The sequence below is a fragment of the Marinobacter sp. M5B genome (genome assembly GCF_042604615.1).
In the GTDB taxonomy this organism is placed as follows: domain Bacteria; phylum Pseudomonadota; class Gammaproteobacteria; order Pseudomonadales; family Oleiphilaceae; genus Marinobacter; species Marinobacter salarius.
This window is the reverse complement of the sequence record NZ_CP156894.1, coordinates 1,844,696-1,902,366: the sequence shown is the minus strand read 5'-3', so window position 1 is coordinate 1,902,366 and position 57,671 is coordinate 1,844,696. Positions and strand designations below refer to the sequence as shown.

41 protein-coding genes, 2 tRNA genes, 3 rRNA genes and 1 riboswitch (2 of these 47 running past the window's edge) are annotated in these 57,671 nt (G+C 57.2%); of the genes, 14 read left to right on the top strand and 32 right to left on the bottom strand.

From position 1 onward, the window contains the following. The 4 genes from AAGD24_RS08545 to smrA all read right to left on the bottom strand — a co-directional run. Window positions 1-1,711: the 5' portion of a xanthine dehydrogenase family protein molybdopterin-binding subunit gene (locus tag AAGD24_RS08545; protein WP_136633713.1), read on the bottom strand. It extends 494 nt beyond the left edge of the window; the window shows 1,711 of its 2,205 coding nt (coding positions 1-1,711); it begins with the start codon at window positions 1,709-1,711; the stop codon falls past the left edge of the window. Window position 1,712: 1 nt separating this feature from the next. Beyond that, window positions 1,713-2,198, bottom strand: a complete 486-nt coding sequence (locus tag AAGD24_RS08540; protein WP_136633714.1) for a (2Fe-2S)-binding protein — start codon at window positions 2,196-2,198, stop codon at window positions 1,713-1,715. 71 nt (window positions 2,199-2,269) lie between these two features. Then, window positions 2,270-2,461, bottom strand: a complete 192-nt coding sequence (locus tag AAGD24_RS08535) for a hypothetical protein (RefSeq protein ID WP_040474675.1) — start codon at window positions 2,459-2,461, stop codon at window positions 2,270-2,272. Between the two features lie 39 nt (window positions 2,462-2,500). After that, on the bottom strand, window positions 2,501-3,079 hold the full coding sequence (gene smrA / locus AAGD24_RS08530; RefSeq protein ID WP_075195305.1) for a DNA endonuclease SmrA: 579 nt from the start codon (window positions 3,077-3,079) through the stop codon (window positions 2,501-2,503). Between the two features lie 185 nt (window positions 3,080-3,264). Here smrA and AAGD24_RS08525 point away from each other — a divergent pair, with 185 nt between their 5' ends. The 9 genes from AAGD24_RS08525 to AAGD24_RS08485 all read left to right on the top strand — a co-directional run bounded on the left by AAGD24_RS08525 (window position 3,265) and on the right by AAGD24_RS08485 (window position 15,457). Further along, on the top strand, window positions 3,265-5,181 hold the full coding sequence (locus tag AAGD24_RS08525) for a putative nucleotidyltransferase substrate binding domain-containing protein (protein WP_126810318.1): 1,917 nt from the start codon (window positions 3,265-3,267) through the stop codon (window positions 5,179-5,181). A gap of 17 nt (window positions 5,182-5,198) precedes the next feature. Next, a complete protein-coding gene (locus AAGD24_RS08520) occupies window positions 5,199-5,909 on the top strand; it encodes a PolC-type DNA polymerase III (RefSeq protein WP_075195297.1) in 711 nt (236 codons plus the stop codon). Window positions 5,910-6,117: 208 nt separating this feature from the next. Then, window positions 6,118-6,381: a DUF4212 domain-containing protein gene (locus AAGD24_RS08515; protein ID WP_007154785.1), complete on the top strand. Its 264-nt coding sequence runs from the start codon at window positions 6,118-6,120 to the stop codon at window positions 6,379-6,381. A 6-nt stretch (window positions 6,382-6,387) separates the two neighbouring features. Further along, window positions 6,388-8,154 (top strand): sodium:solute symporter family protein, encoded by a 1,767-nt coding sequence (locus tag AAGD24_RS08510; RefSeq protein WP_075195298.1) that lies wholly within the window; start codon window positions 6,388-6,390, stop codon window positions 8,152-8,154. A 98-nt stretch (window positions 8,155-8,252) separates the two neighbouring features. After that, window positions 8,253-8,759 carry a hypothetical protein gene (locus tag AAGD24_RS08505; protein ID WP_091643969.1) on the top strand — a complete coding sequence of 169 codons (507 nt, stop codon included), beginning with the start codon at window positions 8,253-8,255 and terminating at the stop codon, window positions 8,757-8,759. A gap of 52 nt (window positions 8,760-8,811) precedes the next feature. Beyond that, the gene (locus AAGD24_RS08500; protein WP_041334959.1) at window positions 8,812-12,330 is read left to right on the top strand and encodes a PAS domain-containing hybrid sensor histidine kinase/response regulator; all 3,519 of its coding nucleotides are present in this window, start codon (window positions 8,812-8,814) and stop codon (window positions 12,328-12,330) included. After that, window positions 12,327-13,967 carry a tetratricopeptide repeat protein gene (locus tag AAGD24_RS08495; RefSeq protein ID WP_379867107.1) on the top strand — a complete coding sequence of 547 codons (1,641 nt, stop codon included), beginning with the start codon at window positions 12,327-12,329 and terminating at the stop codon, window positions 13,965-13,967. Before AAGD24_RS08500 ends, AAGD24_RS08495 begins: the two co-directional genes overlap by 4 nt. After that, window positions 13,964-14,680, top strand: coding sequence for a sensor histidine kinase (locus AAGD24_RS08490; RefSeq protein ID WP_379867105.1), 717 nt, complete (start codon window positions 13,964-13,966; stop codon window positions 14,678-14,680). Before AAGD24_RS08495 ends, AAGD24_RS08490 begins: the two co-directional genes overlap by 4 nt. Before the next feature lie 33 nt (window positions 14,681-14,713). Further along, window positions 14,714-15,457: a response regulator gene (locus AAGD24_RS08485; RefSeq protein ID WP_136632905.1), complete on the top strand. Its 744-nt coding sequence runs from the start codon at window positions 14,714-14,716 to the stop codon at window positions 15,455-15,457. A 43-nt stretch (window positions 15,458-15,500) separates the two neighbouring features. Here AAGD24_RS08485 and rrf read toward each other — a convergent pair. From rrf to AAGD24_RS08365, 24 genes are all read right to left on the bottom strand, one after another. Beyond that, window positions 15,501-15,616: ribosomal RNA gene (rrf, locus tag AAGD24_RS08480) — 5S ribosomal RNA — on the bottom strand. 101 nt (window positions 15,617-15,717) lie between these two features. Beyond that, window positions 15,718-18,613 (bottom strand): 23S ribosomal RNA (locus AAGD24_RS08475). A gap of 355 nt (window positions 18,614-18,968) precedes the next feature. Further along, window positions 18,969-19,044, bottom strand: a tRNA-Ala gene (locus tag AAGD24_RS08470). A 96-nt stretch (window positions 19,045-19,140) separates the two neighbouring features. Beyond that, window positions 19,141-19,217 (bottom strand) — tRNA-Ile (locus AAGD24_RS08465). 111 nt (window positions 19,218-19,328) lie between these two features. Continuing rightward, window positions 19,329-20,868, bottom strand: a 16S ribosomal RNA gene (locus AAGD24_RS08460). Together the 16S, 23S and 5S rRNA genes with 2 tRNA genes alongside form the textbook arrangement of a ribosomal RNA operon. A 369-nt stretch (window positions 20,869-21,237) precedes the next feature. After that, a complete protein-coding gene (gene purT, locus AAGD24_RS08455; protein WP_379867103.1) occupies window positions 21,238-22,428 on the bottom strand; it encodes a formate-dependent phosphoribosylglycinamide formyltransferase in 1,191 nt (396 codons plus the stop codon). A gap of 38 nt (window positions 22,429-22,466) precedes the next feature. Beyond that, window positions 22,467-22,649: a DUF1289 domain-containing protein gene (locus tag AAGD24_RS08450; RefSeq protein ID WP_007154793.1), complete on the bottom strand. Its 183-nt coding sequence runs from the start codon at window positions 22,647-22,649 to the stop codon at window positions 22,467-22,469. Between the two features lie 33 nt (window positions 22,650-22,682). Further along, complete coding sequence (gene bluB / locus AAGD24_RS08445) at window positions 22,683-23,405, bottom strand: 5,6-dimethylbenzimidazole synthase (RefSeq protein ID WP_379867101.1); 723 nt, start codon at window positions 23,403-23,405, stop codon at window positions 22,683-22,685. Between the two features lie 18 nt (window positions 23,406-23,423). Further along, complete coding sequence (locus AAGD24_RS08440) at window positions 23,424-24,881, bottom strand: cobyric acid synthase (protein WP_379867099.1); 1,458 nt, start codon at window positions 24,879-24,881, stop codon at window positions 23,424-23,426. 15 nt (window positions 24,882-24,896) lie between these two features. After that, the gene (gene cobO, locus AAGD24_RS08435) at window positions 24,897-25,508 is read right to left on the bottom strand and encodes a cob(I)yrinic acid a,c-diamide adenosyltransferase (protein WP_126810324.1); all 612 of its coding nucleotides are present in this window, start codon (window positions 25,506-25,508) and stop codon (window positions 24,897-24,899) included. Then, on the bottom strand, window positions 25,501-26,829 hold the full coding sequence (locus AAGD24_RS08430) for a cobyrinate a,c-diamide synthase (RefSeq protein WP_379867097.1): 1,329 nt from the start codon (window positions 26,827-26,829) through the stop codon (window positions 25,501-25,503). Before AAGD24_RS08430 ends, cobO begins: the two co-directional genes overlap by 8 nt. Before the next feature lie 13 nt (window positions 26,830-26,842). Then, window positions 26,843-27,613 carry an ABC transporter ATP-binding protein gene (locus tag AAGD24_RS08425; protein ID WP_379867096.1) on the bottom strand — a complete coding sequence of 257 codons (771 nt, stop codon included), beginning with the start codon at window positions 27,611-27,613 and terminating at the stop codon, window positions 26,843-26,845. Further along, on the bottom strand, window positions 27,613-28,566 hold the full coding sequence (locus AAGD24_RS08420) for an iron ABC transporter permease (protein WP_036206521.1): 954 nt from the start codon (window positions 28,564-28,566) through the stop codon (window positions 27,613-27,615). Before AAGD24_RS08420 ends, AAGD24_RS08425 begins: the two co-directional genes overlap by 1 nt. A 33-nt stretch (window positions 28,567-28,599) precedes the next feature. Further along, entirely contained in the window at window positions 28,600-29,496 is an 897-nt protein-coding gene (locus AAGD24_RS08415) for a cobalamin-binding protein (protein WP_379867094.1), read from the bottom strand. Further along, window positions 29,490-33,701, bottom strand: coding sequence for a cobaltochelatase subunit CobN (locus tag AAGD24_RS08410; protein WP_379867093.1), 4,212 nt, complete (start codon window positions 33,699-33,701; stop codon window positions 29,490-29,492). Before AAGD24_RS08410 ends, AAGD24_RS08415 begins: the two co-directional genes overlap by 7 nt. Window positions 33,702-33,723: 22 nt before the next feature. Then, entirely contained in the window at window positions 33,724-35,535 is a 1,812-nt protein-coding gene (locus tag AAGD24_RS08405) for a TonB-dependent receptor plug domain-containing protein (protein WP_379867091.1), read from the bottom strand. Window positions 35,536-35,679: 144 nt separating this feature from the next. After that, a riboswitch (cobalamin riboswitch) is annotated at window positions 35,680-35,888 on the bottom strand. Between the two features lie 51 nt (window positions 35,889-35,939). Then, the gene (gene cobD, locus AAGD24_RS08400) at window positions 35,940-36,959 is read right to left on the bottom strand and encodes a threonine-phosphate decarboxylase CobD (RefSeq protein WP_379867090.1); all 1,020 of its coding nucleotides are present in this window, start codon (window positions 36,957-36,959) and stop codon (window positions 35,940-35,942) included. A gap of 28 nt (window positions 36,960-36,987) precedes the next feature. Then, complete coding sequence (locus AAGD24_RS08395) at window positions 36,988-37,545, bottom strand: cob(I)yrinic acid a,c-diamide adenosyltransferase (RefSeq protein ID WP_036206502.1); 558 nt, start codon at window positions 37,543-37,545, stop codon at window positions 36,988-36,990. 42 nt (window positions 37,546-37,587) lie between these two features. Continuing rightward, a complete protein-coding gene (locus AAGD24_RS08390) occupies window positions 37,588-39,285 on the bottom strand; it encodes a methylmalonyl-CoA mutase family protein (RefSeq protein WP_075194588.1) in 1,698 nt (565 codons plus the stop codon). Continuing rightward, window positions 39,272-40,252: a methylmalonyl Co-A mutase-associated GTPase MeaB gene (gene meaB / locus AAGD24_RS08385; protein WP_379867088.1), complete on the bottom strand. Its 981-nt coding sequence runs from the start codon at window positions 40,250-40,252 to the stop codon at window positions 39,272-39,274. The genes AAGD24_RS08390 and meaB overlap by 14 nt, the downstream gene beginning before the upstream one ends. Then, window positions 40,253-41,674, bottom strand: a complete 1,422-nt coding sequence (locus AAGD24_RS08380; RefSeq protein WP_036206496.1) for a phenylacetate--CoA ligase family protein — start codon at window positions 41,672-41,674, stop codon at window positions 40,253-40,255. A gap of 60 nt (window positions 41,675-41,734) precedes the next feature. Then, the gene (locus tag AAGD24_RS08375; RefSeq protein ID WP_007151650.1) at window positions 41,735-42,160 is read right to left on the bottom strand and encodes a cobalamin B12-binding domain-containing protein; all 426 of its coding nucleotides are present in this window, start codon (window positions 42,158-42,160) and stop codon (window positions 41,735-41,737) included. 15 nt (window positions 42,161-42,175) lie between these two features. Further along, a complete protein-coding gene (locus AAGD24_RS08370; RefSeq protein WP_379867086.1) occupies window positions 42,176-42,868 on the bottom strand; it encodes a GntR family transcriptional regulator in 693 nt (230 codons plus the stop codon). Between the two features lie 207 nt (window positions 42,869-43,075). Then, window positions 43,076-43,663 carry a CoA pyrophosphatase gene (locus tag AAGD24_RS08365; protein WP_007151652.1) on the bottom strand — a complete coding sequence of 196 codons (588 nt, stop codon included), beginning with the start codon at window positions 43,661-43,663 and terminating at the stop codon, window positions 43,076-43,078. A gap of 102 nt (window positions 43,664-43,765) precedes the next feature. Between AAGD24_RS08365 and AAGD24_RS08360 the strand changes: the two genes are divergently transcribed. After that, window positions 43,766-44,314 (top strand): NUDIX hydrolase, encoded by a 549-nt coding sequence (locus tag AAGD24_RS08360; RefSeq protein WP_036206490.1) that lies wholly within the window; start codon window positions 43,766-43,768, stop codon window positions 44,312-44,314. Between the two features lie 20 nt (window positions 44,315-44,334). Here AAGD24_RS08360 and AAGD24_RS08355 read toward each other — a convergent pair whose 3' ends face one another. Both AAGD24_RS08355 and purL read right to left on the bottom strand, forming a co-directional pair. Continuing rightward, complete coding sequence (locus tag AAGD24_RS08355) at window positions 44,335-44,646, bottom strand: YqfO family protein (RefSeq protein ID WP_036206488.1); 312 nt, start codon at window positions 44,644-44,646, stop codon at window positions 44,335-44,337. A gap of 467 nt (window positions 44,647-45,113) precedes the next feature. Next, entirely contained in the window at window positions 45,114-49,019 is a 3,906-nt protein-coding gene (gene purL, locus AAGD24_RS08350; protein WP_379867083.1) for a phosphoribosylformylglycinamidine synthase, read from the bottom strand. 537 nt (window positions 49,020-49,556) lie between these two features. Here purL and mltF point away from each other — a divergent pair. After that, on the top strand, window positions 49,557-50,951 hold the full coding sequence (mltF, locus tag AAGD24_RS08345; RefSeq protein ID WP_319830334.1) for a membrane-bound lytic murein transglycosylase MltF: 1,395 nt from the start codon (window positions 49,557-49,559) through the stop codon (window positions 50,949-50,951). Here mltF and AAGD24_RS08340 read toward each other — a convergent pair. Further along, window positions 50,946-51,413: a regulatory protein RecX gene (locus AAGD24_RS08340; protein WP_379867081.1), complete on the bottom strand. Its 468-nt coding sequence runs from the start codon at window positions 51,411-51,413 to the stop codon at window positions 50,946-50,948. The two genes, mltF and AAGD24_RS08340, sit on opposite strands and share 6 nt — an antisense overlap. 185 nt (window positions 51,414-51,598) lie before the next feature. Between AAGD24_RS08340 and AAGD24_RS08335 the strand changes: the two genes are divergently transcribed. Continuing rightward, window positions 51,599-54,064, top strand: a complete 2,466-nt coding sequence (locus tag AAGD24_RS08335; RefSeq protein ID WP_379867079.1) for a DUF349 domain-containing protein — start codon at window positions 51,599-51,601, stop codon at window positions 54,062-54,064. A 40-nt stretch (window positions 54,065-54,104) separates the two neighbouring features. Here the strand turns inward: AAGD24_RS08335 and AAGD24_RS08330 are convergent, their stop codons facing one another. Next, on the bottom strand, window positions 54,105-54,368 hold the full coding sequence (locus AAGD24_RS08330) for a late competence development ComFB family protein (protein ID WP_041334642.1): 264 nt from the start codon (window positions 54,366-54,368) through the stop codon (window positions 54,105-54,107). Window positions 54,369-54,556: 188 nt separating this feature from the next. Between AAGD24_RS08330 and AAGD24_RS08325 the strand changes: the two genes are divergently transcribed. Both AAGD24_RS08325 and AAGD24_RS08320 read left to right on the top strand, forming a co-directional pair. Further along, window positions 54,557-55,765 (top strand): acetyl-CoA C-acetyltransferase, encoded by a 1,209-nt coding sequence (locus tag AAGD24_RS08325; RefSeq protein WP_075194607.1) that lies wholly within the window; start codon window positions 54,557-54,559, stop codon window positions 55,763-55,765. Between the two features lie 32 nt (window positions 55,766-55,797). Beyond that, window positions 55,798-57,671, top strand: the 5' portion of a protein-coding gene (locus AAGD24_RS08320; RefSeq protein WP_036206475.1) for a 3-hydroxyacyl-CoA dehydrogenase NAD-binding domain-containing protein. 277 nt of this gene lie beyond the right edge of the window; 1,874 of the gene's 2,151 nt are visible here — the first part of the coding sequence; its start codon is at window positions 55,798-55,800; its stop codon lies beyond the right edge, outside the window.

The window sequence follows — 57,671 nt, the reverse complement described above, 5'->3', positions numbered from 1 at the left end:
GTTCGTGATCAATCAATGAGCGCCGGAACCGGTACGGGTCCTGGCCTTGCTCATGAGCCAGCTCATCCATAAAGGTTTCAACAGCAAAGCCGTTGTGAGAGAAACCCACGGACCGCCACCAGGACACCGGCACCCCCGGATCTGTGTGGGTATGGCGTATGTCGATATTCGGCACCCGATACGGATATTCTATGGCACCTTCGATGGCGGAATGATCCTTCGGAGTCGCGACACCCTCGGCGAGCAGCCCAACGCGCCCCAGAGTGCCGTACAGGAATTTCGGAGCCCAGGGGTACTGGGCTGGTGCCGCATTGCGTACGTACCAGTCCAGTATCTGCGGGCCAACAATCTGATGGTGCCAGCCAGTGACATTATCGCCGCTGACACTGGCCCGCATCCGGTGCAGCATGGCCGGACGATAAACATCGTGACGGGTATCTTCTTCCCGCGACCAGATCAGCTTGACCGGTTTGCGTACCCGGTAGGCGACAGACGCCGCTTCCTCGATGTAATCATTGGTCAGCCGGCGCCCAAAGCCACCGCCTAGGAAGGTGGTATGGATGGTCACCTCATCGGGCGAGAGATCCGTCACCCTCGCAGCCGCGATCCGACCAAGATCGGGTGCCTGGGTCGGTGCCCAGACTTCAATGGCGCCGTCCCGATACCACGCCGTGGCATTCATCGGTTCCAACGTCGCATGGGCAAGGTAAGGCTGCTCATAACTGGCCTCCACCACGCGCTCCGCACCTTGTTGTGCGTCGTCATAATCACCTTCGCTGCGCTCGCTTTCCCCCGGGTCTTCATCGGCGGCTCTGTGGTACGAGGAAAACACCTGTTCGGAGGACACATCCAACGCGCCGTCGTTGTCCCATTCGATCGTCAGGGCGTCCTGGGCCTTACGGGCCCGCCAGTATTTATCTGCCACAACTGCCACGCCACGCTCGATCTCGAACACATCCAGAACGCCCGGCAACCGGCGAGCGGCGGTATCATCGTATGATTTTACCCGGGCGCCATAGCGCGCAGGGCGGGACACCACCGCGTAAACCATGCCTTCCAGCTCGACATCAATGCCGTAGATTGGCGCGCCAGTGGACTTGGCTTCGGCATCCAGGCGTCCCCGTTGCTTGCCTATGTACTTCCACTCCTCACGGGGTTTGAGTGACGGAGCCTCCGGCACCGGCTGCTTCGCCGCCAGTTCTACCAGCCGACCGTAAGCCAGGCTGTCGCGCCCGTTCGGATGGATGACCCTGCCTTCGACCGCCCGGCACTCAGCGGGGCTGACTTCCCAGACATTGGCTGCGGCAGCAACCAGCATCATACGGGCAGAGGCTCCCGCCACCCGTAACGGCTGCCAACTGGTCGCCAGACTGGTGCTGCCGCCGGTCAATTGCAGGTTGTAGAGGGGATTACGGTATTCCGGGGCCGCAGGGGCAAATCGCGGTTTGATGGAGGCTGGCGCCACCCCGAGCTCTTCCGCAATGAGGGTGGTCAGGCCAGTGTAAGTTCCCTGCCCCATCTCAACACGCGCCAAGGTGAAGTAGACCTGATCATCGGTCGTCAGCTCCAGCCAGGCATCCGGTTTCCAGCTACCATCCTGTTCATCATAACCGCTCTGGATGCCAGCGCAGCCCGGAAGCGACAGGGACAAGACCAGCCCGCCGGAGGAGCCGGCGGTTACCTTCAGGAAATCGCGTCGATTCATGGACATATTACGCTTCCCCCCGATCAGGTCGGGCAGCGTCGTCAACAACCACAGACTCAACCGCCGCGATGATGCGGGAATAGGTACCGCAACGGCAAAGGTTTCCGCTCAAGGCCGCGACGATATCATCGTGAGAGGGAGCGTCGTTGTGCTGCAAAAGGTGGGCGGCGCTCATGATCTGGCCAGACTGGCAGTAACCGCATTGGGGCACGCCATGTTCGACCCATGCCTTATGCAAAGGATGCAGGTTTCCATCTTGCGACAGACCTTCGATGGTCGTCACATCCCCACCGTCGGCCAATTCTACCGGGGTGGAACAGGAACGCACCGGATGCCCGTTCAGGTGCACGGTACAGGCGCCGCAGAGCCCCATGCCGCATCCAAATTTGGTACCTTTCAGTCCGAGTTCATCGCGGATCACCCACAACAGCGGAGTATCGCTGTCTATGTCGAGCATCCGCTCCCGGCCATTAACGGTAAGGCTCACGGCCATGGTTGTTCTCTCCCCTGCTGCCCAGAGCACTGGCCCCGGCTGAGTTTTATTATTATGAACGCTGAGCGTTCTTATTTGATGACGTCGTTGCCGTCCTTATCCGTCCAGATCTTCCGTTCGCCGGTTTCCATTTTACCCTGGGAGTCCCAGACCTCGCGGTCGGTTGTTGCCTCTTCCACCTTGCCGTTGTCATTCCACATAACCCGGTCTTTACATCCGGCCAGTGCCGCTACTACAAAAAGTACCAACATCAGTTGCTTCACACTTACCTCCAAACCGATCTTATCGGCGTTGGTGAATAGTCAGGATCCGTGAATCTCACGGTTACGCTGTTTGTCGCGGTCGCCCTTGCGGACCATGACATAGACGGCGCCGGTGCCGCCATGGCGCTTCTGGGCCGAATGAAACGCCAGCACATCTTCCAACTCTGGCAGCCATTTGGCCAGATGGCTCTTGAGCTGGGCGATACCGTCGGGGTTACGCTCTCCCTTGCCGTGGAGAATAATGACGGATCGAAGTCCATAGCGCACGCAATCATTAATGAAGCCGAATACATCCCGACGCGCTTCTTCAACGGTCATCCGGTGCAGGTCCAGGCGCGCTTCGATCGGGTATTGCCCAAGACGGAGCTTACGGAATACGCCATGCTGAACTCCGGGCCGTTGCCAACAGAGAACATCGTGCGCTGTCAGAGGCTCAACCATATCCGCCGTCAGTGGATTGCAGTCTCTGTGCGGCTGATCTATGGCGGACCGCTGACGCTCAAGGTGCCCTGGGGTCAGATCCTTTGGGGCTTTAACATCGGCTTTGTTCGGCTTCCGGATACGGCGGACATCCTTCATTTCCTCCAGGAAGCTCAGGCGCTCATCTTTGGTTGTCATGGCGATATCATTTACGGTCGAAGTTGCATGGACTTTACCACCCGGCTCACCCATCATAAAGGAGGCCCCTCGCCCTACCCACTGCCGGGCCGGGGCTGGCCCGCGCTCAGACAACCATCGTAGGGCCGGTAGATAGACCGTTGGTCTACACTTCAGGCTCATAAGCACGACAACGGACCGCGATTATGACTGCCGCATCGCAAGACAGTGCACGCCCCCAGAATACCCGTGCCATCATGGCATTTCTGCGGGAGCATTCGCCTTTTTCAAACATGGACGATGCACATCTGGCCCATTATGCCGAGCATGCCTCGCTGAGATTCTACGCCGATGGCGATGTGGTGCTGTCACCGGACGATGGCCCGGTACAACGGTTCTACGTGGTCAAACAGGGCCGTATTCGCGGCGAACGGGAGCGAGACCGGGACGGAGAAACCGAAACCACCTTTGAGATCAGCCAGGGCGAATGTTTTCCATTGGCCGCGCTGATTGGAGAACGCCCCACCCGCACACTGCATCGCGCCTCCGGAGACACCTTCTGTCTGAGCATTGAACACGACACCTTTGTCATGCTGTTCTCGCAGAGTGATCCCTTTCGTGATTTCTGCCTTCGCGGCGTCAGCAGCCTGCTTGATCAGGTGAATCAGCGCATACAGACCGGCGCCATGGCTTCCATTGGTTCCAGTAACTCGCTGGACACCCCGCTGGAACGCTACGCTATTCGCAATCCCATCGTCTGCTCGCCGGACCTCCCGGTCCGAAAAGCGGTTGCGCGCATGCACGAAAACAGTGTCGGGAGCATCGTGATCACCGATGACGAACGGCATCCCACGGGTATATTCACCCTCAGGGACCTGCGAACCATGGTGGCAGAGGAGAAGGGCCCTCTGGACACGCCTATCGGCCAGGTCATGACCCGGAACCCCTGCTGCCTCACAGCCAACGCAGACGCTTTTGAAGCCGCCATGCTGATGGCAGAGCATCACTTTGCTCACATCTGCGTGGTGGATGACGAGCACCGACTGATTGGCATGGTATCCGAGCGTGATCTGTTCTCGCTTCAGCGGGTCGATCTGGTCAACCTTGCCAGAACCATTGGCACTGCCAGCCATCTCCGCACCCTGGTCAGCCTCCGAAAGGATGTGTCCCGACTGGTGGACGCGATGCTCGCTCACGGGGCAGATTCCGGTCAGGTGGTAAAAATCATTACCACCTTGAACGATGTCACTGTAAGACGGGTCCTGGAACTGAACATCAAGAAGAACGACCCCGGCATCCCTTTCACCTGGCTGACATTCGGAAGCGAAGGTCGGCAGGAACAAACCCTGTTAACGGATCAGGACAACGGCATCCTGTTCCAGACACCGGAGGGGATGACCGAGGCACAGGTCAGGGAAAAACTGCTGCCCTTCGCGGAAACCGTCAACAAGGAGCTGGCGGAATGCGGCTTTACCCTGTGCAAGGGTAATATCATGGCCAGCAATCCCAAACTGTGCCTTAGCGGCAGGGAGTGGGATGACTGGTTTGCCCGTTTCATTGACGCCTCAACCCCGCAGAATCTGGTGTATTCGTCCATTTTTCTCGACATGCGGGCGGTATTCGGGCCAATGGAACCACTGGAACGATTGCTGGATAAAGTGCTTACGCGCATACGCAAGAACGACCTGTTCCAGAAGATGCTGGCGGGCAACGCCATTACCCGCAAACCTCCCCTGACCATGTTCCGCAACTTCCGTTATGCCCCGGATGGCAAGAAAAACACACTTGATCTGAAGCGCCAGGGGCTTGCTCCTTTCGTGGAAGCCGTTCGGGTATTTGCCCTCGCCAATAGCGTCGGCTCGGCCAACACATTGGAGCGCATGCAACAGCTCGCCATAAAAGGTGTCTTTGACACCAAAGACGCCAACGCATGGCAGGAGGCCTACAGCCTGATCCAGGCTATCCGGATGAGGGCACACCAGGAAATGCTGGACCGGGGCGAGCCCCTGTCCAATTATATAAACCCGGATGACCTTAACCCGCTGGACCGCCGGATTCTTCGCGAATCCTTCCGCCAGGCACAACGCCTGCAACAGAAACTGGAAATCACCTACCAACTCTGAAAACCGGGTCAACAGTTATGCTGGAGCAGATCAAAGACTGGATCGAACGGCGCAGGGCCGGCAGCACCGGTGGTCACGACCGAGAACACTTGCCAACGCCAAAAACCGCCGGAGACCAGCGCCTGTCAGACTGCCGGCTGATCGTACTTGATCTGGAAACGACCGGCCTCAACCCGGCAAAAGACAATGTCATCGCCATTGGCGCGGTGGCCATCCGGCACAACGCCATTGACCTGGGTGACCAGTTTGATCTGATCCTGCGTCGCCCGGAGCTGGACATCAGCGAGACGGTACTCATCCACGGCATTGGGCCGGAAGCCCTGACTCAGGGACATGAGACAGAAGACGCACTGCTCCATCTGCTGGAATGGATGAATGGCGACCCTATCCTTGCCTACCATTCCGCCTTTGACCAGAAATTCCTTGAAAAGGCTCTCAAGCAAACACTGGGCTACACCCAGCCCCACACCTGGCTCGATGTCGCCGAGATGCTTCCCGCCTACTTCCCCAACTCCAAAACCGGGGGCAAAGGACTGGACAACTGGGCCGATTTTTTCGACCTGGAAGTCAGCGCCCGACACCATGCCGCTGCCGACGCCATGGTGACGGCTGAGTTAACCCTCGCTGTTATCAATAAAGCACAAAAAAGCGGTGTCACCAGCCTGCGTGACTTCAATGGCAAACTGAAGTACTACCGACAACTGAAGAATATCCATCGACAAGGCTAGAGCCCCGGAACTGTGTCGCGTTTGCAGACCTTTTGTCCCTCAAATAACTGAGAATTAGACCTTTTGCCAATATCTATCTATCGCTTGACGGGTAAAGTCGAATAGGACATCACGTCGGAGAAGAACTATATGAATAATAATTTCTCTACAACCAACACTTCACAGAAAACCCACCCAACCTCCACAACAACAATACAGGAGTGATCCTATGTCAGGTCATGACTACGATGCTGTGAACTACTGGAAGGCGAACCTACGCCTTATATTCGGGAGCCTTATTGTCTGGGCCCTCGTGTCTTATGGGTTTGCGATACTGCTTCGCCCCATGCTCGCCGGAATCCCCATTGGCGGAACCGACCTCGGCTTCTGGTTCGCCCAACAGGGTTCGATTCTTACTTTCATCGCGTTGATCTTCCATTACGCCTGGCGGATGAACAAGCTCGATGAAAAATTCGACGTGCATGAGGAGTAAGTTCGAATGAGTCAATTTGCCATTAACCTATTATTTGTGGGCGGCTCATTCGCCCTCTATATCGGTATCGCCATCTGGGCGAAGGCCGGTAGTACGAGTGATTTCTACGTTGCCGGCGGCGGCGTTCACCCGATCACCAACGGTGCGGCGATCGGTGCTGACTGGATGTCCGCAGCATCCTTTATCTCCATGGCGGGCCTGATTGCCGCTGGTGGTTATGCAAACTCGACGTTCCTGATGGGCTGGACAGGCGGCTACGTTCTGCTGGCCATGCTTCTGGCGCCTTACCTGCGTAAGTTTGGTAAGTTTACGGTTCCCGAGTTCATTGGTGACCGCTTCTACAGCAAAAATGCTCGCTTGGTGGCAGTTATCTGTCTGATCGTAGCTTCTGTAACCTACGTCATCGGCCAGATGGCGGGTGCCGGCGTAGCCTTCTCCCGCTTCCTTGAAGTCGAATCAACCATGGGTCTGATCATTGCGGCTGTGGTGGTATTTGTCTACGCCGTACTCGGCGGCATGAAGGGCATCACCTATACGCAGGTGGCTCAATACTGCGTACTGATCGTCGCCTATACCATCCCTGCGGTCTTCATCTCCCTGCAGTTGACCGGTAACGCCCTGCCCCCGCTGGGTCTGTTCTCGACTCACGTGGATTCTGGCATGCCGATCCTAGACAAGCTGAACCAGGTCATCACGGATCTCGGCTTCAACGAGTACACCGCTGATGTGGACAACAAACTGAACATGGTTCTGTTTACCCTGTCCCTGATGATCGGTACCGCTGGTCTGCCTCACGTCATTATCCGGTTCTTCACTGTGCCAAAAGTAGCGGATGCTCGCTGGTCTGCAGGCTGGGCGCTTGTTTTCATCGCCCTGCTCTACCTCACAGCGCCGGCTGTTGCTTCCATGGCTCGCTTGAACCTGATGACCACCATCTACCCGGAAGGCACCCAAGCAGAGCCGATCCAGTATGATGAGCGTCCAAACTGGATCAAGGACTGGGAAGTCACTGGGCTGATCCAGTTCGAGGACAAAAACCAAGACGGCCGTATTCAGCTGTACAACGACTCACCTGAGTTTGAAAGCACAGCTCAGTCCCGTGGCTGGGAAGGAAACGAGCTGGTCGTTAACCGGGACATCCTGGTACTGGCCAACCCGGAAATCGCCAACCTGCCAGGATGGGTTATCGGCCTTATCGCCGCTGGTGGTCTGGCGGCAGCCCTGTCGACGGCAGCCGGTCTGTTGCTGGCAATATCGTCGGCGGTCAGTCACGACCTGATCAAAGGCTCGATAAATCCCAACATCACGGAGAAAGGCGAGCTGCTCGCAGCCCGAATATCGATGGCAGTCGCAATCTGTGTTGCCACCTATCTGGGCGCAAACCCACCGGGCTTCGCGGCACAAGTTGTTGCACTAGCCTTCGGCATCGCAGCAGCGTCCCTGTTCCCGGCACTGATGATGGGTATTTTCTCCAAGCGGGTTAACAATGTCGGTGCAATCGCCGGTATGCTGACCGGTCTGGGCTTCACCCTGGCGTACATCTTTGTGTACAAGGGCTGGCTGTTCATTCCGGGTACCAACAACCTGGCAGACACCCCAGAAAACTGGGTACTGGGCATTTCGCCCCTGTCTATCGGTGCAGTTGGTGCTGTCGTCAACTTTGCGGTAGCCTTCATTGTGTCCAACGCAACTGAAGAACCGCCCGTTGAGATTCAGGAACTGGTTGAAAGCGTCCGCTACCCACGTGGTGCGAGTCAGGCTCACGACCACTAAGCAACGAATCAGCCTAATTCACTGAATGAATTAGAAGGTTGATGACGAACGGGCTTCCTCTGTGAGGGAGCCCGTTCTTTTTTAAGGAAACCCGTTTTATGTTCTGGACGTTTGTCGCTACCGTTGTTTGCGGCCTGGGAGCCGCAGGTATTGCGCTCGGAATTCGGGCGATTACCCGAAACCTCGCTCCGAAGTGGATCATTCCAGTCTTTGCCGGGGCTGGTATGCTCGGGTACCTCATCTACACCGAATACACCTGGTTTGAACAAAAGCAGTCCCTGATGCCCGAAGAGGCTGTCATTGTGGACACGGAGAGCAACGGCATTTTATGGCGCCCATGGACGTTTTTCTTCCCTTACGTCAATGCTTTCTCGACAGTCGATACCAAAAGCATCAGCGAAACCCCGTCAAACCCGGACGTTTTGCGCTTCACCCTGTATCGCTTTGAGCAGAAAATGGTCGATGCTGTTTCTCATCGGATTCATATTCTTAACTGCAATACCCGCGAACTTGTACCACTGGGTTCAGACGGCGCCCCACGGCTTGATAACATGAAAAAACTGGACCCGCATGACAAACTGTTGATGACCGTTTGCGGCGAATGAAGATAACCCCAACCGCTCCCGAGAACCCCGGGTAGAATAAAAAGAGCGAACTATGATTAGTGCCTGGTTGCTGGTCTTAATTTCCATCACCTACATTTCGATTCTTTTTGTTATTGCCTGGGCCGGCGACAAGCATCCTGGTCTCTACCGTCGCCGACTGGCACGTACCCATATCTATGCTCTGTCACTGGCGGTCTACTTCACCTCCTGGACGTTTTACGGTGCCGTAGGCCGAGCCACTCAGGAGGGGCTCGGCTTTTTGCCAATCTATCTCGGCCCGTTACTCGTTTTTGTCTTTGGCGCTCCCCTGTTGCGCCGTATCATCTTCATCAGCAAGCGCAACAACACCACCTCGATTGCGGACTTCATAGCATCCCGTTATGGCAAATCCCAGTCACTCGCCGCCATGGTGGCAATCTTCGCACTGATCGGCAGTGTTCCTTACATCGCCCTGCAGCTTAAAGCCATCTCCATGGGCTTTAGCGTCCTCTCGGACACTGGCGTGGAACCCAATGAACTCAGTACCGCTGCGTGGAACGATTCGGCCTGGTATATCACGCTGGTGCTCGCAGTATTTACCGTCCTGTTCGGTACCCGACACCTCGAGTCAACCGAGCACCACCGGGGCATGATACAGGCAGTGGCCTTTGAGTCGTTGATAAAGCTCGTGGCCTTCGTGGCCGTTGGCCTGTTCGTTATCTATGGTCTTTATGGCGGCTTCGGTGATCTCTGGGGCAACGTCCGCAGCGCCGGGCTCGTCGGCACACTGACCACCGACAGCGTAGAGGCTCCGGCTTTTATTACCCAAACGCTGGTGGCCATGCTGGCAATCATCTGCCTACCCCGACAGTTCCATGTCATGGTGGTGGAAAACACCGACCACCGGGATTTTGAAACCGCCCGCTGGGCGATGCCGATTTACCTGATTATTGCCAGCGCCTTTGTTCTACCTATTGCGGCAGCAGGCTTGTTATCCCCGGAAGCCAGCGCGTCCGATCCGGACATTCTGATTCTGAACCTGCCAATTCTGGCCGGAGAACAATGGCTCGCTATCCTGGCATTCCTGGGCGGTGGATCAGCTGCGGCAGCAATGGTCATCGTCTGTTCGGTCGCCATCGCAACCATGGTCAGCAATGAAATCATCATGCCGGCGCTACTGAAGTTCTTCCGCCCCGGCATGAACAAACGTTCCGATCTCAGCTACCTGCTACTCAGCATTCGACGGGTTGCTATCTTCGTGGTGTTGCTCACTGCCTACGGGTTCTATCGCATGGCAGGCGCGGATTACAGCCTGACAGCCTTTGGGCTGCTCTCATTCGCCGCAGCGGCCCAGTTCGGACCCGCACTTGTCGGTGGTATTCTCTGGCGCAAGGGCAACCATACCGGCGCTGTCTGGGGCCTCGGTCTCGGCTTCCTGATGTGGTGCTATACCCTGCTGTTACCCGCTCTGGCATCCACTGGCTGGTTAAGCGATACCCTTATTGATCATGGGGTTTGGGGCATTAACTGGACAAGGCCCACGGCTCTTTTTGGTTCTGAACTTGATCAGACCAGCCACGGCATTATCTGGAGCCTGGGCATCAACACCGTTACCTACATCGTTCTCTCGATGCTGACCCGCCAACGGGTGCGGGAAAAGATCCAGATCGCCTCGTTCTTCCACGATCCCCAACCGAGAGCTGAGACGCCGCAGCAACAGAGCTGGCAGGGTGAAATCTTGACCTCTGATCTGCAGGCAATCTCCGACCGTTTCATGGGGGAAGAGCGAGCCGAAGCCATCTTCCGCAACTACGAGCGGCGCAACGCCATTCGCCTGCACCCTCATAGGCCAGCTTCGTCACACCTGATGAAGTTCATTGAGCGGCAACTGGCATCGGTTATCGGGGCGTCCACGGCACGCGTGGTACTGGAGTCCACGCTCACCGGGCGGGACATGCAGATCGAGGACGTCGTGAGCATCGTCGATGAAGCCTCGCAGGCCATGACCTTCAGCCGGGAATTACTGCAATCGGCAATTGAAAACATCAGCCTGGGTGTTTCCGTCGTGAACCACCAACAACAGCTGGTGGTATGGAACCACCGCTACCTGGAGCAATTCAGCTACCCGAAGGGCTTCGTCCGGGTCGGCCGTCCGGTGGAAGACCTGATGCGGTACAACCTGACCAGTGCCAACCTGCCAGCGAGACGAATCGACGAGGTCATTGCTGATCGCTGCGCCAGCATGCGCGAGGGTCGGCCGATGTCCTACGAGCGACAACGACCGGACGGCACCGTACTGAGGATTGATGGTAGCCCGATTCCCGGAGGTGGTTACGTAACCACCTTCCAGGACATCACCGCTATGCGAAGGACCGAGCAAGCGCTGAAGGAAACCAATATCTACCTGGAGCAGCGCGTCAAAGAACGCACCCAGGAACTCCAGGTGATCAATGAGCAGATGCTCAAGGCGAAATCCGTGGCTGAACAGGCCAACCAGAGCAAAACCCGCTTCCTGGCGTCAGCAAGTCATGACCTTCTCCAACCCCTGAATGCTGCGCGCCTGTTCACCTCGGCTCTGGCGGGTAAAGCCAGGGATCCTGAAATGACCGAACTGGTGGACCACATTGACAGCTCGCTGGGCGCCGCCGAAGAAATCATCAGCACCCTATTGGACATCTCAAAGCTGGATGCCGGTGCACTGGAACCGGATATCGGTGTGTTTCCGGTTAACGAGATCATGCGGCACCTGGCAACCGATTTCTCTGCCATCGCAAAAGACCAGGGCCTGGATCTTCATGTTGTCCCCAGCAGCGCCTGGGTGCGATCGGACTCAAAACTGCTGCGGCGCGTTATCCAGAATTTTCTTTCCAACGCCATTCGTTACACCCCAAGTGGGAAAATCCTGCTGGGCTGTCGGCGTCTGAAAGGGTATATCCGCATTGAGGTATGGGATACCGGGCCGGGTATTCCGGAAGACCAGCTTACTCACATCTTCGAGGAATTCCGTCGTTTTCAGCAGGGCCGGGACAAAAAAGGCCTTGGTCTGGGGCTCGCGATTGTCGACCGCATCTGCGGCATGCTGAATCACCCGGTGAACGTACAGTCAGTTCAGGGACTCGGCAGCGTATTCAGCATCACCGTGCCAGTTGCGCCGGCCGAGCAAAGTGACCAGAGCACCACCAAATCTGCACCCGCGTCGCGGCGTGTATCGAGCCTGGGAGGCCTTCACGTGGTCTGTATCGATAATGACCCTGCTATCCTCCATGGCATGAGTGCCTTGCTGGATAACTGGCACTGTGACGTGACAACAGCCGAAAGTCTGGAGGATGCTCGGGACAAACTGAACGGCACGAAACCGGACATCATATTGGCCGACTACCAATTGGACGATAACCGGAATGGGCTCGACGCCATGGACTCATTGAGGGACGAGATCAGCAATGATATACCTGGCATACTCATTACCGGCTATATGGCTCCGGACGTGAGGGAGGATGCGATCAACAGGGGCTACCAGATCCTTTATAAACCGGTGAAACCAGCCGCATTGCGAGCACTGGTTAACAAGTTGCTGAAACAGAAACGGTCATGACCGAACCCACTAGCAATGCCATCGGCGCCAACTTCGGGAAACTCAGTTACCTGGTCGTCGACGACTTTGAGAACTTTCGATTGTCCATGCGGCAAATCTTGCGGAATTGCGGCGCCGACAAGATCGAGTCGGTCGCCAACGCATCCGCTGCCGTCCAGTATTGTGCCTATAACCACGTAGACGTGGTGCTTTGCGACTACAACCTGGGTGAGGGCAAGAACGGCCAGCATATACTCGAGGAGCTCCGGCACAAGAAACTCCTGAAACGCTCTTCGCTGTTTCTGATGGTGACCGCCGAAACCTCCAAGGAGATGGTGATGGGCGCCCGGGAATACCAACCTGACGGCTACCTCACCAAGCCCATCAACCGTGCCATGCTTGAAAAGCGACTGGGCGGCCTTATCGCGCAACGCAATGCCCTGCTTCCGATCAACCGGGAGATCGATCGGGAAAACTTCCCCGAGGCCATTTCTCTATGCCTGCAGACGCTACCCTCGCAACCTCGCTACAAGACCTGGCTAATGAAAACGCTGGCCGACCTCTATTATCAGGTTGGAGACTTCAGCCATGCCCTGAAAATCCATGACGATGTACTGAGCCAGCGCGATCTGTCCTGGGCACGGCTTGGTCGTGGCAAAATTCTGATTGCCAACCAGAATTACGATGAAGCGGCGGCAACCTTGAAAGCACTGGTGTCTCAGCATCCGGATTACATGGAAGCGTATGATCTTCTTGCCGAGGCTCTCGAAAAACAGGGCCGGCCCACCCAAGCCCAACAGATTCTTGAGAAGGCGGCAGAGCACTCCCCTAACGCGCTGTTGCGACACAGGCACCTGGCCGTACTTGCCTCGTCCAATCAAGACATGCCGACAGCGTCCAAAGCCTGGCGGCAGACCGTCAGCCTTGGCACCTACTCGATACACGACAACTCCGAACACTATCTTGCATTGGGCCAGTCACTGTCAGACCTCAGTGAAGGGGACTCGTCAAATGAGGGCACAGCCCATGCGGACGAAGCTCTGACCATACTCCGACGTATGGAAAAGCGGTTTGCCGGACAGGAAAACATTAAGCTGCGTAGCCGAATTGTCCAGTCCCGGGTTCATGCCGGCCAGGACCGAATGAATGAAGCCCAAAATGCTCTAGACAGCGTTGCGGACGAACTCGACCCTGATCTAATGCCTCCCGAAGCCTGCCTTGACTACGCCAAGACGCTGTTCCGTCTGGGCCGGGAGGCCGATGCCAAGGGCCTGCTCAATGCCCTTGCCCTTCGTTGCAGCGATAACCCTCCGCTATTGCAGAAAATCGAGAGCTTACTCGATGAACCGGTGGGCTTCCGACAAAAACTTCAAGCCCGGTCTCTGAATCGTGAAGGCATCAAGGCGTTCGAGGCAGGCAATCTGGAAGAGGCCGTGACCACATTCAACCGGGCACTGGATATCGTGCCCTCCCACGCCTCTCTCAATTTGAACCTGGTACAGGTATTGATGAAGCAACATCAGGGTACAGCAGGTGATCGAGAGCTTTTGAAGCGCTGTGAAAAATGCCTGGAAAAACTCGCTGATCTGCCAGAACAACATCGCCAGCACCGACGCCTGATCTCTTTGCGCAAGAAACTGGAGGGAATGATGTCATGACCACCAATGATCATGATGAGTTGACTCACCCCCGAGGTACACAGAGCATCGACTTTTCAATGGTGCTGGCCTCAGCCGTCCATGACATGAAGAATTCGCTGGGCATGTTGCTGAACTCCCTGGATGAGCTTCGCCAGGAGCAGACAGACACCATTGGCGATTCTCCCCGCTTCAACACCCTGCAGTATGAAGCCGAACGCATGCACAACGATCTGGTGCAGTTGCTGGGCATCTACAGGCTCGGCGAAAACAACCTGTCCGCACATGTTGAGGAGCACTTCGTTCCGGACTTCCTGGCCCAGCAAATGGCACGCCATACGCCGCTTCTTGAGGGCATGGGGATCAAGCTGGCGATCGAATCCGATGATATCAACGGATTCTTCGATGAGGACCTGCTGACCGGCGTACTCAATAACACCATCAACAACGCCATCCGATACACCAAGAGTATGATCAAGCTGACAGCGGCGATACATGATGATTTTCTGGTTATTGGCGTGGAAGATGACGGCGACGGATACCCGGAAAACATGCAGCACAATGGAACGCCCAGCTTCAAATCCCTGAACTTCAACAGTGGAAGTACCAGCCTGGGGTTGTTCTTCGCATCATCGGTTGCCCAGCTTCATAGCAATGGTGACCGCCATGGATATATCAAGCTGCACAATGATGGCCGCCTGAGCGGTGGCGTATTCGAGATCTGGCTGCCATGATGGAACACAGCCAATACTTCAGGAAGGGAACCAATGGCTCGAGGTCACGCTTTAATTGTCGATGATTCGTCGACGGCACGCATCATCCTGGCCCGCCTGCTGGAACGCGCCGACCTGACGACAAAAGGCGTCGTCAGCGCTGAGGAAGGCCTCACACAGTTACGTGAAGAGGCTTTCGACCTGGTTTTCCTGGACCACCTCTTGCCCGGAATGAACGGCTTGGAAGCCCTGGATGTGATCAAGGCGGACTCTGAGCTACGGCACATCCCGGTTTTCATGTACACATCGCAAAGCGCGGAACGTTATCGTCAGGATGCCAAGGCCCGTGGTGCCGCTGGTGTGATTGGCAAACAGGTTGATCGGGAACAACTCCTTACCACTATCGAGGCTATCCTGACAGATGCCTCCACCTTGCCTAGTCTGTCGCCAATCGACAATACCACTGGCGAACTCATTGAACAAAGCTACACAAGACGACTGACAGGACGGCTCGCCACCCTGGAGATCGCCTATGAGGAAACGCACGACGAACTCAGGCAGCTGCGCAAAAGTGTTGCCCTATTGGAAGCCATGCATCAGGAAGGTCTTGACGGGCAGCGCAACCGACTGAAGTGGCTGGCGATTGGCAGTGTCGCCGGCCTCGCAGGTATCGTTCTCTTCTTCGGTCTGGAATTGAGAGACCTGTCGATCTTGCTTGAAAGCCTGAACGGACAACTGGCCGTTATGCAGGAAATCGTAGGTAGCCTGGTTGAACTTGAGGAAGTGAGCAGGCAATAAAAAACCCCCGTCGGCGAAGCCGCGGGGGTTTTTGGCATTAAGAGCCTGACGATGACCTACTCTCACATGGGCAGAAGCCACACTACCATCGGCGCTGGTCTGTTTCACGGCTGAGTTCGGGATGGGATCAGGTGGTTCCAGACCGCTATGGTCGTCAGGCAAAACGGTTGATCACTGGGTGGACGAGGTAGAACGATGTGATGTTGATTTCGATTGAGCGCGATGGCTCTTGCGTTATCCGCAATTGTCTTGGGTGTTATATAGTCAAGCCTCACGAGCAATTAGTATCGGTTAGCTCAACGCCTCGCAGCGCTTACACACCCGACCTATCAACGTCCTGGTCTTGAACGGCTCTTCAGGGACCTCAAGGGTCCAGGGAGATCTCATCTTGGAAGGGGCTTCCCGCTTAGATGCTTTCAGCGGTTATCCTATCCGAACATAGCTACCGGGCAATGCGTCTGGCGACACAACCCGAACACCAGCGGTTCGTCCACTCCGGTCCTCTCGTACTAGGAGCAGCTTTCCTCAAATCTCCAACGTCCACGGCAGATAGGGACCGAACTGTCTCACGACGTTCTAAACCCAGCTCGCGTACCACTTTAAATGGCGAACAGCCATACCCTTGGGACCGGCTTCAGCCCCAGGATGTGATGAGCCGACATCGAGGTGCCAAACACCGCCGTCGATGTGAACTCTTGGGCGGTATCAGCCTGTTATCCCCGGAGTACCTTTTATCCGTTGAGCGATGGCCCTTCCATACAGAACCACCGGATCACTATGACCTACTTTCGTACCTGCTCGACGTGTCTGTCTCGCAGTTAAGCGGGCTTGTGCCATTACACTAACCGCATGATGTCCGACCATGCTTAGCCCACCTTTGTGCTCCTCCGTTACGCTTTGGGAGGAGACCGCCCCAGTCAAACTACCCACCACACAGTGTCCTTAACCCCGATAAGGGGTCGAAGTTAGAACCTCAAACAGGTCAGGCTGGTATTTCAAGGTTGGCTCCACCAGAACTGGCGTCCTGGTTTCAAAGCCTCCCAGCTATCCTACACAAACATGCTCAAAGTTCACTGTGAAGCTATAGTAAAGGTTCACGGGGTCTTTCCGTCTAGCCGCGGATACACCGCATCTTCACGGCGATTTCAATTTCACTGAGTCTCGGGTAGAGACAGCGCCCCCATCGTTACGCCATTCGTGCAGGTCGGAACTTACCCGACAAGGAATTTCGCTACCTTAGGACCGTTATAGTTACGGCCGCCGTTTACCGGGGCTTCGATCAAGAGCTTCGCGCAAGCGCTAACCCCATCAATTAACCTTCCGGCACCGGGCAGGCGTCACACCGTATACGTCCACTTTCGTGTTTGCACAGTGCTGTGTTTTTAATAAACAGTCGCAGGGGCCTGGTATCTTCGACCGGCTTCTGCTCAACCCGCGAAGGGCGTCACATACCACCGGCGTGCCTTCTCCCGAAGTTACGGCACCATTTTGCCTAGTTCCTTTACCCGAGTTCTCTCAAGCGCCTTGGTATTCTCTACCTGACCACCTGTGTCGGTTTGGGGTACGGTCTCGAATAGCCTGAAGCTTAGAAGATTTTCCTGGAAGCAGGGCATCAATGACTTCCCGCCCTAAAAGGGCAGTCGTCGTCGCGTCTCGGCATTGTGGGACCGGATTTGCCTAATCCCACTGCCTACATGCTTAAACCGGGACAACCGTCGCCCGGCTCACCTAGCCTTCTCCGTCTCTCCATCGCAGCTATCCAAGGTACGGAAATATTAATCCGTTTCCCATCGACTACACCTTTCGGTCTCGCCTTAGGGGCCGACTCACCCTGCGCCGATTAGCGTTGCGCAGGAACCCTTGGTCTTCCGGCGTGGGGGTTTTTCACCCCCATTGTCGTTACTCATGTCAGCATTCGCACTTCTGATACCTCCAGCATGCCTCTCGACACACCTTCGCAGGCTTACAGAACGCTCCCCTACCCCGTGCACTTGCGTGCACAGCCGCAGCTTCGGTAACCAGTTTGAGCCCCGTTACATCTTCCGCGCAGGCCGACTCGACTAGTGAGCTATTACGCTTTCTTTAAAGGATGGCTGCTTCTAAGCCAACCTCCTAGCTGTCTGAGCCTTCCCACATCGTTTCCCACTTAACTGGTATTTGGGGACCTTAGCTGGCGGTCTGGGTTGTTTCCCTCTTCACGATGGACGTTAGCACCCACCGTGTGTCTCCCGGATAGTACTCACAGGTATTCGGAGTTTGCATCGGGTTGGTAAGTCGGGATGACCCCCTAGCCGAAACAGTGCTCTACCCCCTGTGGTATTCGTCCGAGGCGCTACCTAAATAGCTTTCGGGGAGAACCAGCTATCTCCGGGCTTGATTAGCCTTTCACTCCGATCCACAAGTCATCCCCTGGCTTTTCAACGACAGTGGGTTCGGTCCTCCAGTTGATGTTACTCAACCTTCAACCTGCTCATGGATAGATCGCCCGGTTTCGGGTCTATGCCCAGCGACTAAATCGCCCTATTCAGACTCGGTTTCCCTACGGCTCCCCTAAACGGTTAACCTCGCCACTGAACATAAGTCGCTGACCCATTATACAAAAGGTACGCCGTCACGGAACAAGTCCGCTCCGACTGCTTGTACGCATACGGTTTCAGGATCTATTTCACTCCCCTCACAGGGGTTCTTTTCGCCTTTCCCTCACGGTACTGGTTCACTATCGGTCAGTCAGGAGTATTTAGCCTTGGAGGATGGTCCCCCCATGTTCAGACAGGATGTCTCGTGTCCCGTCCTACTCGATTTCACTGGACTCAGGTTTCGGATACGGGGCTATCACCCACTATGGCGGCTCTTTCCAGGGCCTTCTCCTACCAGTTGTCCAGCTTAAGGGCTGGTCCCCGTTCGCTCGCCGCTACTGAGGGAATCTCGGTTGATTTCTTTTCCTTCGGGTACTTAGATGTTTCAGTTCCCCGAGTTCGCCCCGTACGGCTATGTATTCACCGTACGGTACCGGCCCGAAGACCGGTGGGTTTCCCCATTCAGAGATGCCCGGATCACAGCTTGTTTGCCAGCTCCCCGAGCCTTATCGCAGGCTTCCACGTCTTTCATCGCCTCTGACTGCCAAGGCATCCACCGTATGCGCTTAGTTGCTTGACTATATAACCCCAAGACAACTGATCCGTTTCTCACACCCAACCAGAACATCGCACCCACCGAAGTGAACACAATCTTCTCATTCAGAGATGAGATTCAGAGACAGTCACTCGAAGTCATATACAACCACTTCAACGACAACACCGGATAACGCTTGAAATCGCTATCACATTGAACACGTTCTCTCGGAGATAATGAGAAAACGTATTCGTGTTCTATCTCGTCCAATTTGTTAAAGAGCAAATCTGACCCAGTGATCAGAAAGAAGAACTTCCGCTTAACAACCCTTGTCATTAAACCGAAACGCTTGTTTCTGCACACTGACCGAAGTCAGGCATTCATCGATCTGTCCAGGTATTGGTGGAGCTGAGCGGGATCGAACCGCTGACCTCCTGCGTGCAAGGCAGGCGCTCTCCCAACTGAGCTACAGCCCCTAAAAGCTATTTACAAGAATTGTGTAGATCTAGGCGTGTTCGGGCGCCGCATAGCCTGCTATGCAAGTCCGGACACAACGACGAGCTACGCAATTCTGGTGGGTCTGGGTGGACTTGAACCACCGACCTCACCCTTATCAGGGGTGCGCTCTAACCACCTGAGCTACAGACCCGGTTTTGCTTGTCCTGAAACAAGCCAAGTCGGGCCTGCATAGACCCTTTGCTCTCTTCTTAAGCTAACCAAGTAATTCGTGTGGACTCTGACCGAAGCTTTCGGCTTCGTTTAAGGAGGTGATCCAGCCGCAGGTTCCCCTACGGCTACCTTGTTACGACTTCACCCCAGTCATGAACCACACCGTGGTGATCGTCCTCCCGAAGGTTAGACTAACCACTTCTGGTGCAATCCACTCCCATGGTGTGACGGGCGGTGTGTACAAGGCCCGGGAACGTATTCACCGCGACATTCTGATTCGCGATTACTAGCGATTCCGACTTCACGGAGTCGAGTTGCAGACTCCGATCCGGACTACGATGCGTTTTGTGAGATTAGCTCCCCCTCGCGGGTTTGCAGCCCTCTGTACGCACCATTGTAGCACGTGTGTAGCCCTGGCCGTAAGGGCCATGATGACCTGACGTCATCCCCACCTTCCTCCGGTTTGTCACCGGCAGTCTCCCTAGAGTTCTCAGCCGAACTGCTAGCAACTAGGGATAGGGGTTGCGCTCGTTACGGGACTTAACCCAACATCTCACGACACGAGCTGACGACGGCCATGCAGCACCTGTGTCAGAGTTCCCGAAGGCACCAATCCATCTCTGGAAAGTTCTCTGCATGTCAAGGCCAGGTAAGGTTCTTCGCGTTGCGTCGAATTAAACCACATGCTCCACCGCTTGTGCGGGCCCCCGTCAATTCATTTGAGTTTTAACCTTGCGGCCGTACTCCCCAGGCGGTCAACTTAGTGCGTTAGCTGCGCCACTAAGACTTCAAGAGTCCCAACGGCTAGTTGACATCGTTTACAGCGTGGACTACCAGGGTATCTAATCCTGTTTGCTCCCCACGCTTTCGCACCTCAGTGTCAGTATTGGTCCAGAGTGCCGCCTTCGCCACTGGTGTTCCTTCCTATATCTACGCATTTCACCGCTACACAGGAAATTCCACACTCCTCTACCATACTCTAGCCTGACAGTTCGAAATGCCGTTCCCAGGTTGAGCCCGGGGCTTTCACATCTCGCTTATCAAACCACCTACGCGCGCTTTACGCCCAGTAATTCCGATTAACGCTTGCACCCTCCGTATTACCGCGGCTGCTGGCACGGAGTTAGCCGGTGCTTCTTCTGTGAGTAACGTCAAGCCTCACGAGTATTAGTCGTAAGGTTTTCCTCCTCACTGAAAGTGCTTTACAACCCGAAAGCCTTCTTCACACACGCGGCATGGCTGGATCAGGGTTGCCCCCATTGTCCAATATTCCCCACTGCTGCCTCCCGTAGGAGTTCGGGCCGTGTCTCAGTCCCGATGTGGCTGATCATCCTCTCAGACCAGCTACGGATCGTCGCCTTGGTAGGCTCTTACCCCACCAACTAGCTAATCCGACATAGGCACATCCAATAGCGCAAGGTCCGAAGATCCCCTGCTTTCCCCCGAAGGGCGTATGCGGTATTAATCCGGGTTTCCCCGGGCTATCCCCCACTACTGGGCAGTTTCCTATGCATTACTCACCCGTCCGCCGCTCGTCAGCGGGGAGCAAGCTCCCCCTGTTACCGCTCGACTTGCATGTGTTAAGCCTGCCGCCAGCGTTCAATCTGAGCCATGATCAAACTCTTCAGTTTAAATCATACAAGAATCCGAAGATTCTCTATTCTTGCTCAAGACAAAACTCAATTTCGACGAGTCACTGTCCTGATATTTCGTATCCGAAATACCTCGGCCAGCGCCCACACGAATTACTTGGTTAACTTTTTAAAGAGCGTTCGGGGCTTGCCCGATCAAGGTGGCGTATTCTACATCGAATCGCTGCCTTGTCAACCGCTTTCTGAAGAATTTTGAAACTCGAAATCTTCAATTAATTCAAACGGTTGTCTTTCAATTTCCGGCCCGCCTCAGTGGCGTGCCCCTCGAAAGAGATGCGTATTCTACAGAGCTCACTCCGACTGTCAACGGTTCGTTATAACTTTTTCAGGAAACCTGACGATTTATCGTCAAAGCTCGGTTTTCACAGCGGCCGCAGCCTGGGTTGCTTTCTCCCTGGCCTCGTCAATCGAGCTACCGGACGCAAGCGCGACCCCCATTCTCCGCCGCCCCTTCAGTTCAGGTTTCCCAAAGAGCCTGATAAAGATGTCAGGTTGAGCCAACGCTTTTTCAAGCCCTGTATAGGCAACCGCATCCGAATCACCCTCCGGCAATATCACTGCGGAGGCTGAGGGGCCCTGTTGACGGATCGCCGGTATCGGCAACCCGAGGATGGCGCGGGCGTGCAAGGCAAACTCGGACAGATCCTGGGAAACCAGAGTCACCAACCCCGTGTCGTGAGGGCGTGGCGACACTTCTGAAAACCATACGTCATCGCCCTTCACAAACAATTCCACACCGTAGACACCATAGCCACCCAGATTGCTGGCAACCGCTTCCGCGATTTCCCGGGAACGGGCCAGCGCCTTGTCACTCATTGGTTGCGGCTGCCAGGATTCACGGTAATCGCCGTCTTCCTGATGGTGCCCAATAGGATCACAGAATGAAATACCGTCGCGGTGTTTCACGGTCAGCAAGGTAATTTCGTAGTCAAAACCCACAAACCCTTCGACAATCACCCTGCCCTTACCGGCTCGACCACCGGTCTGGGCATAATCCCAGGCGGCCTCAATATCATCAGCGGACTTAACCGTGCTCTGCCCTTTTCCTGAGGAACTCATAACGGGCTTCACCACCAGAGGCATTCCGATGGCTTCGACGGCCGCAAGATACTCTTCTTTCGACTCGGCAAATCGATAGGGCGACGTTGCAAGCCCGAGCTCTTCGGCGGCCAGGCGACGGATACCTTCCCGGTTCATGGTGAGATTGACGGCTCTTGCGGTGGGTATCACCCGATAGCCTTCCTGCTCGAGCTTTACCAGCTCCGGCGTGGCAATCGCCTCAATTTCCGGCACGATGAGGTTTGGCTTTTCCGCTTCAATAATGCTGCGCAAGGCAGCGCCATCGAGCATATCGACAACGTGACTCCGATGGGCCACCTGCATGGCCGGGGCGTTGGCGTAACGGTCAACTGCGATAACTTCCACGCCAAAGCGCTGGAGTTCAATCACAACTTCCTTGCCCAGCTCTCCCGAGCCACAGAAGAGAACCCTGAAAGCATTTCCTTTCAGCGGAGTACCAATACGAACTGTGTCAGTCATGAAAGTTTCTGCCTTTCCTGATATCGGGGGTCAAAGACCTAGATCAAAAATTTGCTTTCACGCTCGGCCACTTTGCGCAGCACTTCCTGGCGCTCTTCATTGCTCATCTGGGACCATCGCGTGATCTCATCACCACTGCGATGGCACCCAACACACATATCGTTGTCATCAAGGGCGCAAATACTCACACAGGGCGAGCGCACCTTATCAGCCACTTTCATCCCGCAACCTCACCTAACGTCTTGGCCACTACTTTAACCTTTCCTGATCTCTGCTTCTAACGCCGGTTCCGTCAACGGCTCATCCCAGGTGCTTCCATGCACGAGATCAGCCAGAGGCAACCGCGAACGCCACCCCTTTTTCTGAAGCTCAGGCTGTTCAAGAAACTCGCTGACAAAGCCAAGGCACAGGTAGGCCAACGGGTACACGTGTTCGGGGAGCTTGAGTGTCTTCGCCAGCTTTTCCTGATCCAGAATACTGACCCAGCCCACACCAATCCCTTCAGCCCTTGCTGCCAGCCAAAAGTTCTGTACCGCCAGGCACGTACTGAAAAGATCCGTTTCAACGATCGAGTTACGCCCCAGCACATGGCTACCACCGCGACTTCGGTCACAGGTGATGCATAGATTAATCGGGCTTTCCAGGATGCCCTGGAGCTTCAGACTCTTATACTGTGTATTGCGCTCGCCTTCATAATTTTCCGCGGCTTTCCGGTTCTCTTCCTCGAAAATGGAAAGCACTGCGCTGCGAACTGACTTGCTATCGATTACGAGAAAGTCCCACGGCTGCATAAAACCGACGGAGGGTGCGTGGTGGGCCGCGTCGAGCAATCGGGCGAGGACATACGGGGGAATCGGATCAGGAAGAAACTGCGAGCGCACATCCCGGCGTTCATGGATAGCACGATAGAGCCCGCTCGTTTCTTCGTCACTAAAGGGGCGATTCTGGTTTGGCTGGTGAGCTCTGTCGTCTGTCATTCTTTGCCTCTAATACCGTCAATTGAGTCCCAGCAGATGCTTCAGAAATCCCGTGTCCAGACACTCCTCAACGAGATCTGCCAGGCGATCCAACTGTTCCAGGCGATGTGCCTTGTAGTCTACGGCCTGATGCTGAGCTCCCAAGCCCGCCCATTCGAGTATCTCACGGGTCGCTTCAGGCTGATCGAAAATGCCGTGAACATAGGTTCCAATTATCTGACCGTCCTCACTCACTGCGCCTTCAGGCCGCCCATTCAGTGTCGCCATGGGGCGTTCAAGCGCGGGGCCACAGGAAATACCGTTATGCATCTCATAACCTGTGAACCCCGCCCTTCCACTGCCAAGCGTTAATTCTCCGGAAACGTCCTTCAGCGTTTTGCCGGCAACCATCCGTGTGGTCATGTTGAGCAACTCAAGGCCAGGCGTGGTACCGGCATCCCCTTCCAGGCCGTCCGGGTCGGATACCGACCGCCCCATCATCTGAAAGCCACCGCAAATGCCTAACACCTTGCCGCCATAACGGAGGTGTTTCTGAATAGCCTCAGGCCAGCCCTGGGATCTCAGCCATTGCAGATCATACCGGGTGCTTTTGCTGCCCGGTAACAGGATCAGGTCAGCCGGAGGAATCCGCTGGTCGGGGCCGATGAATTGGAGGTTGACGCCCGGGTGCAGACGAAGGGGGTCAAAGTCATTGTGATTGCTGATGCGAGGTAACACCGGGACGATCACATTCAGTGCATCGGGTTCATTGGTGCCACTGGTGCCAACGCTGTCTTCTGCGTCAATCACCAAGCCATGCAGATACGGCAATACGCCAGCTACGGCTTTATCAGTGCGTTCGGCCAGCCAATCCAGGCCTGGCTTCAACAAGGCAATATCGCCCCGAAAACGGTTGATAACGAAGCCTTTCGTGCGCGCTCGTTCGCTCTCGGTGATGAGTTCAAGCGTGCCCACCAGTTGGGCAAATACACCACCCTTGTCAATATCGCCGACGAGGAGCACTGGGCAATCGGCCGCTTCGGCGAAGCCCATGTTGGCAATATCATTCGCACGCAAGTTGATCTCGGCGGGGCTACCAGCCCCTTCGGCAATGATTACGTCATAGCGGGCACTCAGGTCACGCCATGCCTCCATCACAGAGGCCATCGCCTCGGCCTTGTAGGCATGGTAATCCAGAGCGTTCATATTGCCGTGAACCTTGCCTCGCAGGATTACCTGGGCACCGCAGTCACTCTGGGGCTTGAGCAACACCGGATTCATATCGCTATGCGGGGCGAGCCCGCAGGCCAGTGCCTGAAGTGCCGTGGAACGGCCTATTTCACCGCCGTCTACGGTAACCGCACTGTTCAGGGCCATGTTCTGGGGTTTGAAAGGCGCTACGGAAACACCCTGCCGCGCCAGCCACCGACACAGGGCGGCGACGACCGTCGTTTTGCCGGCATCGGAAGTCGTTCCCTGTATCATCAACGTGGTCATGGATAGCAGCCCCTGTTACAGCTCGACGCCTTTCTGGGCTTTCACACCCTGATCCTTGAAGGCATGCTTGACCACACCCATTTCCGTGACAGTGTCCGCCAGGTCCACCAGTTCCTGCGGTGCCGACCGACCGGTCACTACCACATGCTGCATCTCCGGGCGGCCCTGGAGGTCGTCCAGAACACGGTCGAGATCAATATAGTCGTACTTCAGGGCGATGTTGAGTTCGTCCAGCAGGACCAGGTCGTAGCTGTCGTCTTTCAACATGTTGGCGGCCACATCCCAGGCGGCATTGGCTGCCTCCACGTCCTGCTCCCGGTTCTTGGTATCCCAGGTATAGCCCTGGCCCATCACGTGATAACTCACGTTGGGCAATTCGCGGAAGAACGCTTCTTCACCGGTGCTGAATGCGCCTTTGATGAACTGGACAATACCCACTTTCATGCCATGGCCGAGCGCCCGGGCCACCATGCCAAAACCGGAACTGCTCTTGCCTTTGCCCGGGCCGGTCAGCACCAGCAGCACACCCTGTTCTTTCTGGGCACGGGAAATGCGCTCCTGCATGATCTTCTGCTTTGCATCCATGCGGCGAGCATGGCGTTCGGGGTCTTTGGCGCGTTCACGCATGGTCAGGCTCCTTATCGATAAGCGGGCGAATGGCCTGCCCGCGAAAAATTCCGGCCACCAGTTCTGGGGCGGAGGGAAAATAGCCGTGGAAATAGCTGGCCACCAGCCCCTTCCGGCAATACACCGGTTCAGCCTCGGTGCCCGCAACCTTGCGGGTTCGGGCCAGGGGGTGCCAGTCAGTCTCCAGTCGCGAGTGATGATAGGTATGCCCCCGCAACTGCCCCTGCTCGGTATTCAGGCTCTGCAAACCCAGCGCCTGCAGGCGGCCGGCCATACTGGCGCGACCGGGGATAATTCCGAGCAGGTTGTGGATCTCTCCGTCGTGGTCCGCCAGTTCCTCCACACAGGCCATTAACCCGCCACACTCGGCCAGCATGGGTTTACCGGCGCTGTAGTGGTTGCGAATCGCCTCCAACATCGGACGGTTACCGGCCAGAGTGGCACCATGAAGTTCCGGGTACCCGCCTGGTAACCAGAGGGCGTCGGCGTCTGGCAATGCTGAATCTATCAGCGGGGAGAAAAAAGACAGTTTTGCCCCCATCGCCTGCAACAGGTCCAGATTGGCGCGGTAAATAAAACTCAGCGCTGCGTCCCGGGCAATGGCGATGCGAACGCCCTCAAGCAACGGTGGTGGGGACTCCGGGGGTTCAGCTTCCAGCGTCACGGGAAGCGGCAGGCCATCCAGCCCTGCTTCCGCAAGGACGTCAGCGGCAGCGTCCAGGCGCTGCTCCAGATCGCCCAATTCGCCGGCCTGAACCAGTCCAAGATGCCGGTTTGGGAGACTCATGGCCTCGTTTCGGGGAATGGCCCCTAGCAGACTGATCCCCTCAGGCAGGCTCTCCCGCAGCATAGCCCCATGTCGGGGACTGCCGATGCGGTTGGCAATCACCTGATAAACCGGAAGCGCGGAGTCGAATTTTGATAACCCCAGAGCCACCGCTCCAAAGGTCTGAGCCATGCCGCGGGCATCAATGACCGGCAGAGCGGGAATACCCATCAGCTTGGCGAGGTCCGCACTGGAAGGGTCACCGTCAAACAATCCCATTGATCCTTCCACCAGAATAAGGTCGGCATCCTGCGCGGCTTCCATCAGACGCCAGCGACACTCGTCCTCTCCCGTCATCCACGGATGTAACTGGTACACCGGCTGTCCGGATGCGACTTCCAGCACCATCGGGTCCAGGTAATCCGGGCCGTGCTTGAACACCCGTACCTTTCGTCCGGCATTCCTATGCAATCTCGCCAGTGCTGCGGTCACCATGGACTTCCCCTGGCCAGAACCTGGTGCGGTAATCATTGCGGCTGGTACGGTTGCTTTCATATAGCTCCTACGTTCAATACTTAACAGGGACAAATAGCGGCGCACCATCCACTTCCACTGTCAGAAGTTCCTGATCATAAAGCCGTTCAAGCGCGGCCGGCACGAGCATTCGTTCTGCAGGCCCCCAGCAGGCTTCGCCATTGGGGTACAACAACAGCAGATGGTCACACCATCGTGCCGCAAGATTCAGGTCGTGCAGACACATGAAGACGGAACGCCCACTACGCGCCTGCTCGGTCAGTAACTGGAGTACCGACACCTGATGGTGCAGATCAAGATGGTTGGTGGGTTCATCCAGAAGCCAGGTATCAGGTGCCTGGGTCAGCACTGTGGCAATGGCTACTCTCTGGCGTTCACCGCCAGAGAGTGTGTTCACCAGCCGATCACTGAGATGGCCCACATCCAGCTGTTCCAGAGCGCCTCTCGCAAGACGTTCATCGGCTCCGGACTCCATCTGCCAGGGTGACAACCAGGGATGGCGCCCGATCAGCGCCGTTTCCAGTACCGTCGCGGGAAAACCGTCCTGCCGTTCCTGGAAAACCATCCCCAGTTGTTGCGATATTGTCCTGCGCTTCAGGTCTGCCAAAGGATGCTCTCCCAGGCAAACCGATCCGTGACGTGGTGCTCGCAACCCCGCCAGTGTGTGCAAGAGCGTCGTCTTGCCGGCACCATTTGGCCCCAAAACGCCCCAGATCTGCCCGGGTTCCACGGCAAAGTTCAGCGCTTCCCCATCGCCCCGCCCGGGAATGTCGATGACCAACTGTCTAGCCTGCAACGGATTCATCAGCGGCTCCGATACAACAGGTAAAGGAAGGTGGGTACACCCAGCAATGCCGTAATCACACCTACCGGCAACTGCTCGGGCGCAATCACCACCCGTGCCAGGGTATCCGCCAGTACCAGCAGGGTGCCGCCAGCCAGTGCACAGGCAGGGAGGATCAGGCGCTGGTCGTTACCAAGCACCAGCCGCAACATGTGAGGCACCACCAAGCCGACAAAACCAATACTGCCAGCCATGGTGACCGCGGTGGCCGTGAGCAGGCTGGCAAGGATATAGATCGTCCATTCCAGCGGTCGCACCGCCACTCCAAGGGCTGCCGCCTGCATGGGACCGCGTGCCAGTACGTTAAGACTCCGCCCCAGGGGTACCACCAAAAGACACACCAGCACCAGGAAAGCCAGGGCGGGCCAGGGCGTTCTAGCGTAGGACACATCGCCCATCAACCAGTACAACATTCCCGGTAAGCGCTGGGCTGGGCTGATCGCTAACATCAGGGTAATCACCGCGCCCCAGCCTGCGGCGACCACCACACCGGTGAGCAACAAACGCGACGGCGTCCAGCTTCCGGTCCCATGGGCCAGACCGAACACCATCAGTGTGGCCAACAACGCACCGGCAAAAGCCGATCCCGAAATCATCAAACCGCCCAGGCCCGCCAGCATCGCAAACAAGGCCCCGACGGCAGCACCGCCAGACAACCCCAAAACGTAGGGGTCCGCCAACGGATTGCGTAACAGCACCTGCATCAGAGCCCCGGCCACGGCCAGCAAACCGCCCGTTGCGAAAGCGGACAGTGTCCGTGGCAGGCGCAATTCCAGCACCAGGGTTTGCTGCAGGTTGCTGCCCTCACCCAGAATGACGGCGACAACGTCTCCCGGTGCCACGCTGACACTGCCAACACCCACCGACAACATCATGGCGACGAGGCTGGCCAGAGCCAACAACACAAGTGGCATGGTCAGAGGCCTGCTCAAAAGGTCTGTCTCCCACTAACGTTTGGCACGGGCATCATCCAGTTTCTCGCAAAACAGTTGTGAACCTTTCAGAATACGCGGCGTCGGGCGCTGGATCAGCGACGGTGGAACGAAGTACAGGTTCTCCTTCGCGGTGGCATCGATACTCTGGAAAGCCTCCCAGCGGGTCAGCCAGTGCCGGTTCTCTTCACCCATGCCACCGGCCAGAATGGCCTCAGGGTTGGCGCCGATAACCGCCTCGGCACTGATCCTCGGCACCAGGCGATCAAGATCACCGAATACGTTCACGCCTCCGCATAGCGTGATTACCTTACCAATCAGGTGCTCGTCGTTCACGGTCATCAGAGGCTCATCCCACACCTGATAGAACACCGAGACCGGCTCCGCACCCTGATATTGTTTTTTCAGTGCGGCCATTCCCTTGCGGAAACGATCCGCTTCGGCAAAGCCTTCATCTTCGGTACCCGCCAGAATCGACAGCCGTTCGATGGTGCTTGAAACGCCCTCAAAACTTCGGGGTTCAATGGAGAATACCGGCAACCCCAGGTCCTTCAGGGCCGCAATCTGTTCCGGCGGGTTGCCTGTCACCCAACCAATGACCAGATCAGGTTTCAGTGCCATCACGCGCTCAAGGTCCATGCGAGTGTGGCTACCCACAGAGGTGACCTGCTTCGCCTGCTCGGGGTAATCACTGTACGAAACCACCGCGATGACCTGATCACCGGCGCCTGCAGCCCAGACAAGTTCGGTTGCTCCGGGAGACAAGGCCGCGATCCGGCTGGCCGGTTGTTCAAGGCAGACTTCCTGGCCGGTGTCGTCGGTTGCACATCGCTCAGTACCGGCCACAGCCCCCGGTGACATGGCCAGAGCTAACGACATCAGCGCAGCGGTATGCCGGAACGATTTCAACATGAGGCCCTCTGGTTTCCGGGAGTCTGACAATCATCGTTGGCAGCGCCTATCGGGGGGAAGTCGGCCGACCCACCTTTTCGCGCGGACTCGAAGGCTTCCCGCTGCCGGGGGTCCAACTGGTCCGCGACCCAATCCATCAGGGGGTGATCCGGACGGGTGTGGCCACTGCCGGGAAGGCCATGGTCGATGATGTTTCCGGCGAAGTCACGTGCCAGGGCCTGACGGGTGAAGACGTCCGCCTCCCAGAACCCCCGTTTCGCGGCCAGGAGCGCAATCGCCTGCATGTGGGTTTTGACATGCACGTTGTGGCCCTCTGCCAGGAAGTCGTCCAGGCCAAGGCCGTGGCGATCCTGAAAGTACACTTCATTGACCTCGTCCCACACACTGGAACGAAGCACTTGTGGGCTTGTGATCTGCCAGCCCCAGAGGTTGTCGAGAAAATCACTGCCCATGGTGCGGGCACCGGCATAGCCGTGCTCCATCAGTGGGGCCAACCATTGCGGGTTCAGATTACGGGCTCTCAGCTCTACCTGCAGCGCTCGCTGAAGCGAATCCACCCGGGGATTTCGCGGGTCTGCGTACTGGAGCACCCGGTTCTGCGGTGGCTTGCCACGCAAGTGCTCCACGGCGTTGGACAGCCCGCCCTGGAAATCAAAACCGTCATCGTTGTCCAGCAGGCCATAGAGGTGGCTGGCCCGCCCAAGATACGTATGGTTCACCGACCGCAATTGTCGGTCGAGAGCATCGTGAGCCGGTTCACCCTGGCTGCCCTTGCCATAGACGTGCCCCATGCGCCGGCGATAAGCGTCACCCAGTTGCTCCCGGTCCTGCCAGGCGCCCGTGCGGGTAGCAAGCCGGTTAACCCCCGCACCGTATGCGCCCGGAGCCGTACCGAAGACCCGGTAAGCGGCCTTTGCCCCCGCATCCCGAGCCGACGCACCTGCGACCAGCAATACCCGTGCATCAGCGACCCAGTGGGCGGCAACACCGTTGGTGGACAGGGATTCCTCGCCCGGCTTACGCATGTCAACCGGCAGAACCGATAACGCCTGGTCCAATGCCTCGTTTAGCTCCGGGTGCTCGGCCCTGATGGATTCCGCCGCACCCGCCAAGGCGTAACGCGATGCCATATCCAGCCATTCCAGTTGGCTTTCATAAAGATCCCGGAACAAGCCGGACGTGGTGAAAACCACATTGCGACGAATGGGTGTATCGGTTCCCGGGCCGGCGGGCAAACGCTCCAGGCCTTTCACGATGCCCCGACTGTTCCACACCGGGCGCACACCCAAAAGCTTCATGCCAAACGCGATCATGACCCCTTCGTCTCGCACCGTATCCGAGGCCCAGAGCACCAGTGCATCGCTTTGTTCTGAGGTGCTGTCTTTTGTGGCCCTGGCCTCCTCGACCAGTTCCTCAGCCAGCGACCAGGCCACACGGGTTGGAATCAGGTCATCCGACAAGGCGTGAAAATTGCGCCCCGTTGGCAATACCGCCGGCGTTCGCAATGGATCGTTGCCCTGCCCCGGAGCAACAAACCGGCCATTCAACGCGTTGAGAAAGCTGGTGCGCTCAGAAGCAGGAGACGCTTCAAGATCGGTGCGCCAGGCCGGTTCTGGCTTGCCGGCCTTACCCGCCATGGAGTCGAGCATGGTGTCCACCATGTCTGTGCTCCAGTCCCGGCCAAACACGTGCAGCCCCAAGGGCATAAAGTGTTCCTGCATATCAGTGACATAGTGGCCGGCTTCATGAACCAGCAGGTCGGGTGAAAGTTCATCGAGGGAAACCTCTTCCACCGACAATCCCATTTCGCCAGCGATTTCCTGTTCGAGATCGTCGGAGATATCCAGCACCTGGATTTTCTCCCGCAGCATTTTCAGCGCCCGCTCCCTGGTAGGGCTGTCGGGTTCATTGGCGGACTCCCAGGTTTCCACGAGCTGTCGGAGCTCCAGCAGTTCGTCATAAAGCTCCGTTGCGGCCAGCGGCGGCGTCAGGTGACTGATCATGACTCCCAGCGCCCGGCGCTTGGCCTGGATGCCCTCACCCACACCGTCGACGATGTAAGGGTAGATCAATGGCAGGTCACCCCCCAGCAGATCGGGGTAGTCATCCCCCGTCAAACCAGCACGGCGGCGTGGCAGGAACTCCCTGGTTGAGTGTCGCCCAACGTAGACCAGCGCATCAGCCTGGTAGTGATGCCGTAACCAGTGGTAGAAACCCACGTATTGATGGGTCGGGGGGAAGGTGGTGTTGGCGTGCAACAATTCCTCGTCCACTTCCCAGCCCCGGGGCGGTTGCGGACCGATATAGATATTGCCGAATCGAAGCCCAGGGAAAATCAGCCTGTCATCCACCACCATGGACTGGCCCGGCGCTTCTCCCCACCCCTTGAGTCCGGGAATGCCCGTATCGGCCAGCGCAACCCGGCTGTCATCCAGTTCCCCACTGTGACCACCTTCATCGAGACGTGCTTGCCAGAGCGCTTCGTACTCGTCCAGTCGGCTCAGGGCCGCCTTTCGGTTCGGGTGCTGGAGGTGTTCAATCAGGTGCCGCAAGTCACGAATGCCCCGACTCAACAGACCGGTTGCCAATTCTTTCTCGCCCAACCTATGTGCCTGCTCAAGTCGCTCATGCAAATAACCCAGGGGGCCATGGACCATTTCCTGCTGGACAACCCTGGGCAAGGTTTCGAGATACTGACGATAGGTACTGCCCGCCATTGAGGCAACGTCACCGGCCATTTCCCTCAGCGCGCGAGGATCATCCGGCAGGCTCACGCCTCGTTGCTGGAGCAGGTCGGTAAGGGCTTCCGGACTCTCCGGCAGCGGGCCGGTTTCGTAGCCCTCGGCTTTAAGCCAGTGCAGCATTTCATATAGGGAAGCTGGCACATCGAGATTGTCCGCCCCAATATTCTGCCGGCCCGGTGGATGATTGTAGTAAATGATGGCCACGCGCTTGTCGGCGTTGTCCCTGGCTTGCAGCGTCTGCCAGCGTTTCAGGCGGCCTGCAACGGCGTCCACCCGCTCCGGCACCGGCTGGGTGAGAGTCAGAGCCACACCGGTGTTTTCGTCAATCACTTCCGGCTCCGCAGTAGCCAGCACCATAGGCTGACTGACCCCCTGGAGCTCGGGCATCGCCAGTTTGTAGTGAACCTTGTCAGATGGAATACCATCGATCGACAATTGCCATTGATTGGTGGTGCGGGAGGCCAGGCGCAAGCCCTTGATCACCGGCACATTCAACCTGACCAACGCTTCCGTGACCTGACGCCGACCCTCACCGCCTCCAATAATAAAGTCCTGAAGACTGACAATACCGGATAGTGTCGCCGGGCCTACCGTTTCATTCAGGGCACGGACAGCCTCCAGGCTGGCACCACCCCATCGGGACAGAATCGCAAAGCATTGCATTCCTCTGGATTCCAGGGCTGCACAGGTTGCGTCCAGCAGCGCCCGATCGCCGGGGCGATCACCACTGTCCAGATCCAGAAGCGCGACCACAGGGCCGGATTGCAGGCTAAGGTTCGCCGCGTTATCTGTGGCCTCACCATTACGGTAATAGCGGATCAGCGACCGGGGCGGCAACTCCGGCACGTCAAGCTCTTCGCCCGCCTGAACAAGCAACCAACGCAATAAGGCATCCAGGTGTTGCGGGGTGCGTCCCTGGTATAGGGCCCGGCCTTCAAGCCAGGGTTCCTGTTCGGGGAAACGGGCCTTAAGCTCTGCCAGATGGGCTTTCAAGTCGGTGCCTGGGTCCGGCGCTTTCATCAGGTTGTTCAGGGTTGTGGCATCCAGCCCTTCCAGCGGCTTGCGTCCCTGTAATCGTGATAATACAGTCAGCGCCCTGTCGCCATTCACCCCCAGAACCGGAAACTCGCGAACGGCCGCCTGCTCGCCCACAGCACGCTCAATCCGGCCCACCTGCTCTCCGAAAACCGCCGCCATCAATAAGGCATCAGCCTGACTCACCAGATCGTCGAGGGCGCTGTTGTCCAGGTTTGCCAACTGCTCCGGAGTTCGCAGAATAATGCGGTGATCTGGCTGGGCTGTCAGGAAGCGTTCCGCACCAGCAGCCATCTCCGCAGCGGAACGCTCAGACACTACCCCAAATACCGTGGCGCCGGACACTGGTTGGGACAGCATTAACAGAAGCCCGGAAAGGCAGCCGAACAACGGGCGTCTCAGAGTCCGATACAGGCGATCAATCATGCCCTTACCTCTCCATGGTTGATCATAGGTCGTAGCGAATCGTCAGCATTGCGGTGCGGCCAGCGGCTATGTAAGCACTTCCATCAAAGCGCTGCGCCGTGGCGTATTCTTTGTCCAGCACGTTGTCAACCGTCAGATTGGTGGTCCAATGGCTGTCGATTTCCCACTTTGCCCGCAGGTCCCAAGTGACAAAGCCGGCAATGCGCTCTTCATTATCGGCGTCGTCGTAGCGATACCCCTGGCCTTTCACGGTGGTCCCCAGCGACACACGGCCGAAGTCCCGATCCAGATCCACCCGGAACTGTTTCGCGCTACGGCGACGAATTCGATTATCGGTCTCACGGTCACGCGGGTCGGTGACCGACGCCCCAGCCTGCACGGTCCATTCGTCCAATTCCAGGCCAGCACTCAGCTCAACCCCCCTGATGCGTGCTTCGTTAACATTGAATGGTGCGAACCGACCGTCCCTAAAGACAAATACAATCAGATCATCAGCGTCTGTCTGATAGATCGCGGCATCCCAGAACCAACGGGCGTAATTTCCGCCAATACCGAGCTCCACGCTACCTGCAGTTTCCGGTTGAAGATCCGCATTGCCGAAGTTCGGGAAGTAGAGGTCATTGAACGTGGGCGCCCGGAAAGATGTACTGTAGCTCACCCTTACTCTGTGGTTGCGATCCATATCGACACCCATGGCGATCGCACCGGTTTCCTCACGACCAAAAGCCTCGTTATCGTCGGCGCGCAAACTCAACTGAAAGTCCGTCGGACCAAAATTCAACAGGGCCTGGCCAAAAACAGCGGCGTTGGTGCGGCTGGTTTCGTCAAAGTCGGTGGTGCTGTCTACTTCATCCATCAAGAGTTCACCGCCCAAGATGTACTCATGGCGGCCGACACTGATCTGGTTCTCCCAACGGGCACTGCGGGTTTTGGTATCGAAGGTGCTGTCACCAAATTCGTCCCGTGTATCCTGCTCATCAATGGATTCGGCTAACAGGATACGGCTCCGCCAATAGTCGCTGATCGGCGCGTCCAGACGAACACCAACGGTTTGGATAGCAAAATCGGTATCACCGCCCTCGAACTCGGTATTGCCCTGGGCACGCATGAGGACAACGCCGGCTTCCCCACCGGAGTCGAACTGGTGAGCAACGGACGCCAGGGCTGAGGTGTTACGAAAGCCCTTGTCTTCGCCCCCTTCAACAATGGCCGTGCCGTCAGTTTCCAGATGGCTTGCGCTCAGACTGTATGTCATCCGGCCTTCAGTACCGGCCGTCCCGGCCACATATTCCTGGGTGTTAAAGTTGCCGCCGCCGGCCTGAACCCAACCTTCACGCCCCTTTTCCGCACTGTGAGTGAAGGCCTGGATAACGCCACCCACGGCATCGGCTCCGTACAGGTTACTGCGGGAACCCCGAACAATTTCTACCCTTTCCACCATTTGCGGCGGGAAATACTGCCAGGCAGCACTACCACTGGTGGCCGAGCGCAAACGAATGCCGTCCACCAGGAAAACCGTGGATTCGCTGCCGGTACCCCGGGTGTAGACACTGGTGTTCTTACCGAACGAGCCGTTACTGGTGATATCAATGCCGGGTTGGCCCATCAGCAGCTCGTCGAACGTTTGAGGTTGCAAGCGTTCAATCGCCTCTTCATCGATCACCGTGACCGATGAGTCACTTTCGCCCCGGGTCTTCGGACCAAGCGTGGCCGTTACAACGATGGGGTCAAGCGCCGAGACCATTACCTCTTCGTCGGCTAGCGCACTGGAAACTGGCAGGAACACAAGGGGGAGGCCGGAAAACAGAACCGGCAAAGACTTCGAACAACTCATAATCAACACTCGCTGGCAAACCACGCGCACCCGCGTGATGGTTATTGTGTTGCGGAGTTTGAGTATGAGATTGGGGAGGCAGGATACGAGTCAGGGTACGGGTGTGAGACCGACGCAACTCTCCCACCGCCGTCGCCCTCCGCAACTTCCGGTGTGCATTCAGGCCGGTCTCCGGGCTTGCGAGTGGATCAGCCGATGGGCCGGTCCGGGGCAATCACCTTCCCATGCATGACGCACAGTGGCTTTTTCGATTGCCTTTAGCTCACTTACCGTTGCGGGGGCAGCGTCGGACTTTAACCGACTTCCCGTTTTACGCTTTCCGGCGGGGATATACCGCAAAAAGCGTTACCTGAACACGGTGTTCATCGAATCGGGCGCCAAACTAGCAGCCCTTATGTGCTAAATCAATACAGATGACTTAAATACAGTGCCTGGTCCAACCGGGTCCATTCCGGTTCCGAACCGGGCAGTCCAAACCGCAGTGCAGCAGGATTCTCAAACGCCCGAACGAGGATTCCCCGCCGTGCGAGCTCGCCTGCAATGTCCGCCGCCCGGCCATGCCGAACGTATCGAAAGAGCGCAGTTCCTGCGGCTCCTTCAAGTCCGTGCCGCGACAGGCAGTCCGCCAACCGCTGGCTTTCACTGTGCAGCCGCCCCATCGTCGCCGCCTGCCACTGGGTGTCCGCCAGCGCCTGGCCCATGATAAATCGCGCAGGGCCACTGATTGACCAGGGCCCGATCACTGCGCTCAATCGGCGAACAATATCCGGGTCTCCCACCGCAGCTCCGGCCCGCAGGCCCGCCAGGCCGAAAAACTTACCCAGGGATCTCATGACGATAAGACCGGGTCTGTCGGTCGCATACCCGACACTGAGTTCCGGAGTGGCATCAACGAACGCCTCGTCTACAATCAGCCACCCACCGCGACGTTGAAGCCGCTGATGCCAGCTCAGCAACCGGTCCGGATCAACAACCTGGCCAGTGGGATTATTTGGATTGATCCACACCAGCACGTCCAGCTCGTCCAGCCAACTTTCGTCATCGTCCTCTCGCTGGTCGTTGCCAATCTCGATCACCCGATGGCCGGCAACAGCCCAGTTGTGACCATGCTCCTGGTACCCCGGAGAGGGCACACCTACCCGGCACGGCTTTCGTATACGGGGCAAGTGCATGATTGCCGCCTGGCTGCCGGCCAAGGCCATACAAGCAGCGGCGTCCGGCGCACCTACCCATTGCCTAATGAGTTGCTCCAGGCCATCGTCAGGGTCCGGCAGGCGGCGCCAGACCTCTTCCGGGATCGCCGGAACCGGCCACCCACTCGGATTGATACCGGTGGACAGGTCCAGCCATTGATCCAGCGGAATCGCCCACTTCTTCGCGGCGGCGCGTAACCGGCCACCATGTTCCAGCGGCGACAAATTCACGCTTCAGTACCCTGGTCGCGGGCCAGCATTATTCACCCGGCACCCAAAGCACATCGTCCTTACCCTGGTTGTTGGCGTGTCTGGCAAGAACGAACAACAAATCGGACAGCCGGTTCATGTATTCCAGCACCAACCGGCTGATGTCCTGCTCTTCCTGTAGCTGAGCAATGATGCGCTCAGCACGCCGCGTTACCGTGCGGGCATGGTGGAGATGCGTAGCCGCAGCATTGCCTGCGGGCAGGATAAAGGAGCGAAGCGACGGAATATCCGCGTTGAACCGGTCAATCTCCTGCTCAAGCTCAACGGTCTTGCCCTCGGCGAGCCTCAGTGGCGGGTATTTCGGGTTCTCCACGATCGGGGTGCACAGATCCGCCCCGACATCAAACAGGTCGTTCTGGATGCGTGCCAGTATCACGTCCAGTTCGTCGTCCACATGCAGCCGCGCGAGACCAATCACTGCGTTGGCCTCATCCACCGTGCCGTAGGCTTCCACACGCAGGTCATGCTTGGCGACGCGGCTGCCGTCGCCAAGACCGGTATCGCCCTTGTCTCCGGTTTTTGTATAGATCTTGGTGAGCCTGACCATTCATGTCTCCCGTGAACCGGTTCTGTCAGTATTCAAAGCCGGTCAGATTACAGGTTTTTCGCGATAGGTTCCCCATATCCCTTTCAGGGTTTCAACAATATCGCCCATCGAGGCGCCCTCTTTCACCAGTTCGATGGTGATGGGCATGAGATTGGCCGATTCGTCCTCGGCCTGCTCTTTCAGTTGCCTGAGCATGTCCTGGACTTTCTCCTCGTCGCGATTGTCCTTGACCCTATTCAGGCGCTCAATCTGCCGGCGTTCGGTTTCCGGATCGTGGGGATGGGTTTCGATTTCAACATCCTCTTCATCCTGCACGAACATGTTGACGCCGATAACCGGACGCTCACCGCTGGCCTTGCGCAGTGCGAAATCGTAGGCGGAATCGGAGATGCCCCTCTGGAAGTAGCCGTCATCGATGCACTGGAGCGTGCCGCCGAGCTCTTCCACTTCGTCGAGAATCTTCCAGACTTCCTTCTCGATCTCATCGGTAAGGTTCTCGACATAGTAGGAACCGCCCAATGGGTCCACCACCTGGGTGATGTTGGTCTCGTAGGCGATGATCTGCTGGGTTCGCAGGGCAATACGCATCGCCTCTTCCGTTGGAATAGCGAACGCTTCATCCATGCCGTTGGTGTGCAGGGATTGGGCGCCACCCAGTACCGCAGACAGTGCCTGAAGCGCGGTACGGATCGGGTTGATGGTGTATTGCGGCTTGGTCAGGGTGGCCGCGGCAGTCTGGGCGTGAAAACGAAGCCGGCTGGCCTCGGGTTTGGTGGCGTTGAATTTTTCGCGCATGATCTTGGCATAGACCCGCCGGGCTGCGCGGAACTTGGCAATTTCCTCGAAGAAGTCGGCCTGGCTGACGAAGAAAAAGGACAGGCGCGGCCCGAACTCATTCACATCCACACCCGCATCGATGGCGGTCCTGACATACTCCATGGTGGTTGCCATGGTGTACGCCACTTCCTGGACCGCTGTCGAACCGGCTTCGGAAATGTGATACCCGGAGATATTGATAGGGTTGTACCGCTTCATGTTTTCGGAGCCGTACTGGATGCAGTCCCGCACCAGGCGAACCGACGGCCGCACCGGAAATATCCACTCTTTCTGGGCAATGTACTCCTTGAGAATGTCGTTCTGGATGGTGCCCGACAGGTCATTGAGATCGTATCCCCGCTTCTGCGCCAAGGCGATGTACATGGCGTAGAGAATCCAGGCGGACGGATTGATGGTCATGGATACCGAGATCTTGGTCAGATCAATATCGTCGAACAACTCCTCCATGTCGGCAAGGGTGTCGATGGCAACGCCTTCGCGGCCCACCTCACCCTGGCTCATGGCATGGCTGGAGTCGTAACCCATCAGCGTCGGCATATCGAAGTCGATGGACAGACCGGTCTGGCCCTGGGCGATCAGGTACTTGAAGCGACCGTTGGTTTCCCTTGCCGTACCAAAGCCGGCAATCTGGCGCATGGTCCAGTTCCTGCCCCGGTACATGGTGGGGTATGGCCCCCGCGTAAACGGGTATTGCCCAGGGAAACCAATATCCTCAAAGGGCGTATTCTTCAGGTCCAGTGGCGTGTAGGTACGTTTCGTCGGCATTCCCGAGGCGGTGGTGTATTCCGTCTTGCTCTCCGGCGCCCGCTTGATAAAGGACGACACCTCGTTCTGTTCCCACTGGTCGAACTCTTTTTCCATGTGCTTGAGTGCAGCGGGGTCATACTGGTCAGTGCGCTTCATGAATGGTCTCCTTCATGGCTTTTAACAAGGTTACTGCGGCTCCATGGGGGTCCAGTTCGCGCTGGGTAACCTTCTTGAGCAGCTCTTCGGTCTGCGACCTGCTGTCACGTGCAAAATTATCCCGGACAATCTCTTCAGCAACCTTTACCACCCGGGTTAATGCAATCTGGTGCCGCCGCTGGGTGATTTCGCCGCTTTTTTCCAGGTGCTCAGCGTGACGATCAATGGCGGCCATCAGGTCCTCAAAACCGGTATTCTTTTCGGAACTGGTAGGCACCACGGGCACCCGCCAGATTCCCTCGCCCGGCTCCAGGCTCATCATCAGCATGGCCTTGAGTTCCTGAATGGTTTTGTTGGAGTCCGGCCGGTCCGCCTTGCTCACCACATGGACATCGGCGATCTCCAGAACGCCGGCCTTGATGGCCTGGATGTCGTCGCCCAGCCCGGGCGCGTTGACGACCACGGTCGTGTGGGCGGCACGGACAATATCGACCTCGTCCTGCCCCACCCCGACCGTCTCGATCAGGACCACGTCAAAGCCGCCTGCATCCAGAAGATCAACCGCATCCAGGGCTGGCCTGGCGAGGCCGCCCAGGGTTCCCCGGGTGGCCATGCTGCGGATGAAAACGCCGGGGTCGGACACCAGGTCGCCCATGCGGATACGGTCACCGAGGATCGCACCGCCGGAGTACGGGCTGGACGGGTCAATAGCAACAACGCCGACCTTGCGGCCGCTGGCCCGGTACTCATGGACCAGTTGCGTGACAAGGGTGGACTTCCCGGCTCCTGGCACACCGGTAATGCCCACCACATGGGCGTTGCCGGTGCTTTTGTAAAGCTCGGCCAGGGCTTCGCGCACCTCAGCATCACCGCCGCTTTCAACGCGGGTAATAAGTCTGGCGATGGCGCGAAGATGCCCTTCCCGCACACGTTCAGCGAGCTTCATCGAGGGTATGCGGTTAATCATTTAACCTCCTCGCTTCTGGTTGAGGCTCTGGTAAAGATCGCGGTCGTCAACCACACGCTGGGCTTTGAAGTCCGTGCGAGGAAAGGTCTCGGGGTCAACCATGACGACCCGTGCGCGCACGCCCAGTACCCGGCTAAGTTCAGCCTCTGCTTTCTCACCGAGAGATCTGATCGCATCCGGGCCCCTGCCTGCGACCTCCTGATCAAACTCCGCTTTGACAGCCAGCTCATCCATAGAGCCACCCCGTGAAATGATGATCCGGTGCTCGCCACCATAACCAGCCAGGCCTTCCAGAACTTCCGCAATGGCGCTGGGATACACGTTTTCACCGCGGATCTGGAACATGTCGTCAATCCGGCCGTAGATGCCTTTGGGCAGCCTGGGATAGGTGCGACCACAGGGATTGTCTTCCATCACCCAATGGGTCAGATCGCCGGAAACCATCCGGATCATCGGCTGGGACGTTCTCTCGAGATGGGTGTAGATCGGCGTTCCCTGATCGCCGTATGGCACCCGGCGATGGGTGTTGGGATCAGCCACTTCGGTGTAGACAATGTCCTGCCAAAGCAGCATGCCCTCGGTGTCTGCGCTACCGGAGGCATGCATCCAGGGGGTCAACTCTGCCATCGTTCCGCAGTCAACTACCTTGGCACCGTAGATCTGCTGAATCTTGTCGCGGATGGACGGAATAGAGCCGCCCGGTTCACCGGAGAAGAACAGCACCTTGATGCCGAATTCTCTCGGGTCTACCCCTTCCTCGCGGGCCACTTCCGCCAGCCTTAACGCGTAAGACGGCGTTGAATACAGCCCGGCTGGCTTCATCATTCCGAGCCAGGTTACCGCTCGCGCAGTCATCCCGGGCGCACCAGCGCCGAAGGGGAAGGCTTTGCAACCCAGTCTTTCAGCCCCGATCAACGCCCCCCATGACCCCATGTAGAGGCTCAGGATCGCCGCCACAAATACCGTATCACCGGGGCGCAACCCCATCCCCCACATGATCCGGGCATGGTTGTTGGCAATGGTTTCCCAGTCACGCCTGGAAATGCCAAAAGCGGTGGGTCGGCCGGTGGTACCAGAAGTGCCGTGAATATGATGGATGTCGCTTTCGGGACAGCAGAGGTAATCCCCGAAAGGTGGATTTTTCGCCTGGGAATCGCGCAGTTCCTGCTTGGTGACGACGGGCACTTCCTCGAAGTCTGCGAGGGTACGGATGTCATTGGCCTTTATACCGGCCTCATCCCATTTGCGCTGGTAAAATGGCGAGTGGTCGTAGGCATAGGCCATCACCTCGCGGATGCGCGCAACAATCAACTCATCGCGTTTTTCCGGGTCCATCGTCTCCCGGTCCCGGAACCAGTAGGGACTGTTCGTATCCGGAAAATAGTCGTTGCGATAACTGGGGGGAAAATTCCACTCTTCCATCGGAGACTCCTGATATTGTTATTGGTTGTCGTCTGAGGAAATCTGCGGCCACGGCCCTGACTATCGGGCACCTCGATCTGCGACCATTTGCCGGAACGAATCGATGATTTCTTGCGGAGGAGTGTCCTGAAGAAGAATCTTGTGGACGCCCATCTGGTAGAGTTCTTTGACATCGTCGTCGGGGATGACACCGCCACCGGCAACGATCATGTCTTCAGCTTCCTTGTCTTTCAGAAGCTCCAGTACCTTGGGGAAAATGTGCATGTGCGCACCGGACAGCAGGCTGATGCCGAGGATGTCCACGTCTTCCTGAATGGCAGCGTCCACGACTTCTTCAGGCGTGCGATGCAGTCCGGTATAGACCACATCCATGCCGGCATCACGCAGAGCACGAGCGACCACTTTAATGCCGCGATCGTGACCATCCAGACCGATTTTTGCCAACATTACCCGAATCACAGCTGCATTTTTGTCATTGTTTTGCATCGCGTTCTCCTTGGATTAACTAATCGTGCTCCCGCTTCTTTTCAGGGGTTCACGGCAGATTTGAATCTCTTTCTGAAGCCATTTTGATGCGGTTTCCACATGCTCTCTGGCAAGTGTTTCAGCAGTCCGTGCATCACCGGCCAATACCGCGTTCAGTATTGCCTCGTGCTCTTCCCAGATCTGTTTCTGGTTTTTCTCGACAATGAGAATGTCACTCATGACGCGCCTTACGTGGTTCCAGTGCGCCTCCATTGAGTCAAGGATGAAGGTGTTACCCGCCAGCTCGTAGATGAAGCCATGAAAGCGCATGTCAGCATCGATCAGAGCGGGGAGATCATGTGCTTTCCCTGCCGCGAAACCTTCGGCAATGATGTCCTCACCTCGCTTTCGCGCCCCGGCATCCACTCGCTGGGCGGCAAGCCCGGCACTCACCAGATCGATCCCACACCGGAATTCGTACAGCTGCGCCACAAAACTCTCATCAAGCACCGACACCATCAGGCCCCGACGCCCTACCGCTGACAGAAACCCGTCATCACGCAGACGCTGCATAGCCTGGCTTACCGGCAACCGCGAGACATCAAGTCTCTCGGCCAGCGTCTCTTGTGTGACCCGCTCACCCGGCTTAAGCAAACCTTCAACGATCGCATTGACCACAGAGTCGTAAATCAACTCCGGCAGGTTTTTCTCGGTTTGAATTTTTTTCATTGATCGCACCCCACGACGCAACTCCTTTTTGTCGTTTGCATACAGTATTCACCATGTAATACCTGATCGATTTACAAGCATATTAGACCTTTGTCTAACACTTGAGCATTCAGGGACACATAAAACGTCAGCGGGCCCAAGAAATGGGCCCGCTGATAAACGCGAAAAAAAGAGGAGAACTCGAAAGGAGGGGTCAGGAGACGCTGGTCAGCGTTTCGGCGGCGGCTCCAGCAAATCAATACCGGCGTCGTAAACCGCATTGAGGAAATCCACCAGAACGACCGCAGACAGGCCCCATATCTGATAGCGTTCCCAGCGATAACAGGGGACATAGAAGGTATTGTTGAGGAAGTTGAGCGGATCTGTGCGTTCTCGATTGTCGTCCAGGAAAAACTCAACGGGCACCCGGAAAATACTATCGATTTCCGCAGGATTGGCTTGAAGAGGGTGATCGCCGGGTATCACCCCTACGTAAGGCGTTACGAGAATCTGATGCAGCGACATGACCTGGCTCAGCGGCGCAATCAGTTCCACCTGGTCTGGTGGCAGCCCGATTTCCTCGTGGGTCTCGCGCAGCGCGGTATCGGCCAGGGAATGGTCTTCCGGATCGCGCCGCCCGCCTGGGAAAGACACCTGCCCCCGGTGGGTACTCAGGTTTTCCGACCTCAGGGTAAACACGATTTCAGGGTTTCCGTGGTCATTGGTGACCGGGACGAGTACGGCTGCTTCGGGGTAATCCAATGTCAACAAACGGGGTACATAGCCTGACAGGCGTTTGGTGAGAAGATCGCGCAAAACACGGCTCCGTTAAGACTTCTGACTGTTGAATGAGACACCGGCAGCGCAGATAGTTACACTTGCTACCAACACACATTTGTCCAGTATATGGTGAAACAGATGAAATACTGCAGCACATGCGGCCATCCTGTCGAACAGCGCATCCCCCAAGGCGACAATCGCCACCGCTACGTGTGCATCAGTTGTGAAACCATACATTACCAGAATCCCCGCATCGTCGCCGGTACGGTTCCCGTCTGGAAAGGGCGGGTTCTGCTATGCCGCCGCGCTATCGAGCCCCGCTATGGTTACTGGACGCTGCCTGCAGGGTTTATGGAAAACTCGGAAACCACCCTCGAAGCGGCCACCAGGGAAACCCGGGAAGAGGCGCTTGCAGAAGTGACGGTGGACAATCTCTACACCATCATTCATGTGCCACACATTGATCAGGTACACATGTTCTATCGCGCCACCCTCACCAGCGAAGACTTCGGGGCCGGCGAAGAGTCGCTGGAAACCCAGCTGTTTGCGCTGGAAGACATTCCCTGGGATGAGCTGTCGTTCCCCACTGTCCGTCGCACCCTTGAGCTCTATGTGGAAGACGTTCGCAATGAGCACTTCCCAGTGCATGTGGACGACATTCGGTACCGGATGGGGCCTCGTGCCTAAATATCCACGCCTGGCCGCCGCTACAGCGCTTCCATACGAAACACCTCATAGGCGGGCTCTTCATAGGGATGCGCCTGTTTCAATGCTCGAAGTGCCGCCTGAATAAGGTCGTCCTTGCACACCAGCTCAACGCGGAATTCGTCCACACGCTCAATTTCCCCTGCCTGGCCCAAAAAAGGCTGGCTGCCATCCAGCGGACGAAACTGCCCCTGACCTTTACATTGCCAGGCACAGCAATCGTAATCTCCAATACGCCCGGCACCCACTTCAAAAAGGGCGCTTTTGGTCGTTTCAAGATGACTCTCAGGCACGAAATAACACATCTTGTACATTCGTCAGATCCTCCCTTGAACACCGTTGTGTCAGAACAGAATCGGGCCATTCCGACACCCTTCCAACGGATAATTTTTGTACAGATTAAGCATTTAGCTACTTACCCACAGAATCTGTGGATAACTCTGGGGAAAGTTTTGGGGAACATGCCCCCATCCCCCGGAATTACTGCACTTTTGTTAAATTGGCGACAAATTCACCTACTTAATTAAGTTCTTATATTTCATATAGTTATAGTTGTCGAACAAAAAATGAACCTAAACCCAGTGCTTTGTGCACATTGCACACAGCATGGCACCAGGAATGTGCATAAACCGTTTGAGTCAAGGGGATTTTCGCACTTATAAACAAAAATTTCCCTTGAAAATTCTTGAAAACTCCCGTCGCCAGAAACAAAAAAGCCGGCCCTGGATGAGTCACCTTTATGGTGCGTCCGGGGCCGGCTTTTTTAGCTCAGGCTATGGCTTTAGCTGAACCAACGCCTCGCATTACGGAACATTCGGATCCATGGCGCGTCTTCACCCCAATCGGCAGGGTGCCACGAAAGCTGGGAGGTTCTGAATACCCGTTCGGGATGGGGCATCAAGATGGTGACCCGTCCATCCCTTGTGGTCACACCGGTTATGCCCGCCTCAGATCCGTTAGGGTTCCATGGGTAACGTGTGGTGACCTCGCCGCGGTTATCCACGTAGCGCAGCGCGATCAGCTCGCTATCACTCAATTGGTCTGCAGACGTTCCAGCCGGGAACTCAACCCTGCCCTCACCATGGGCAACCGCTATCGGCATCCTGGAGCCGGCCATGCCTTCCATGAACGCCGACGGAGAAGCGGGCACCTCCGCCATCACCAGCCGGGCTTCGAACTGCTCCGACTGGTTACGTACGAAACGCGGCCAGCCTTCGCTGCCGGGAATCAGTTCGTGCAGGTTGGACAGCATCTGACAACCGTTACAAACGCCAAGTGCCAAGGTGTCCTGACGGTTGAAGAATGCGGCAAACTGATCACGAACCCGATCATTGAACAGGATGGACTTGGCCCAGCCCTCACCTGCACCCAGAACATCCCCATAAGAGAAGCCACCACAGGCAACCATGCTGTTAAACCCTTCCAGGGAAACCCGGCCGGAGAGCAGGTCACTCATGTGAACATCCACGGACTCGAACCCGGCACGGTCAAAGGCGGCGGCCATTTCAACCTGTCCATTAACACCCTGCTCCCGCAGCACCGCCACCCGAGGACTGGCCCCGGTGTTGATGTATGGCGCGGAAACATCGTCGTTGAGGTCGAACGTCAGTTCCGCGTGAAGCCCCGGGTCACTGCTGTCCAGCAGGTTGTCGAACTCCTCCTGAGCGCAATCGGCGTTGTCACGGAGCGACTGCACGCGATAGCTGGTTTCCGCCCAAAGACGCTGCAGGTCCGCCCGCGGTCGGGATATGACCGACTGTCCCTCAAAGGTATAGCGGATGTGGTCGTCCTGGTTGACGGTACCGATTACCGAGGTGTGGTCACCAAGACCCGCTGCCGAAAACTGCTGTAGTACAAACCCGGTATCCTCCCGACGAACCTGGATCACGGCGCCAAGTTCCTCGTTGAAGAGCTCACGAGCGAACTGGGACGCATCTTCCGCAAGACCATCGAGTTTGATGTCGATACCGGTGTGCCCGGCAAAGCTCATCTCAGCCAGGGTGACGAACAGGCCACCATCCGAACGGTCATGATACGCCAGCAGCTTGCTGTCTGCGTTCAGGCCCTGGATAACCGCGAAAAACGCCTTGATATCTTCCGGGTCGTCCAGATCCGGTGCTACCGCACCTACCTGCCGGTAAACCTGTGCCAGTGCTGAACCACCGAGGCGGTTCTGTCCCGCCGCAAGATCAACCAGAATCAGATCCGTATCGCCCGCATCTGTCGCCAGCTGAGGGGTCAATGTTCTGTCCACATCCGTCACCGGTGCGAAACCGCTGATGATCAGCGACAACGGGGCCGTAACACTTTTTTGCTCGCCGCCATCCTCTTCCCAGACCGTCTTCATGGACATGGAATCCTTGCCCACCGGAATGGTGATACCCAGTGCAGGACAAAGCTCCATACCAACCGCACGAACGGTTTCATAGAGGTTTTCATCCTCACCCGGGTGCCCTGCCGCGGCCATCCAGTTGGCGGACAGCCGAATATCCGACAATTTGGCGACAGGGGCGGCCGCCAGGTTGGTAATCACTTCGCCCACTGCCATGCGCCCGGATGCAGGCGCATCGATAACCGCAACCGGTGTGCGCTCACCCATGGCCATGGCTTCGCCTGTTTTCACATCAAAAGACGACGAGGTAACCGCCACATCACTGACAGGCACCTGCCAGGGGCCCGCCATCTGGTCACGCGCGACAAGCCCCGTGATGGTCCGGTCACCAATGGTGATCAGAAAACTCTTTGAGCCCACCGACGGCAGCCTCAGAACACGGCTTACCGCATCGTTCAGATCAATTTTTGTGGAATCAAATATGGGCTTAGTGAATGAGGAGCGTGACACGCTGCGGTGCATGCGGGGCGGCTTGCCGAACAGAACGTCCATCGGCAGATCAACCGGGCGGTCGTCGAAATACGAATCCCCGAGTTCCAGATGGTGGGCCTCGGTGGCTTCGCCGATCACCGCATAGGGGCAACGCTCACGGCGGCACAGGGCATCAAACTGTTCAAGGTTCTCCGGCGCCACCGCCATCACGTAACGTTCCTGGGATTCGTTACACCAGATCTCCAGGGGCGACATGCCCGGCTCGTCGCTGGGAATGTCACGCAGTTCGAAACGGCCACCGCGACCACCGTCCTTGACCAGTTCCGGCATGGCGTTGGACAGGCCGCCAGCTCCCACGTCATGAATAAAGCATATGGGGTTGTCGTCGCCCATTTGCCAGCAACGATCAATCACTTCCTGGCAGCGACGTTCCATTTCCGGGTTATCCCGCTGGACCGACGCAAAGTCCAGGTTCTCGTTGCTGGATCCGGAATCCATGGACGATGCAGCGCCGCCGCCCAGACCAATCAACATGGACGGGCCGCCGAGGACGATCAACTTGGCCCCCACAGGAATATTGCCTTTCTCCACATGGTTCGCCCGGATATTACCCAGGCCGCCAGCGATCATGATGGGCTTGTGATAACCGCGTACCTCTTCGCCACCGGCACCGGGCGCCACTTCCTCAAAGGTCCGGAAATACCCGGCGAGATTGGGACGGCCGAACTCATTGTTGAAGGCAGCACCGCCAATGGGACCTTCAATCATGATATCCAGAGGCGAGGCAATTCGTTCCGGCTTCCCGTAACCAAGTTCCCAGGGCTGCGGGTCATTCGGGATGTTAAGGTTGGATACCGTGAACCCGCTGAGGCCCGCCTTCGGCTTGGAACCACGCCCGGTTGCCCCTTCATCACGGATCTCACCACCAGAACCGGTTGCAGCACCAGCCGCCGGCGCTATCGCGGTCGGATGGTTGTGGGTTTCCACTTTCATTAGGATATGGATATCTTCCTCATGATAGCGATACACACCGGTTTCGGGCTCCGGGAAGAAACGCCCCCCACAGCTGCCGGCGATGACCGACGCGTTGTCCTTATAAGCGGAAAGCACGCCCTCGCTGTTCATCTCAAAGGTATTGCGAATCATCGCAAACAGGGATTTCTCCTGCCCTTCGCCGTCGATATCCCAGGAGGCGTTGAAAATCTTGTGGCGGCAATGTTCTGAGTTGGCCTGCGCGAACATCATCAACTCAACATCGGTGGGATCACGTTCCAGGTCCGAGAAGGACTTCACCAGGTAATCGATCTCATCTTCAGCCAGCGCCAGGCCCAGTGAGCGATTGGCATCTACCAGTGCCTGACGCCCACCAGAAAGCACCGGAACTCGGTTAAGGGTGCGCGGCTCGTCGGTATGGAACAACAATTCCGCACCGCCCATCTCGTGGAAGACTTTCTGGGTCATGCGGTCGTGAAGCAACGCCGCAATCTTCTCCCGCTGCTCGAGGCTCAGCTTGCGGTTGGCTTTCACGTAATAGGCGATACCCCGCTCAATCCGCCGAATCTGCCGCAGGCCACAGTTGCGGGCGATGTCCGTCGCTTTGCTTGACCAGGGTGAAAGGGTGCCCGGGCGCGGAACCACCAGGAAAAGCACGCCATCAGGCTCTTCAGCGGAAACACTGGGACCGTATGTCAACAGGCGATCAAGTACCGCCTGATCGGATTCGGACAGCGGGAACTCAAGATCCGTGAAGTGCATGAACTCGGCATACACATGTTCCACCGCAGGCACGATGTCCTGGAGGCGAGTATGCAGCTTGCGGGAACGAAAGGGCGAGAGCGCGGGAGCGCCGCGAAGTTCAAGCATGATCAAAACCTGTACGCGCGAGACTGGGAGCCGGTGCAGCATCCTGTGTTCCGTATCGACGGAGTACAAGGCAAACAGGAAAAGGCCGGCCATCTGAAAGGCCGCAATGATACTTGAAACACGCACCGGGATACAGCGTCAAAAGGTTATAAACCGGCCGCTATAATTTACATTGTTTTGCACATTAACCGAGCAGATTCATTGACCACCCCAGTATGACCGGGGATCATTACAGTTGAGCCAGGGAGGCTCCGTATTGAGTGAACATCGGTTAAACTCTCCAAAGCTGTGCTGGCATGCCACTTGCTGCTTTTTTCAGTAACGCAAGAAGTGCGAGCGAGGTAGCAGGGAGTGATCGGACATCAGGGGAAACACCGTAACACTCAGCGTCCTGCATCAAGGGAGTTCAGGAATTTGCCTAAGAACCGTCGTCAGCCGTACACGGCCATCGCGAAATACACCTGCCTACTGTCAATAATCCTGACAGTTGCAGGATGCTCAAGGCCAAGTACTCTTCAGGAGATCCGTTCCGAGGGTGTGCTCCACGTTATCACCCGGAATGCGCCATCGGTTTATTTTGAAGGCCGTGATGGCCCCACTGGTTATGACTACGAACTGGCGCGCCTGTTCGCAGAGGACCTGGGCGTTGAGCTCAAGGTTCGCGTTGCGAAGGACAACACCAGCGTGCTGTCGATACTCGATCAGGACTACGCCCACATCGGTCTGGCAGGGCTATCCTCGCGCCCCGATTTTCAGCAGCGCTACCAGAAGGTTGCCAACGGCATCGAAGCCGAATCCGTGGTGGTCTATAACCGCGAAGTTGACCGCCCGGAATCCCTGGAGGATCTTGAGGGGCAGACTATCCATCTGGTGGCGGACAGCAATCACGAACACCAATTGGAACAGTTCAGCGCCAACAACAGCGGCCTGCAGTGGACCATGCACGCCGGCCTGGACGCGGCTGGCATCCTCTCACGCGTGGAGTCCGGCGAGTTCCCGCTGGCCATCGTATCCTCCAACGAACTCGAGCTGAACCATGTGTTCTTCCCGAAGGTCAAGAGCGCGTTCAGCCTCGGAGAGCCCGAACCATTACTGTGGCTCTTTCCCAGCGAGCAGGACCAGAGCCTGGCCAATGCCGCCGAACAGTTTATTCAGGAGCTGCGGGACGACGGCACACTGGCGCATATTTCCGAGCGATTCTACGGTCATCTCGACCGCCTGGACTATGTTGGCGCGCGGACCTTTGTTCATCACGTGGAAAACCGCCTGCCCAAGTACGAAAGCCTGTTTCGCGATTACGCCAAGACCTACGAACTGGACTGGCGACTGCTGGCCGCCATGGGCTACCAGGAGTCCCACTGGCGCCCTAATGCAGTCTCGCCGACCGGTGTTCGCGGACTGATGATGTTAACGCGGAATACAGCCAGCCATATCGGCATCAATAATCGCCTCGATGCCGAGGAAAGCATCCAGGGTGGCGCAAAGTATTTCACCATCGTGCATAGCCGGGTCCCCGATCGCATTCCCGAACCGGACCGGACCTGGTTTGCACTCGCCTCCTATAACGTTGGCTGGGGGCACGTGGAGGATGCCCGCAGGCTGACCGAAGGGGCCGGCAGAAACCCTGACCGCTGGATGGACGTCAAGGAATTCCTGCCTCTGCTAGCCCAGAAGGAATGGTATTCCAAAACGCGGTTTGGCTACGCCAGGGGGCATGAACCGGTGATTTACGTTCAGAACATACGCCGCTACTACGATTTCCTGGCCTGGCTGACGGAGCCAACAAAGGTAGCGGAAACTGAGGAAAAGCCCTGGTTCAAAGAGTTGGAGGGTATGGAAAAGATTGTCGGCCCCGTCGATGGCAAGGAAAACAACAGCGACATCAGGGCGTCGCTGCCAGAGGAATTCGGTTTCGTCCCACCAACGCTATAGCCGTTGCTCAAGCGCGTTTTCCACGTGCTCGGAGAAAAACCCCCGACGGGCAAGAAAGCGGGCCTGGCGAGCTTTTTCATCCCAGTCATCGCGGATATCGCTGAGCCCGAACCGCTTCTCCCGAAGCAGCGTCGCCCGGTCGGACCAGTCCGTGTCGTTCATTTCCCGGACGCAGGACGGCGGCTCCTGGATACCCCTTTGCTGGAGTTCAGCCTGGATTCTCAGCGGCCCGTAGCCCAGATCCATCCGCTGCCGGGCATAGACCTCCGCGAATCGCTCATCACTCAACCAACCTTCGGTTTCATAGTCGTCCAGAACCTGCTCAATAACATCCGATTCGATCTTCCTCTGCTTGAGCTTAAGCGCGAGTTCCAAACGGCTGTGCTCCCGTCTGGCGAGCAGTCGCAACGCGGCGGAACGCGCCTTGTGGTCCTGATCTTCCGGATTTGATGCTTTTCCCATTCAGACTCTTCCCGCAAATGCCGACAAAACGCTAGACTAGCCCCCACCTAATACAGCTGACCGTTCAATTCCATGGATCGATCAGCTGACGTACCCGGCACCCGGAACTCCGGACAACGCCGATGGCTGGTGCCTGCTTACTTTGCCGGCACCGGGAACTGGTTTCAATATCAAAGGATAACCCCATGGCCGCATTCATCCAGAAACTGTTTGGAAATCGCAAAGCAACCGCGACTGCCGTTACCCCTCGCAAGGAAGCTACGAAGGAAGAGGCCGACAAGACAAGCAGGCAGGATGACCAACGAGAGCTGCAGGCAGAAGCACTGAAAGCCAACCCGTCCGAAGGCGAACTCGAGGAACTGGCCATTGGCGGCCTGACAGCAGGCATACGCAGCGAGGCGGCGGAAGCACTGACAGAAAAAGCCACCCTGCAGCGCGTCCAGAAGCTTGCCAAAGGCAAGGACAAAGGGGTCTATCAAATCGTTCGCCAGAAGCTGCAACGTATTCGCGACGACGAAGATCGACAACGAAAACTGGCCGAAACCATTCAAACCATCGTGCGTCATGCGGTTGAGCAGGCCCGCAGCGACGACACGAAGTTGTTTGAGGCGCGTCTGGACGCACTCCTCCAAAAGTGGGCTGATGTGGAAACTCAGGCCTCACAGGAACAAACCACGGAGTTCCTGCAGGCTGTTCACCAATGCCGCGAACGGCTGCGCGAGATGCAGGCCGAAAAGGATCAGCTGAGGCATCAGCAAGAGCAAAAGAGCCAACGGGCGGAAACGTTGTCCTTACTGGAAGACACCCTTGACGAACTGAAACATCAGGATCCGGACCTGGAACCCTCCCTGGCCTCCCTGGATGCCTTGCAGAAAACCCAGGAGAACCGCTGGCTGGAAGCCACCCGGGACACCCAGGTGGAGAAACAGGAACAGAAAACCTACGAGAACCTGATGCAGTCGCTGCGGAGTTATATATCCGCAGTCAAGCGCCTCGGCCAGCACCGCGACGAGATCATGGCACTGCAGGCCACCGACAGCAGTGACACCGATGATAGCAAGCAGACCGATCAAGCCAGGGTGATACTGGAAACCGTCGACTGGCCCCGCGATTTCAGGCGCCCCACCTTGCTGGACGCTCTGAATCGCCTTGCGGGAAAACCCCGCCCTGCAAAAACCAACAAGCCAGACTCGGAAGAACAGAAGGCCTTGGCTGATTCGCTTCGGCAGGTGTTGGATAAGCTGGAGGAAGCTCTCGAATCCAAGCAGTTGAAGGAGTCCCGCCAGCACTTCAAGGCCGCACAACAACTCGCAAAAGGCCTTGATCATCGCCACGGCAAATCACTGCAACCACGAATGCACCTGCTCGGAGGCCAGCTTCGCGAACTGACAGACTGGCAGGGCTTTGCAACGCGCCCGAAACAGGAGTCGCTCTGCGAACAGATGGAATACCTGGCAAACCAGCCCATGGAACCGGAAGCCAAGGCTGAGCGAATCAAGGAACTGCAGAATGAGTGGCGGGGTTTGGGAGGTTCTTCCGATCGCGACTTGTGGTCACGGTTCAAGCAGGCCTCGGATCAGGCGTATGAGCCCTGCAAGGCCTATTTCTCTGCCAAGTCCGGGCTGAAACAGGCAAACCTGGAAACCCGCAAGACGATTTGCGATCAGCTGGGCACATTCCTCGACAACGCCGACTGGAATAACATTGACTGGAAAGCGGCCGAACGCATACACCAGACCGCACGTGAAGAGTGGAAAGCGGCCTGGCCCGTGGAATTTCGCGACAATCGCCCGGTTCAGAAACGGTTCGACGACCTGCTGAAACAGCTCGAGGCGCCGCTGGATACCGAGCGTAAGAAGAACGAAGCTCTTAAACAGGGCATTGTTGAGCGAGCGGAAGCCCTGATTGAACACGAGCCCCTGGGCGATGCCATGAGCCAGGCGAAAGCCCTGCAAACTGAGTGGACGAGCATTGGCATTACCCGACACCGCGAAGACCGAAAACTGTGGCAAGCGTTCCGCAAAGCCTGCGACCAGATCTTCGCGCGAAGGGATGCCCGCAAGAATGAGCAGGAACAGCTTTCCCGTGAGGCGGATGAAAAAGCGGGGCCGGTGCTTGAAGCCTGCCAATCGGCGGGCTCCGATAGCAGCCTTGATGTGCTCAAAGCGACACTGGCTGAACTTGACTCGCTCAGAAACGAGCCATTGTCTGCGGGCAGCAAAGAGCGAGTCAACCAGGAACGCAGTCGCCTTTCAGGGCTGGTTTCGACCCGCCAGCTGCAGGATCAGATAGATACCTGGAAAACTTGGATCAACGCCCGGAGTTCAAGCACCCTGAACAGCGAGGCACTGCCACAGCATTGGGCCGGTCTGGCTGCCGATGTGGGCCAGCCAGACCCGGTAGAACTGGTGATTCGGGCGGAGATACTGGCGGAAGTGCCGTCACCGGCTGAAGACCAGGGCCGTCGCATGGAAATTCAGGTACAGCGACTTGCCGAAGGCATGGGCAACGCTTCTTCGGACAGCGACAAGTCAAGGCAACTGGAAATGCTGGTTGCCAACTGGTGTGTGGTTCAACCAGTGGATGTTGTCAGTGAGCCCCTGGCTGAACGGCTTGGCAAGGCGTTGGAGGCTGTACTGCGGGAGAGCTAACCATCGCGCTGATGGCTTTTCATTCCCGCTGATGGCTCTTTTATTCGCGCTGATGGCTCTTCACAAACTCCCTGGCCTCCCGAACGGCGGTCAGGGCCTGTTTTTTCATGGTTTCGAGTTCGCCGTCGGCGAGGTAGAACATCATATCGATGCTGTGGCGGTAATATTTGGCTGGTAGCCGATTCAGCGCCACACACATCACGTCGGTCAGGTAGTCCTGGCTGTCACCATCCCCTCTTGTTTCATCAATGGCTTCCGCAACCAGCGGCTCGTAAAAGTTATCGATGGCATCTCTCAGGGACATCGCCTTGCTCCTGCTTGTGATGGGTACCTGTCTACACCATAGAACCCTACCCTGAAATTGTCATGACCGGATTGAGCAGTTTCGCCAATTCGATTGGCAGTGCTCGTCATTACGCTTACCCGTCAGGACCCGCTATGGTTACCCTTCGCGATGCTATTACTGAGTCAACGACCAACAGAGGACAGGAAATGACCACCGAAGCCTATATCTTCGATGCGGTTCGTACGCCCCGGGGGCGCGGCAAGAAAGACGGTGCCCTGCACAGCGTTAAACCCATTACCCTGCTGACCACCGTTCTCAAGGCGCTACAGGAGAGAAACAGTCTGGACACCGCCCAGGTGGACGACATCGTTATGGGCTGCGTGACCGCGGTTGGCGACCAGGGTGCGGATATTGCCAAAACCGCCGCCCTGGCCGCGGACTGGGACGAAGTTGTAGCCGGTGTCACCCTGAACCGCTTCTGTGCATCCGGCCTTGAGGCCGTCAACCTGGCGGCGATGAAGGTTCGTTCCGGGTGGGAAGACCTGGTGGTTGCCGGCGGTGTTGAAGGCATGTCCCGTGTCCCCATGGGTTCCGATGGCGGTGCCTGGGCCACGGACCCGGCCACCAACCTGCACACTGGCTTTATGCCACAGGGCATCGGCGCGGACCTGATTGCGACACTGGAAGGCTTTAGCCGGGAGGATGTAGACGGGTTTGCGGTGAAGTCACAACAAAAGGCCGCCAACGCCTGGGAAAAAGGCTATTTTTCAAAGTCCATCGTTCCGGTTACCGACCAGAATGGCGTGATGATCCTGGATCGTGACGAGCATGTACGCGGCAACACCACGGTGGAATCCCTGTCCAGCCTCAAGCCCTCGTTCCAGATGATGGGTGAAATGGGCTTCGACGGCGTCGCCCGGGAAAAATACCACTACGTGGAGAAAATCAATCACGTACATCATGCCGGCAACTCCTCCGGTATTGTGGATGGCGCCACGGCGCTCCTTATTGGCAGCGAAGCCAAGGGCAAGGCCATGGGGCTCAAACCCCGAGCACGTATCCTGGCCACAGCGGTCACCAGCACCGACCCCACTATCATGCTGACCGGCCCTGCCCCGGCGGCTCGCAAGGCGCTGGAAAAAGCCGGCATGACAGTCGACCAGATCGATTTGTTCGAAGTAAACGAAGCGTTTGCCTCCGTGGTGATGCGCTTCCAGAAGGAGTTGTCGGTTCCGGACGAAAAAGTGAACGTGAACGGCGGTGCTATCGCCATGGGCCACCCACTGGGGGCCACTGGCGCTATGATCCTGGGCACCCTGCTCGACGAACTGGAGCGGAGAGAACTGCGCTACGGCCTGGCCACCCTGTGTGTGGGTGGCGGAATGGGTATTGCCACCATCATTGAGCGCGTCTGAGCCGACGACTGATTCTGAGAGGAGAACCAACTATGAGCGCCATTCACTACGACCTGGGTTCAGACCAGATCCTGACCCTGACCATCGACATGCCCGGCCAGTCCGCCAACACCATGAACGCCGATTTTCGAGCGGCACTGACGGAGACAGTGGGCAAGGTTAAAAGCGATCTCGACAATATCCGCGGCATTATTGTCACCTCCGCCAAGAAAACCTTCTTTGCCGGCGGTGACCTGAAAGAGCTGTACAAAGTAACCCGGGAGGACGCCGGTGCCTTTGAAGACATGGTCAACGGCATGAAAGCCGAGATGCGCGTCCTCGAAACCAGCGGCAAACCCATCGTGGCAGCCATCAATGGCTCTGCCCTCGGTGGCGGTCTGGAAATCTGCCTGGCGTGCCATCACCGGGTTGTTCTGGACGAAGACAAGATTCAACTGGGCCTTCCGGAAGTCACCCTTGGACTGTTGCCCGGTGGCGGCGGCACTCAACGCCTGCCCCGTATGATCGGTTTGGAAGCGGCCTTCCCCTTCCTGATGGAAGGCAAAAAGGTAAACCCAAAAGCGGCGCTTAAGGCCGGCATTGTTAATGAACTGGCCTCGTCCACCGACGACATGATGGCCAAGGCACGGGCCTTTATCGACGCCAATCCAAAGAGCCAGCAGCCTTGGGACCAGAAAGGCTTCAAGTTTCCTGGCGGCGCGCCTCACCACCCCGCCATGGCCCAGAAACTGGCTATTGCGCCGGCAATGCTCAAGCAGAAAACCAAAGGCTGCTACCCCGCCCCGGAGCGTATCCTGTCAGCCGCCGTGGAAGGTGCCCAAGTGGACTTCGACAATGGCAGCCTGATCGAAACCCGCTATTTCGCGGAACTGGTTATTGGTCAGGTCGCCAAGAACATGACCGGCACTTTCTGGTTTCAGCTTAACGCGGTCAACGCCGGCGAAAGCCGCCCGCAGGGTGTTGAGAAGGAAACCTTCCGCAAAGTGGGCGTCCTTGGCGCCGGCATGATGGGCGCGGGCATCGCCTACTCCACCGCAACCCGAGGCCTGGATGTGGTCCTCAAGGACGTTTCCACGGAAAACGCGGAAAAAGGCAAGGCCTATTCCGAGAAACTGCTGGCGAAAAAAGTCAGCCGTGGGCGCATGACGGAAGAACAGAAAGCCGAGATATTGAACCGCATTAAGGCCACTGGTTCCGCGGACGACCTGGAAGGATGCGATCTGGTCATCGAGGCCGTTTTTGAAGACAGCAACCTGAAAGCAAAAGTAACCCAGGAAGCGGAAGCGAAACTGGCCGGGAACGGTCTCTTTGCGTCCAACACCTCCACCATTCCCATTACCCAATTGGCCAAGGCCTCGGCTCGGCCCGAAAAATTCATTGGGCTGCACTTCTTTTCGCCGGTGGACAAGATGCAACTGGTGGAAATCATCGTGGGTGAGAAAACATCTGACGACACCCTCGCCCGCGCCTTTGATTACGTCCAGCAGATCGGCAAGATCCCCATTGTGGTCAACGACAGCCGCGGGTTCTTCACCTCACGGGTGTTTGGCACCTTCGTCAATGAAGGCATCGCCATGCTGGGTGAAGGTATCCATCCGTCCAGCATCGAAAACGCAGGCGTATTGGCCGGCATGCCGGTCGGCCCGCTGGCGATTTCTGATGAAGTCAGCATGACCCTTATGCAACATATCCGCGACCAGAGCAAAAAAGACACGGAAGCGGCCGGTCAAACCTGGAACGCGCACCCGGCGGAAGCCGTCATCGACCAGATGGTCGGCAGCCACGACCGCAAGGGCAAGGCCGCCGGTGCCGGCTTCTACGAGTATCCGCAATCCGGGAAAAAGCACCTCTGGCCGGAACTGGACACACTGTTTGTCGATCGGGAAAAAGCCCGGAACACGGACCT

Bases quoted from the DNA above. Each gene is read 5' to 3' on its own strand.
- AAGD24_RS08420 (WP_036206521.1), bottom strand. From the start codon at position 28,566: ATGCCACTTGTGTTGTTGGCTCTGGCCAGCCTCGTCGCCATGATGTTG.
- meaB (WP_379867088.1), bottom strand. From the start codon at position 40,252: ATGATTAACCGCATACCCTCGATGAAGCTCGCTGAACGTGTGCGGGAA.
- AAGD24_RS08375 (WP_007151650.1), bottom strand. From the start codon at position 42,160: ATGCAAAACAATGACAAAAATGCAGCTGTGATTCGGGTAATGTTGGCA.
- AAGD24_RS08500 (WP_041334959.1), top strand. From the start codon at position 8,812: ATGATTAGTGCCTGGTTGCTGGTCTTAATTTCCATCACCTACATTTCG.
- AAGD24_RS08410 (WP_379867093.1), bottom strand. From the start codon at position 33,701: ATGATTGATCGCCTGTATCGGACTCTGAGACGCCCGTTGTTCGGCTGC.
- purT (WP_379867103.1), bottom strand. From the start codon at position 22,428: ATGACTGACACAGTTCGTATTGGTACTCCGCTGAAAGGAAATGCTTTC.
- AAGD24_RS08390 (WP_075194588.1), bottom strand. From the start codon at position 39,285: ATGAAGCGCACTGACCAGTATGACCCCGCTGCACTCAAGCACATGGAA.
- AAGD24_RS08490 (WP_379867105.1), top strand. From the start codon at position 13,964: ATGACCACCAATGATCATGATGAGTTGACTCACCCCCGAGGTACACAG.
- AAGD24_RS08510 (WP_075195298.1), top strand. From the start codon at position 6,388: ATGAGTCAATTTGCCATTAACCTATTATTTGTGGGCGGCTCATTCGCC.
- AAGD24_RS08525 (WP_126810318.1), top strand. From the start codon at position 3,265: ATGACTGCCGCATCGCAAGACAGTGCACGCCCCCAGAATACCCGTGCC.
- AAGD24_RS08340 (WP_379867081.1), bottom strand. From the start codon at position 51,413: ATGGGAAAAGCATCAAATCCGGAAGATCAGGACCACAAGGCGCGTTCC.
- AAGD24_RS08515 (WP_007154785.1), top strand. From the start codon at position 6,118: ATGTCAGGTCATGACTACGATGCTGTGAACTACTGGAAGGCGAACCTA.
- AAGD24_RS08440 (WP_379867099.1), bottom strand. From the start codon at position 24,881: ATGACCACGTTGATGATACAGGGAACGACTTCCGATGCCGGCAAAACG.
- AAGD24_RS08505 (WP_091643969.1), top strand. From the start codon at position 8,253: ATGTTCTGGACGTTTGTCGCTACCGTTGTTTGCGGCCTGGGAGCCGCA.
- purL (WP_379867083.1), bottom strand. From the start codon at position 49,019: ATGCTTGAACTTCGCGGCGCTCCCGCGCTCTCGCCCTTTCGTTCCCGC.
- AAGD24_RS08430 (WP_379867097.1), bottom strand. From the start codon at position 26,829: ATGAAAGCAACCGTACCAGCCGCAATGATTACCGCACCAGGTTCTGGC.
- AAGD24_RS08325 (WP_075194607.1), top strand. From the start codon at position 54,557: ATGACCACCGAAGCCTATATCTTCGATGCGGTTCGTACGCCCCGGGGG.
- AAGD24_RS08405 (WP_379867091.1), bottom strand. From the start codon at position 35,535: ATGAGTTGTTCGAAGTCTTTGCCGGTTCTGTTTTCCGGCCTCCCCCTT.
- AAGD24_RS08450 (WP_007154793.1), bottom strand. From the start codon at position 22,649: ATGAAAGTGGCTGATAAGGTGCGCTCGCCCTGTGTGAGTATTTGCGCC.
- smrA (WP_075195305.1), bottom strand. From the start codon at position 3,079: ATGACAACCAAAGATGAGCGCCTGAGCTTCCTGGAGGAAATGAAGGAT.
- AAGD24_RS08355 (WP_036206488.1), bottom strand. From the start codon at position 44,646: ATGTACAAGATGTGTTATTTCGTGCCTGAGAGTCATCTTGAAACGACC.
- AAGD24_RS08330 (WP_041334642.1), bottom strand. From the start codon at position 54,368: ATGTCCCTGAGAGATGCCATCGATAACTTTTACGAGCCGCTGGTTGCG.
- AAGD24_RS08395 (WP_036206502.1), bottom strand. From the start codon at position 37,545: ATGGTCAGGCTCACCAAGATCTATACAAAAACCGGAGACAAGGGCGAT.
- AAGD24_RS08540 (WP_136633714.1), bottom strand. From the start codon at position 2,198: ATGGCCGTGAGCCTTACCGTTAATGGCCGGGAGCGGATGCTCGACATA.
- AAGD24_RS08380 (WP_036206496.1), bottom strand. From the start codon at position 41,674: ATGGAAGAGTGGAATTTTCCCCCCAGTTATCGCAACGACTATTTTCCG.
- AAGD24_RS08370 (WP_379867086.1), bottom strand. From the start codon at position 42,868: ATGAAAAAAATTCAAACCGAGAAAAACCTGCCGGAGTTGATTTACGAC.
- AAGD24_RS08360 (WP_036206490.1), top strand. From the start codon at position 43,766: ATGAAATACTGCAGCACATGCGGCCATCCTGTCGAACAGCGCATCCCC.
- bluB (WP_379867101.1), bottom strand. From the start codon at position 23,405: ATGACAGACGACAGAGCTCACCAGCCAAACCAGAATCGCCCCTTTAGT.
- AAGD24_RS08335 (WP_379867079.1), top strand. From the start codon at position 51,599: ATGGCCGCATTCATCCAGAAACTGTTTGGAAATCGCAAAGCAACCGCG.
- AAGD24_RS08520 (WP_075195297.1), top strand. From the start codon at position 5,199: ATGCTGGAGCAGATCAAAGACTGGATCGAACGGCGCAGGGCCGGCAGC.
- AAGD24_RS08495 (WP_379867107.1), top strand. From the start codon at position 12,327: ATGACCGAACCCACTAGCAATGCCATCGGCGCCAACTTCGGGAAACTC.
- AAGD24_RS08415 (WP_379867094.1), bottom strand. From the start codon at position 29,496: ATGTTGAAATCGTTCCGGCATACCGCTGCGCTGATGTCGTTAGCTCTG.
- AAGD24_RS08485 (WP_136632905.1), top strand. From the start codon at position 14,714: ATGGCTCGAGGTCACGCTTTAATTGTCGATGATTCGTCGACGGCACGC.
- AAGD24_RS08425 (WP_379867096.1), bottom strand. From the start codon at position 27,613: ATGAATCCGTTGCAGGCTAGACAGTTGGTCATCGACATTCCCGGGCGG.
- cobO (WP_126810324.1), bottom strand. From the start codon at position 25,508: ATGCGTGAACGCGCCAAAGACCCCGAACGCCATGCTCGCCGCATGGAT.